At 65.2% G+C, this 40963-nt stretch carries 38 protein-coding genes and 3 pseudogenes; 22 read left to right on the forward strand and 19 right to left on the reverse strand.

Annotation, left to right across the window (positions count from 1 at the left end):
- Nucleotides 1-107: 107 nt before the first annotated feature.
- Nucleotides 108-299, forward strand: a pseudogene (locus LXM55_RS31375) (type II toxin-antitoxin system HicB family antitoxin); the annotation flags it as partial.
- A gap of 186 nt (nt 300-485) precedes the next feature.
- Here the strand turns inward: LXM55_RS31375 and LXM55_RS31380 are convergent.
- The gene (locus tag LXM55_RS31380; protein ID WP_233323973.1) at nt 486-1031 is read right to left on the reverse strand and encodes a hypothetical protein; all 546 of its coding nucleotides are present in this window, start codon (nt 1029-1031) and stop codon (nt 486-488) included.
- A 336-nt stretch (nt 1032-1367) separates the two neighbouring features.
- Here LXM55_RS31380 and LXM55_RS31385 point away from each other — a divergent pair, with 336 nt between their 5' ends.
- Nucleotides 1368-1769 carry a type II toxin-antitoxin system HicB family antitoxin gene (locus LXM55_RS31385; protein WP_233323975.1) on the forward strand — a complete coding sequence of 134 codons (402 nt, stop codon included), beginning with the start codon at nt 1368-1370 and terminating at the stop codon, nt 1767-1769.
- Between the two features lie 75 nt (nt 1770-1844).
- Here LXM55_RS31385 and LXM55_RS31390 read toward each other — a convergent pair whose 3' ends face one another.
- Nucleotides 1845-2273, reverse strand: coding sequence for a MarR family winged helix-turn-helix transcriptional regulator (locus LXM55_RS31390; protein ID WP_233323977.1), 429 nt, complete (start codon nt 2271-2273; stop codon nt 1845-1847).
- A 132-nt stretch (nt 2274-2405) separates the two neighbouring features.
- On the opposite strand from LXM55_RS31390, the gene LXM55_RS31395 reads away from it, so the two are divergent.
- Nucleotides 2406-2774 (forward strand): antibiotic biosynthesis monooxygenase family protein, encoded by a 369-nt coding sequence (locus LXM55_RS31395; protein WP_233323978.1) that lies wholly within the window; start codon nt 2406-2408, stop codon nt 2772-2774.
- A 31-nt stretch (nt 2775-2805) separates the two neighbouring features.
- Entirely contained in the window at nt 2806-3264 is a 459-nt protein-coding gene (locus LXM55_RS31400; RefSeq protein WP_233323980.1) for a hypothetical protein, read from the forward strand.
- A gap of 223 nt (nt 3265-3487) precedes the next feature.
- On the opposite strand, the gene LXM55_RS32870 is transcribed toward LXM55_RS31400, so the two are convergent.
- Both LXM55_RS32870 and LXM55_RS32875 read right to left on the reverse strand, forming a co-directional pair.
- Nucleotides 3488-4351 (reverse strand): methyl-accepting chemotaxis protein, encoded by an 864-nt coding sequence (locus LXM55_RS32870; RefSeq protein WP_442799801.1) that lies wholly within the window; start codon nt 4349-4351, stop codon nt 3488-3490.
- Nucleotides 4343-5113 (reverse strand): annotated as a pseudogene (locus tag LXM55_RS32875) (MCP four helix bundle domain-containing protein); the annotation flags it as partial. The pseudogene LXM55_RS32875 and the gene LXM55_RS32870, both read right to left, overlap by 9 nt.
- A 375-nt stretch (nt 5114-5488) precedes the next feature.
- On the opposite strand from LXM55_RS32875, the gene LXM55_RS31410 reads away from it, so the two are divergent.
- Nucleotides 5489-5635, forward strand: a complete 147-nt coding sequence (locus LXM55_RS31410; protein WP_233323983.1) for a hypothetical protein — start codon at nt 5489-5491, stop codon at nt 5633-5635.
- A 47-nt stretch (nt 5636-5682) separates the two neighbouring features.
- Here LXM55_RS31410 and LXM55_RS31415 read toward each other — a convergent pair whose 3' ends face one another.
- Complete coding sequence (locus LXM55_RS31415; protein ID WP_233323984.1) at nt 5683-5937, reverse strand: Imm32 family immunity protein; 255 nt, start codon at nt 5935-5937, stop codon at nt 5683-5685.
- 68 nt (nt 5938-6005) lie between these two features.
- Nucleotides 6006-6875, reverse strand: a complete 870-nt coding sequence (locus tag LXM55_RS31420) for an AraC family transcriptional regulator (protein WP_233323985.1) — start codon at nt 6873-6875, stop codon at nt 6006-6008.
- 283 nt (nt 6876-7158) lie between these two features.
- Between LXM55_RS31420 and LXM55_RS31425 the strand changes: the two genes are divergently transcribed.
- The 6 genes from LXM55_RS31425 (at nt 7159) to LXM55_RS31450 (ending at nt 12361) form a co-directional block, all read left to right on the forward strand.
- Nucleotides 7159-7935 carry an ABC transporter substrate-binding protein gene (locus tag LXM55_RS31425; RefSeq protein ID WP_233323986.1) on the forward strand — a complete coding sequence of 259 codons (777 nt, stop codon included), beginning with the start codon at nt 7159-7161 and terminating at the stop codon, nt 7933-7935.
- Between the two features lie 91 nt (nt 7936-8026).
- Complete coding sequence (locus tag LXM55_RS31430) at nt 8027-8716, forward strand: ABC transporter permease (protein ID WP_233323987.1); 690 nt, start codon at nt 8027-8029, stop codon at nt 8714-8716.
- A gap of 12 nt (nt 8717-8728) precedes the next feature.
- Nucleotides 8729-9427: an ABC transporter permease gene (locus LXM55_RS31435; protein WP_233323988.1), complete on the forward strand. Its 699-nt coding sequence runs from the start codon at nt 8729-8731 to the stop codon at nt 9425-9427.
- Between the two features lie 9 nt (nt 9428-9436).
- Nucleotides 9437-10549, forward strand: a complete 1113-nt coding sequence (locus tag LXM55_RS31440) for a succinylglutamate desuccinylase/aspartoacylase family protein (protein WP_233323990.1) — start codon at nt 9437-9439, stop codon at nt 10547-10549.
- An 18-nt stretch (nt 10550-10567) separates the two neighbouring features.
- Entirely contained in the window at nt 10568-11332 is a 765-nt protein-coding gene (locus LXM55_RS31445; RefSeq protein ID WP_233323991.1) for an ABC transporter ATP-binding protein, read from the forward strand.
- A 120-nt stretch (nt 11333-11452) separates the two neighbouring features.
- Nucleotides 11453-12361: a MurR/RpiR family transcriptional regulator gene (locus LXM55_RS31450; RefSeq protein WP_233323993.1), complete on the forward strand. Its 909-nt coding sequence runs from the start codon at nt 11453-11455 to the stop codon at nt 12359-12361.
- 902 nt (nt 12362-13263) lie between these two features.
- On the opposite strand, the gene LXM55_RS31455 is transcribed toward LXM55_RS31450, so the two are convergent.
- The 3 genes from LXM55_RS31455 to LXM55_RS31465 all read right to left on the reverse strand — a co-directional run bounded on the left by LXM55_RS31455 (nt 13264) and on the right by LXM55_RS31465 (nt 16631).
- Complete coding sequence (locus LXM55_RS31455) at nt 13264-14436, reverse strand: MFS transporter (RefSeq protein ID WP_233323994.1); 1173 nt, start codon at nt 14434-14436, stop codon at nt 13264-13266.
- A 216-nt stretch (nt 14437-14652) separates the two neighbouring features.
- A complete protein-coding gene (dkgB, locus tag LXM55_RS31460) occupies nt 14653-15456 on the reverse strand; it encodes a 2,5-didehydrogluconate reductase DkgB (protein ID WP_233323997.1) in 804 nt (267 codons plus the stop codon).
- A gap of 272 nt (nt 15457-15728) precedes the next feature.
- Nucleotides 15729-16631, reverse strand: coding sequence for a LysR family transcriptional regulator (locus LXM55_RS31465; RefSeq protein ID WP_233323998.1), 903 nt, complete (start codon nt 16629-16631; stop codon nt 15729-15731).
- A gap of 117 nt (nt 16632-16748) precedes the next feature.
- On the opposite strand from LXM55_RS31465, the gene LXM55_RS31470 reads away from it, so the two are divergent.
- Nucleotides 16749-18128 carry a M20 family metallopeptidase gene (locus LXM55_RS31470; protein WP_233324000.1) on the forward strand — a complete coding sequence of 460 codons (1380 nt, stop codon included), beginning with the start codon at nt 16749-16751 and terminating at the stop codon, nt 18126-18128.
- A gap of 75 nt (nt 18129-18203) precedes the next feature.
- The gene (locus LXM55_RS31475) at nt 18204-19490 is read left to right on the forward strand and encodes an MFS transporter (RefSeq protein ID WP_233324002.1); all 1287 of its coding nucleotides are present in this window, start codon (nt 18204-18206) and stop codon (nt 19488-19490) included.
- Between the two features lie 255 nt (nt 19491-19745).
- On the opposite strand, the gene LXM55_RS31480 is transcribed toward LXM55_RS31475, so the two are convergent.
- The 6 genes and pseudogenes from LXM55_RS31480 to LXM55_RS31505 form a co-directional block, all read right to left on the reverse strand.
- A complete protein-coding gene (locus LXM55_RS31480) occupies nt 19746-20471 on the reverse strand; it encodes a hypothetical protein (protein WP_233324004.1) in 726 nt (241 codons plus the stop codon).
- Nucleotides 20472-20614: 143 nt separating this feature from the next.
- Nucleotides 20615-21688, reverse strand: a complete 1074-nt coding sequence (locus LXM55_RS31485) for a 2,3-butanediol dehydrogenase (RefSeq protein WP_233324029.1) — start codon at nt 21686-21688, stop codon at nt 20615-20617.
- 88 nt (nt 21689-21776) lie between these two features.
- Complete coding sequence (locus LXM55_RS31490) at nt 21777-22889, reverse strand: acetoin dehydrogenase dihydrolipoyllysine-residue acetyltransferase subunit (RefSeq protein WP_233324005.1); 1113 nt, start codon at nt 22887-22889, stop codon at nt 21777-21779.
- Entirely contained in the window at nt 22889-23902 is a 1014-nt protein-coding gene (locus LXM55_RS31495; protein WP_233324006.1) for an alpha-ketoacid dehydrogenase subunit beta, read from the reverse strand. Before LXM55_RS31495 ends, LXM55_RS31490 begins: the two co-directional genes overlap by 1 nt.
- Before the next feature lie 30 nt (nt 23903-23932).
- Entirely contained in the window at nt 23933-24910 is a 978-nt protein-coding gene (locus tag LXM55_RS31500; RefSeq protein ID WP_019094732.1) for a thiamine pyrophosphate-dependent dehydrogenase E1 component subunit alpha, read from the reverse strand.
- A gap of 2 nt (nt 24911-24912) precedes the next feature.
- Nucleotides 24913-25988, reverse strand: a pseudogene (locus LXM55_RS31505) (ATP-NAD kinase family protein).
- A gap of 341 nt (nt 25989-26329) precedes the next feature.
- Between LXM55_RS31505 and LXM55_RS31510 the strand changes: the two are divergent.
- Complete coding sequence (locus LXM55_RS31510) at nt 26330-28198, forward strand: sigma-54-dependent Fis family transcriptional regulator (protein WP_233324008.1); 1869 nt, start codon at nt 26330-26332, stop codon at nt 28196-28198.
- A 644-nt stretch (nt 28199-28842) separates the two neighbouring features.
- Here LXM55_RS31510 and LXM55_RS31515 read toward each other — a convergent pair.
- Nucleotides 28843-29856: an AraC family transcriptional regulator gene (locus LXM55_RS31515; protein WP_233324009.1), complete on the reverse strand. Its 1014-nt coding sequence runs from the start codon at nt 29854-29856 to the stop codon at nt 28843-28845.
- A gap of 171 nt (nt 29857-30027) precedes the next feature.
- Between LXM55_RS31515 and LXM55_RS31520 the strand changes: the two genes are divergently transcribed.
- Both LXM55_RS31520 and LXM55_RS31525 read left to right on the forward strand, forming a co-directional pair.
- Nucleotides 30028-30879, forward strand: coding sequence for a 3-hydroxybutyryl-CoA dehydrogenase (locus tag LXM55_RS31520; RefSeq protein ID WP_233324010.1), 852 nt, complete (start codon nt 30028-30030; stop codon nt 30877-30879).
- Nucleotides 30872-31468: a TetR/AcrR family transcriptional regulator gene (locus LXM55_RS31525; protein ID WP_233324011.1), complete on the forward strand. Its 597-nt coding sequence runs from the start codon at nt 30872-30874 to the stop codon at nt 31466-31468. The genes LXM55_RS31520 and LXM55_RS31525 overlap by 8 nt, the downstream gene beginning before the upstream one ends.
- Nucleotides 31469-31471: 3 nt before the next feature.
- Here the strand turns inward: LXM55_RS31525 and LXM55_RS31530 are convergent, their stop codons facing one another.
- On the reverse strand, nt 31472-32107 hold the full coding sequence (locus tag LXM55_RS31530; RefSeq protein WP_233324013.1) for a response regulator transcription factor: 636 nt from the start codon (nt 32105-32107) through the stop codon (nt 31472-31474).
- A complete protein-coding gene (locus tag LXM55_RS31535) occupies nt 32104-33993 on the reverse strand; it encodes a PAS domain-containing sensor histidine kinase (protein WP_233324015.1) in 1890 nt (629 codons plus the stop codon). The genes LXM55_RS31530 and LXM55_RS31535 overlap by 4 nt, the downstream gene beginning before the upstream one ends.
- Before the next feature lie 237 nt (nt 33994-34230).
- Here LXM55_RS31535 and LXM55_RS31540 point away from each other — a divergent pair, with 237 nt between their 5' ends.
- The 5 genes from LXM55_RS31540 to LXM55_RS31560 all read left to right on the forward strand — a co-directional run bounded on the left by LXM55_RS31540 (nt 34231) and on the right by LXM55_RS31560 (nt 39599).
- Nucleotides 34231-35853: an acyl-CoA synthetase gene (locus LXM55_RS31540; protein WP_233324017.1), complete on the forward strand. Its 1623-nt coding sequence runs from the start codon at nt 34231-34233 to the stop codon at nt 35851-35853.
- A gap of 179 nt (nt 35854-36032) precedes the next feature.
- Nucleotides 36033-37805, forward strand: coding sequence for an acyl-CoA dehydrogenase C-terminal domain-containing protein (locus LXM55_RS31545; protein WP_233324019.1), 1773 nt, complete (start codon nt 36033-36035; stop codon nt 37803-37805).
- A gap of 152 nt (nt 37806-37957) precedes the next feature.
- A complete protein-coding gene (locus LXM55_RS31550) occupies nt 37958-38371 on the forward strand; it encodes an LIC_13387 family protein (protein WP_233324021.1) in 414 nt (137 codons plus the stop codon).
- Between the two features lie 50 nt (nt 38372-38421).
- A complete protein-coding gene (locus LXM55_RS31555) occupies nt 38422-39027 on the forward strand; it encodes a hypothetical protein (protein WP_233324022.1) in 606 nt (201 codons plus the stop codon).
- Between the two features lie 50 nt (nt 39028-39077).
- Complete coding sequence (locus LXM55_RS31560) at nt 39078-39599, forward strand: hypothetical protein (protein ID WP_233324023.1); 522 nt, start codon at nt 39078-39080, stop codon at nt 39597-39599.
- Between the two features lie 160 nt (nt 39600-39759).
- Here LXM55_RS31560 and LXM55_RS31565 read toward each other — a convergent pair whose 3' ends face one another.
- Nucleotides 39760-39945, reverse strand: coding sequence for a DUF2188 domain-containing protein (locus LXM55_RS31565; protein ID WP_233324025.1), 186 nt, complete (start codon nt 39943-39945; stop codon nt 39760-39762).
- 225 nt (nt 39946-40170) lie between these two features.
- Between LXM55_RS31565 and LXM55_RS31570 the strand changes: the two genes are divergently transcribed.
- On the forward strand, nt 40171-40791 hold the full coding sequence (locus LXM55_RS31570) for an HAD family hydrolase (protein ID WP_233324027.1): 621 nt from the start codon (nt 40171-40173) through the stop codon (nt 40789-40791).
- The last annotated feature ends 172 nt before the right edge of the window (nt 40792-40963 follow it).

Genomic DNA, 40963 nt, shown 5'->3' on the forward strand with positions numbered 1-40963 from the left:
AGACCTTTTGGTTCCTTTTGTGTCGACTGACAAAAGGGACCCGCTGTAAAAGCGGAACCGCCGGCAGCCACACCCGCAGCAACGGATATGTACCCCAAACGCCCAGGCACATCCCCCATCCCGATTTCGCACCCATGGCCTGGGACAGGCTGAACATCGACATCACGCCTCACCTGGGCAAGACCAAGAAGCCCAACCTGACCCTGCCGGGTTATGTGATTCAGCAGATCGACCGCTTTGTCCGCGAGTACAACATCAAGAACCAGTCGTCCTTCCTGGCCGATACCGCGCAGGAAAAAACTCGGGCGCTGAAAGCGGCTGCAGAGGGCAGGCCAAGCGGAGTGAGGCAAGTTGTGGTTGCTGCGCAACCAAGCGGGAGCAAGCTCCCTCGCCACAGGGGTTGTGGCCTGCCAAATAGCTGGGGGCTGCCACAGGAAAAACTCCAGCCTTCGACAGCGGCTACTGAGGCGCAATACCCGCCTTTTTTATGCGAGGAAAGCTCCGGTAGCGCCAGCATCCGACAACGCAAACAGCAGTTCCTCCAGCGCTTGCGCTGGAACCGACCCCAAGTCAATCTTGACCCTGTACCCCTCCTCCGTCGCCTCCGGGTCCGACACAAAATGCACCACCCCTTGCAGCCCTTCTTCGGTCGGCGGGTTCTCATCTTCGCCGTCGAACCACTCAAAGAACCACGCCCGAATAACCTCGCAAGCCTGTTCCAGCCTCAACCCCCGCACCTCCAGCGGCAACCAGTCCCAGCCAAAGGGCGAGATCCCCACCGCCATCTGCTCGATCGCAAACCTCACAGGCTCAAAACCCAGCTCGGCTTCGGAATCGACCTGCACCGGCTCCCCGCTCTCGGCCGCAATCACATCTATCCGACAAGGCGTGCCCATGGCCCCTTCAACCGCCAGCGAACCATCGCTGTTGCGGTACGCGGGCTCGACATGCGCCGCCCCTTCTGCGGCAACACGTGCCAGGGTTTCAACATAGGGTTTACGAATGGCGGCAAGCAGTTCGCTGACGGTCATGGATCTGATGACTTCCTTGGCATGAACCCGCCGATGGATCGACCTTCGACGGGGGGAGATGGGTGACTGAAAATCCGCGGCAATAGTGCAATGGGCGGCAATGGCACGTCCATGAAAAACCGAGGGGGCTTTTATATAGCCTGCGACCGGCCCATTACCCCGTCCCCCCGCTGAGCGACAGGCCGCGATACATAACTCCAGACACACAATTCAACCTGCATTATCGAGCGCCCGGAGTTATAACCCCCCCATCTCACCCAGCCAGAAGAGGGAGACACAAAGCAGACAGCTGCTCTAGCTCCCATCATTCTTCGCACCTGTATTGAGGAAATCCCCGTGCAATATCCCATCTGCATCGAGTGGGGCGACGAACACACCGCCACCGGCATCCAGATTCCCGACATCCCCGGCGCCGTCACCGCCGGCGACACCTTCGAGGCCGCCTACAGCGCCGCCATCGAGATTGCCCACGTCATGCTCGAAGAACGGGCCCGAGCCGGGCAGGCCATTCCCCTGCCCTCGCCCACCGGCAAACACCGCACCCACCCCGATTTCGCGGGCATGGGCTGGGGCATGTTGGAGATCGACATCACGCCTTACCTGGGCAAGACCGAGAAGGTCAACGTGACCTTGCCCGGTTATGTGATTCAGCAGATCGACCGCTTTGTCCGCGAGCACAACATCAAGAGCCGCTCGTCCTTCCTGACCGATGCGGCGATGGAAAAGCTCGGGCGCTAAGCACAGGTTCAACCGGGGAACAGGGCCAACGCAGAACGCCGTCAGGTTGGAGGGTCGCCCCCAGGCCGGCCCGACTCATTCGCCCTGGTCTTGCTCAAGCCGGTTGCGCAGTTGGTTCAGCACCCGGTGGGTCGCCTGGATCTCATCAACCTCCAGCCCCTGGGCCAGCTCATTGATCCAGGGCGCTTGCAGCTTCAACGCCTGATCGAATGCCGCCTTTCCCGCCTCCGTCAGCAGCACCAGTTGCGCCCGACGGTGGTGCGGGTTGGGCTGGAATTCCAGCAGGCCATCCTTCACCAGGTCATTGACGATCCGCTGAACGTTCTGCCGATTGGCGCCCATGTCGCGGGCAATCCATGAGACGGGCTGCGCCCGATCGGCTGCGACGATTGTGCCAAGCAACTGCCAGCGGGCACTGGTGAGACCTATCTCAGCCACCAGGCGATCGCCTGCGGTGAGCATGCGCGCACTGGCTCGAAAGAGTTCAAGGACCAGATCGGTCATGGCGCGTCCAGCGGGGGTGTGGTTTGGTTTTTTCATGCCGCGAACTTTTCCACATTGACACCATGATGTCAATCGAGCTAGTTTTCACCAATCGCACCATATTGTCATCATGTTTACATCCTAGAGGCCGTCATGCTGTCCATTCGCCCGCTCGATCCCGTGGTTCCCATTCACCAGCAGCTCCAGTGCAGCGAATCGCCGGTGGTGCTGGTCAACCTGTTCACCGTCGACCAGGACGATATCCCCGACCTGCTGCGTGCCTGGGAGCTGGATGCCAACTGGATGAAGCAACGTGCCGGTTACATTTCTACCCAGCTCCATCAAGCCATCGGTGGCAGCTGCATGTTCTTGAACTACGCGGTATGGGAGTCGGTGGAGTGCTTTGGCGAAGCCTTCAATCACCCGGATTTTGCCAACGCCCTGGGCCGTTACCCCTCAAGTGCCTTGGCCATGCCCCATCTGTTCACCAAGGTCGCCGTACCGAACATCTGCACGGCTTGAACACCCCCCATTGACTGACGGGAAGCGCCCCATGCTCAAACGACTCCACCTCACCGCCAGCCTGCTGGCCCTGCTGTGCATCGCCACGTTCTTTGTCTCGACCCTGCTGGTGGAAAGCATGGGAACCCTGCATGCGATCGCTCAACTCAAGCACCTGATCGTGAGCCCCGGGCTCTGGGTGCTGATCCCGGCGATGGCCCTGGCGGGAGCCAGCGGCATGGGGCTGAGCCGGGCCCGACAGGGACGCCTGATCGCCTCGAAGAAAAAACGCATGCCCTTCATAGCCGCCAACGGCCTGTTGGTGCTCGTGCCCTGCGCCATTGCGCTCAACCTGTGGGCTTCGGCAGGCAGCTTCGACACGAGTTTTTACCTGGTGCAGATCATCGAACTGATCGCCGGAGCCACCAACCTCACCTTGATGGGGTTGAACGTGCGCGATGGTTTGCGGCTTAGCGGTCGGTTGCAGAGGGCCATGCCTCAGGGCCGCTAGGCCATGGATGGCCGGTGGCGGCGGCCCACGGATCAATGCCGGAGTGAGGGCATGCCTCGCTATGCGAGGCACCGAGTGGAGGGTCAGAAGCGTTTTGCTCACTTTTGTCTGGGCCGGCATTCCGGGTTTTCAAAAGTGACTCGCTGTAAGAGCAATACCGCCAGCCGCCACACCCGCAGCAACGGATATGCCCCCCCCTGCCACCCTCCACCCAAAACCAAACTCAAACCTTGAACCGCGCCACCAACCGATTCAGCTCAATCGCCAGATTGGCCATCTCCCCACAAGCACTGGCCGTCTGACTGGCCCCCGCCGAACTCTGAATCGACAACTCACGAATACTGGTCAGGTTCTGATCCGCCTCACGCGCCACCTGCGCCTGCTCTTCCGAGGCGGTGGCAATCAACAGATTGCGCTCATTGATCTGGGTGATCGCCTGGGCAATCTGCTTGAGCGACACATCAGCGTTCTGCGCCACCGAAATCGAGCTGTTGGCCATCTCCGCGCTGACGTTCATGGCACTCACCGCCTGGGTCGAATCGGCCTGAATGGCGCTGATCATCTGCTCGATTTCCTGGGTCGACTGCTGGGTACGGTGGGCCAAGGCCCGCACTTCATCGGCCACCACCGCAAAGCCCCTACCCTGCTCACCGGCGCGGGCGGCTTCAATGGCCGCGTTGAGCGCCAGCAGGTTGGTCTGCTCGGCAATCGCGCGAATCACTTCCACCACTTTGCTGATGTCCTGGGCCCTGCCGGACAGCGCCTTGACCTGCTCGCCGGTGCTGGCCACGTTGCCAGCCAGGCCTTCGATGGCCTTCAGCGTCTGGGCCACGTTCTCGATGCCCGAGCGGGTGAACTCCATGGACTCGCGGGACGACTGCGCGGCCGCTTCGGCGTTGCGTGCCACCTCGTCCACCGCGGCGCTCATTTCAGTCACCGCGGTGGCCGCCTGGCTGACTTCATCGTTCTGCCGCACCAGCCCGCGGCTGGCGTCTTCGGTCACCGCGGTCATTTCTTCCGAGGCCGAGGCCAGTTGGGTTGAAGAGTCGGCGATGTGGGCAATGGTTTCCCGCAGGTTGCCCTGCATCTTCGCCAGGGCGGCCAGCAGGCGGCCGGCTTCATCGCGGCCACTGACGCCGATCTCCCGGGACAGGTCGCTGCTGGCGATGCGCTCGGCCACCGCCAGGGCATCGCCGATGGGCGCGGTGATGCTGCGGGTCAGCACGGTGGCCAGCACCACGGTGAGCACCACCGTCACCCCCATCAGCACCAGCACCAGCGTCAGGCCGCTGTTGTACACCGACGAGGCGGTGATCCCCGCCTGCCTCGCGCCCTCGTCATTGAAGTCCGAGAGCTTGTCCATCTTCTCCTGCATGGCGTTGGTCATGGGGCTGATGCGGGTGTTGATCAAGGTGATGGCCGCGGCGTTGTCACCGCTGCGCAGCAGCGGTTCCAGCTCGTCCACCAGCTTGAAATAGGCCTGCACATCGGTCGCCACCGCCTGGTACAGCTCGCGCTCCGCCGGCCCGCTGATCAGGGGAACGTACTGGCTGATGGTGTTCTGCAGGGTGCTTCGATAACCGCTCAAGGAGGCGATGCGAGTCTGGCGCTGTTGTTCGTCGGTGGTCACGGTGATGCGGATGCTTTCCAGACGCAGGCGCAAGACGCCGGTCTTCATCTTGCCGATCTCGCGGATGCTGGCCATCCAGTTGGTCTCGACATCCTGCTCGGAGTCTCGCAGCTTGCCCATTTGCAGGACAGCGACAATCCCCAGGGCCAAGACCACCAGGACAATGAGTGAGAAAAAAGCCGCAGACCTTGGAGCGAGGTTCATAGCCCTGACGTTCATTTTTTATCTCTCTAATAGAATGGTCGGTACTTCGCTGCTGTCATTCCACGCTATCGACTGAGTGTCAGAGAGCTGCAAACAAGCCGACGACTGGGTCAGCGGCCCACCCGGCACGGCAACGTCGATACTCACTCGGGTCAATCCAGGCCTGTCGGAATTGCAGGCCACACTCCGCCCTCCTGCGCCCATGAACCACCCCTGGGCGGGTGAACATCAGTTAAGTCGAATAACGCGGCCCGCGCCGTCTCGATTCTTCTGGGCAATGGCACCTGGAGCCCGGCGACTATCCACCGGGGGGGCCTAACAAGCCATAGCAGATAATGGCATTTTGTCACTACCGTCGATCCGACAACCCTTGAAAGCCGCTCGACCAGGTTGCGCCTGATTATCCGGGTACTGGGTTTGCACGAGCTGCCCGAGCAGGTCGATTGGTTTTTCAAGCGCATTACCGAGATCCTCAACGAGCGCGACATTGGCTTCGATTTCGAGCTGAACGTGAACGAAGAGGCTCCCGGCCTATAGCCCGCCACCTGCGCGCTGCCCCCAATTGAGCAGCGCGCAGGAATACCTTATGCCGGCAGGATCAGCGTCCGATCAAGCGCAATGAAATCCACATGCTGCTCATGGGAAAAGCCCTCGATCACGTCTTGCAGGTGCACATGCTCCCGCCCGTTGAGCGCCATTTCGTTGGCCGCATCGATCAAGAAAGCACCCAGCGCCCTGAGCGTGTCCGGCTCGACGAGAATCGAAATCTCGTCCAGCTGGATGCTCTGGTCACTGCCCACCGCGGTTCCCTGAACGCTAAAGGGTTTCAGCTTTTGCAAAGGTCGAACTCCTGCACCCGTAGGTCATGGTCAAATCGAGGTCATGTGCAAGGTTTGACCCATCCCTGCTACTGCAAGGGCACATAAATATCCGTCAGCCACTGCTCCAGCGGCGTCTGCGGATAAATACTCAGGTATTCAAAGAACAGCGGCTGATCCCGCAGTTCCTCGCCACTGCCCGGCAGCCAATCGCGGTAGATCGGGTAGATGCTTTCACCTATGTGATCCGGCGAGCCCACATGCCGCACCACCGCATAGCGGCCACCGGCAATCTGCATCTCACGAATACCCGCGTCATTGACGGCCACCGCCTCATGAATCTCGCCGCAGATGGCAAAGCGGAACTCCTCCGGCGGGGTGGTATCGGGGTTGTTGAAGGGAATGCCAAAACTGCGACTCGACGCCACCGGCGACTGCCCGCTCTGCATCCGCCAATCGATAAACCTGCGCACGCTTTCATTAACCAGCCCGGCAGGCCCGCAGTGCTCCAGCGCTGCAACCCGGGTGTCGGCAAAGTCCACGATTCGTACCTGCATGATGATGCTCCTGGAAAAATGAGGGATGGCAAATACCGCATTCCAGACCTGCCAGTTCGGCTGCTTCCTGAACGCACTCGGGCTCATGCCGAACGCCCGCCTGAACGCCCTGGAAAAGGCCTCGGGGCTTTCGAAACCGGCGCCGAGCGCGGCTTCCAGCACCGAGTAATCCGCCAGGGAAACCAGGCGATGGGCCGCACCACGTAAACGCATCAGTTGCACATAACGTGCAACCGGCACGCCGACGAAGGCGGTGAATTGCCGATGGAAGTGAAACGCCGAAAAGTTCGCCACCTGACTCAGGGCCAACACCGAGAGGTCACCTTCAAGGTTGCCATCGATGTAGGCGAGCACAGCGTTGAAGCGTTTGGCGTAGGCGGCGTTGATCGGCAAGTCAGACACTGGGCAAAGGCTCCGGGAATTACGGTAGGCGAAGGATTGACGATGCCGGGGTGAACGCGCCTAGCCGCACTTGCTCAAGCTGCACGGAGGTTGCCCAGTGTAGCGGCATCCAGGACGTCGCTGAATGTTCTCACAACTCAAACTGATATGATTTTTTTCAATTTCATTGATTATTGATTTTTATTGTGTCATTTATACCTTCGCCGATCACAGGACAGATCCAGCGCGCCACCCCGGATGGCGGGTCCCCGTTTCCCCCTATGCCCTGCCAGGAGTCAACAATATGAACAAGACAGAACTTCTAGGTGCTCTGCTGCTATGCGCGTCCAGCGTCCTCGCCCATGCCGACGAAGACAGCCTGCGTATCGGTATCGAAGCCGCCTACCCGCCCTTTTCCTACAAGACGCCCGAGGGCCAGGTCAGCGGTTTCGACTACGACATCGGCAACGCCCTGTGCGAGGAGATGAAGGTCAAGTGCGAGTGGGTCATTCAAGAGTTCGACGGCATGATCCCGTCGCTCAAGGTGCGCAAGATCGATGCCGTGCTGTCGTCGATGTCGATCACCGAGGACCGGATGAAATCCGTGGATTTCAGCAAAAAGTACTACCACACGCCGGGCAAGTTCGCGATGAAGGCCGGCAGCCTGATCAATGACCCGCTAACGGACCTCAAGGGCAAGAAACTCGGCGTGCAGCGCGCCTCGACCTACGATCGTTTTGCCACCGAGCAACTGGAACCCGCCGGCGTCGTGGTGGTGCGCTACGGCTCGCAGAACGAAGCCTTTCTCGACCTGGCCGCGGGCCGCCTGGACGCCACCCTGGCTGATATCGTCAACACCAACGAGAGCTTCATCAAGACCGCCGCAGGCCAGGGTTTCGCCCTGACCGGGCCGGACATCAACGACCCGAAATACTTTGGCCGCGGCGCCGGAATTGCCGTGCGCAAAGGCGACAGCGCCAACCAGACGCGGCTGAATGCGGCGATCGACGCGATTCGCGCCAACGGCAAGTACCAGCAAGTGATGGCCAGGTATTTCGCGTTCGATATCTACGGCGAGTAAGCCTTTTCCCGAGCCCCGACGCCGGCTGCTGGCAGGCGTCTTCTGCGGCTTGTCTTGCGCGCCTCGCGGCGCGAGCTTGAGGAACTTCAACATGCTCCACGGCTACGGTTCGAGCATTCTCGATGGCGCCTGGCTGACCATCAACCTGGCCCTGACCTCCATGTCCCTGGCGATTGCCCTGGGCCTGATCGGCGCGGCCCTGCGCTTGTCGCCCATGAAATGGCTGGCGCTGCTCGGAGAAAGCTACACCACCCTGATCCGCGGGATTCCCGACCTGGTGCTGATCCTGCTGATTTTCTACGGCGGCCAGGACCTGGTGAACCGCCTGGCCCTGGCGCTGGGCTACACCCGCTACATCGACATCAACCCCTTTGTCGCCGGGGTCTGCACCATGGGCTTCATTTTTGGCGCCTACCTCTCGGAAACCTTCCGCGGGGCCTTTATGGCGATTCCCAAGGGCCAGGCCGAGGCCGGGCTGGCCTATGGCATGAGCGGCGCCCAGGTGTTCTGGCGAATCATGGTGCCGCAGATGGTGCGTTTCGCCATTCCCGGGTTCACCAACAACTGGCTGGTGCTGACCAAGTCCACCGCGCTGATCTCGGTGATCGGCCTGCAGGACATGATGTTCAAGGCCAAGAACGCAGCGGATGCCACCCACCAGCCCTTCACCTTTTTTCTCGCGGTGGCGGCGCTGTACCTGATGCTCACCAGCCTGTCCCTGCTGGTGCTGCGCTGCCTGGAAAAACACTATTCGGTCGGCCTCAAAGCCGCCGAGCTGTAAGGGGAGCCCACCATGATGCTCGACTACCACCTGATCTGGGACAACCTGCCGCTGTACCTCAACGGCGCCCTGGTAACCCTCAAGGTCCTGCTGATTTCCCTGGCCCTGGGCCTGGTGCTGGCCGTGCCCCTGGCGCTGATGCGGGTGTCACGCTCGCCGCTGCTCAAGGCGCCGGCCTGGCTCTACACCTATGTGATTCGCGGCACGCCGATGCTGGTGCAACTGTTCCTGATCTACTACGGCCTGGCGCAGTTCGAAGCCGTGCGCCAGAGCCTGCTCTGGCCGTACCTGTCCAGCGCGACCTTCTGCGCCTGCCTGGCCTTTGCGATCAACACCAGCGCCTACAGCGCCGAGCTGCTGGCCGGCAGCCTGAAAGCCACGCCCCCGGGCGAGATCGAAGCCGCCAGGGCCATGGGCATGTCCCGCCTGACCCTGTACCGGCGCATTCTCCTGCCGTCGGCCTTGCGCCGGGCCTTGCCGCAGTACAGCAACGAAGTGCTGATGATGCTGCAAACCACCAGCCTGGCCTCCATCGTCACCCTGGTCGATATCACCGGGGCCGCACGCACGGTCAGCTCGCGGTTCTACCTGCCGTTCGAGGCGTTTATCACCGCCGGGCTGATCTATCTGGTCCTGACCTTCATTCTCGTGCGTCTGTTCAAGCTGGCCGAGCGCCGCTGGCTTTCGTACCTGGCACCACGCAAGCACTAAGGAGCTGCCATGGAGCACATTCAATACCGATTGCCGTGGAGTGCCTCGGGCACCGAACGCCGGCTGACGCTGTTTCGCTTTGGCAGCGGCACTCGCAAGGCCTATATCCAGGCCTCATTGCATGCCGACGAATTACCGGGGATGCGCGTCGCCGTCGAACTCAAGCGCCGGCTGCTGGAGCTGGAAGCGCAAGGCCGCCTGAGCGGAGTGATCGAGTTGGTGCCGCTGGCCAACCCGATCGGCATCGCCCAGATGTTCCAGGCCACCCACCAGGGGCGCTTCGAGTTCTCCAGCGGCAAGAACTTCAATCGCGACTTCCCGGAACTGTTCGAGCCGATTGCTGCAGAGCTGCAAGGGCAATTGGGCGCTGACGCCGAGGCCAACGTCGCGCTGATCCGCCGCGCCATGGCTGAGACCCTCGCGGCCATGCCGGCCCCGGCCTCGGAACTCGACGGCCTGCGCCGCCTGCTGCTGCAGCACGCGCATGACGCCGACCTGGTGCTGGACCTGCACTGCGATTTCGAATCGATCATGTTGCTGTACGCCATGCCGCAACACTGGCCGCGCCTGCAATCACTGGCCGCGCGCCTCGGCGCCGGGGTCACCCTGCTGGCCGAGGACGCAGGCGGCAGCGCCTTCGACGAAGCCTGCGCGATTGTCTGGCTGCGCCTGGCAGAGCGCTTTCCCGAGGCCAATATTCCCCTGGCGTGCGCCGCCACCACCATCGAATTGCGCGGCATGGCAGACACCGGTCGCGAGCAATGCCTCGACAGCGCCGAAGCCATTCTCGGCTATCTGGCCGAACAGGGCCTGATCCGCGGCGACTGGCCGGCGGCGCCGCCAAGCCATTGCCAGGCACTGCCCTTTTCCGGCGCGCAGTACGCCTGCGCGCCCCATCCGGGGGTGGTGAGTTTTCTGCAACCGCTGGGCGCAGCGGTCAAGGTCGGCGACCCATTGTTCGAAGTCATCGACCCGGTGACCGACCGCCACAGCCTGGTCCACGCCAGCGTCGACGGCATTCTCTATGCCCGCGAACGGCTGCGCTTTGCCCAGCCGGGATTGTGGTTGGCCAAGGTGGCCAGTTCTACCCCCATTCGCCAGGGTCGCTTGCTCAGCGACTGATGCCAGAGAGTTCACAGCATGTACAAACTTGAAGTTCAGGACCTGCACAAAAGCTATGGCGCGCACCAGGTGCTCAAGGGCGTGTCGCTGCAGGCACAGGCCGGTGACGTGATCAGCCTGATCGGCTCCAGCGGCTCGGGCAAGAGCACCTTCCTGCGTTGCATCAACCTGCTGGAGCAGCCCAATGCGGGCACTATCCGGCTCAATGGCGAAGCGCTGAAGCTCAAGCCCACCCCGCTGGGCGGGCTCAAGGCCGCCGAGCCCAAACAGTTGCAACGCATGCGTTCACAGCTGTCGATGGTGTTTCAACACTTCAACCTCTGGTCACACATGAGCGCCCTGGAAAATGTCATGGAGGCCCCGGTGCAGGTGCTCGGCCTGAGCAAGCAAGAGGCACGGGAGCGGGCCGAGCACTACCTGGAGAAAGTCGGGGTGGCGCAGCGCATGAGCGCCTGGCCAGGGCACATGTCCGGTGGCGAACAGCAACGCGTGGCCATTGCCCGCGCGCTGGCGATGGAACCGCAGGTCATGCTGTTTGACGAACCGACCTCGGCGCTCGACCCCGAACTGGTGGGTGAAGTGTTGAAAGTCATGCAGGACCTGGCGCAGGAAGGCCGCACCATGGTGGTGGTGACCCACGAAATGGGCTTTGCCCGCGAGGTGTCCAACCAGCTGGTGTTCCTCCACCAGGGCCGGGTCGAAGAGCGCGGCGCCCCGCGCGAGGTGCTGGCCAACCCGCAATCCGAGCGCCTGCAGCAGTTTCTCGCGGGGAGCTTGAAATAAGATCAGCGCGCCACGGTGCAGCGCTGCCCTGGCGAGCCCGGCCTCGGATACACTCCAAGCCATCTCGCCAGGGCACCAGGCCCAGCCCTTCTCTCACCTTCAGCAACAGTTGAGCCGGATATGCCCAGCCCATCGAAAGACACCACGATCTATGCCGCTCCGGTCATGCGAAAACTGACGGAAATCGTTGCCGAACTGCCACCGTCGCTGCGCAAGGTGGCGGACTTCATCCTGCGTCACCCGCTCAAGGCCGCGACCCTGACCATCGAGGAGATGGCTCACGAAACCCTGACCTCGCCCGCCGCCGTCAACCGCCTGGCCAAGGCCCTGGACCTGGGCGGCTACAGCGGCATGAAGGCCGAGCTGGTGGCCACCTTGCAGCAAATGGTGTCGCCGGTGGACAAGCTGCGCAACGAACTGGCCCAGCGCCCGGGCGGTGCCTTCGGCCTGCACGAGCAACTGCAGAGCGCCAGCAGCAACCTGGCCACCGCCGCGAGCAACAACCACGGCGACAGCTTCGACGCCTTCATCAGCCGCCTGACCGCGGCGCGCAAGGTCTACATCCTGGGGTTTGGCAACAGCGTCTACCTGGCCGGGCTTGCCGCCGCGACCCTGATGCCCTTCTGCGCCGACGCCACGGCCATCAGTATGGAGGGCGGCAACGAAAATGCCGCCTACCGGCTGGCCGCGATCACCGCTCAGGATGTGTTGCTGGCCATCTCCCTGCCGCGCTATTCCCTCGACACCCTGCAACTGGCGCGCTTCGCCAACGAACGCGGGGCAACGGTGCTCGCCATTACCGACTCCCCCGCCTCGCCACTCACCGCGATTGCCGAGCACACCCTGTTTGCGCCGTGCGACCACCCGGTGCTGACCAGCTCCAACATTGCCGTGCTGGCCCTGATCGAAGGCCTGGTCGCCGGGGTGATGGCGCGCAATGAAAAAGCCGTGAAACTGGCCACCGAACTGACGGAAAGCGTGATGTCGTACCTGCACATTCCCAGCCAGGGCAAAGCACTGAAAAAGTGACGGCAAGGGCCAGGAAGAACAAACACCCCACGGGTTCTACCCACGTCCGTAGAAGCCGGCTTGCCGGCGAAGAAACCCGCGAGGCGCGCATCGCCCTGGCGGACGCCTTCTCTGGCAAGCCAGCTGCGACAAAGAAGAATCACGCCAGCCGCCAGGCCCCCGTTTGCTCTGGCTTTGGCTTTTGATCTGGCTTTGCTCTGGCTTTTGATCTTGATCTTGATCTTCCTGCCCCTTCAGGAGGCCGAGCGCAGGCATTGCGTAGGGGGCAGCTCGGCATGGATGCCGAGCTAGCCGCCCCAGGCCATGGATGGCCTGTGGCGGCGCGCCCCCGGAGCGATGCCGGAGCGAGGGCACGCCGAGCCTAGGCGAGGCGCCGGATGCGGGGGCAGGAGCGTTTTGCTTACTTTGGGGCTTTTCCAAAGTGAGTCGCTGTAAGAGCGAAACCGCCAGTGGCCACACCCGCAGCAACGGATATGCCCCCACTCAAAGCCCCCCCCCGCAAAAACCTGCAAATCTCAAACGAATAAGCACCAGGATGCGAAAACCTGAACCTATGCCCGGTACGCGGCATCACAACCTCCTGCGCCCCCTGATCCCCCGACCAGGGAATTTCCCCCTCCTGGTCAAACGCCGAAGCCAACTGCTCCGCATGAATGCGCAAGGTCAACTGGCGATAAAAAGGACCGGGAAACCAAGGCACCAGCGCCGCCGCCACGTTTGGCATCAACTCCGTGGCCAGCGGCGTGAAGCAATTGCGCGGGGATGACGAATGAACAGCTGATCGGCAAAGGCCGTACGCAACCGCGACAGGGCATGGCTGGTGGCCGACGGGGACATGCGCTCGCTCGCAGCAATGGGCCATCCATGAGCAAGGCCCGAAGCGGGATGCCCGGGCCTTGATCTCATACGGCGTCGCTCAAGGCAGTGTCGGTTGCCTTGCCGCTGCCGCCGACCCACACCAGCAATAGCCCGGATGCGGCCAGCAGGCCACCGGCGACGGGGACCGCGGCATAACCCAGACCCTGGCTGATGGCGGCGCCACCGAGCGCGGCGCCCAGCGCATTACCCAGGTTGAAGGCACCGACATTGATCGACGAAGCCAACCCCGGGGCCTCCGCGGCGGCGATCATCACTCGCATCTGCAAGGGCGGCACCACGGCGAAGGTAAACACGCCCCAAACCAGCAAGGCCAGAGCCGCACCGACATGACTGCCCAGCAGCAGCGGCATCAGCAGCATGATCAGCGCCAGGGCCCCGAGGAAGATCCGCGCCGCGCCATCCAGCGACCAGTCGGCCAGGCGCCCGCCCAGGCTGTTGCCGAGGGTGAAGCCGACCCCGATCAGTACCAGGCCGAGGGTGACGAAGCGGTTCGATGCCCCCGTCAGCTCGCTCAGCACCGGGGCTACGTAGGTGTAGAGGGTGAACATGGCACCGGCGCCGAGCACGGTGGTGGCCAGGGCCAGCAGCACGTTCGGCCGGACGATCACCGCCAGCTCACGGCGCACATCGGGCACCTTGCCGCGCTCGCCCCTGGGCAGGGCGTACCACAGGGCGGCGATGGCCAGCACACCGAGCCCGGCGGTGCCGGCGAACGCCAGGCGCCAGCCCACTTGCTGGCCGAGCCAGGTGGCCGCGGGCACCCCGCCAATATTGGCGATGGTCAGGCCCATGAACATGGTGGCCACGGCGCTGGCCTGCTTGTCTTTGGGCACCACGCTGGCAGCCACCACCGCGCCAAGGCCGAAGAAGGCGCCATGGTTGAGGCTGGTGACCAGGCGCGAAGCCAGCAGGCTGTAGTAGTCCGGCGCCAGGGCCGAGAGCAGGTTGCCGAGGGTGAAGATGCTCATCAGCATCATCAACGCGGCGCGCTTGCCAAAACGGCTGAACAGCAGGGTCATGATCGGTGCCCCGAGCATCACACCGATGGCATAGGCGGTGACCAGCATGCCGGCGCTGGGAATGCTTGCGCCTACGCCTTCAGCGATCACCGGCAGCAGGCCCATGGGGGCGAATTCGGTGGTGCCGATGCCAAAGGCACCGATGGCCAGGGCGAACAGGACGCGTCCGGATTTCATTGCGCCGCCTCCTGGCCGAGCAGCGCGCTCAGGTTCGGGTATCCGCGCGGGAAGCGGCGGCCGGCCAAGGCTGGCAGGGGAATCGGGTGGCTCATTCAGAGAACTCCGGTGGTGCATGGAAAATAGGTCGGCGAGCGGCCAATGGGCCGGCAGCAGCCTGCGGCCCGGAGGCTCCCGGCCACGCCCTCGGCATCCCCGGGAGCGTGGCCAGGTGGCTCAGTCCCAGATCGGCGCCAGGCCTTCGGGGCTGACTTCACGGCCGTTGCGCTCGAGCCCGGCGATGCGTGCCATGTCTGCGTCGTCCAGGCGCAGGCTGATGGCAAGCAGGTTGCTGGCCAGGTTCTCGGGCCGGGTGGACGAAGGAATCACCGCGTAACCCAGTTGCATGGCCCAGGCCAGCGCCACCTGGGCCACGGTGGCCTGGTGCTTGGCGGCGATCTCGGCGAGCACCGGGTCCTTGAGCACCTTGCCGTAGGCCAGGGTCATGTAGGAGGTGACGGGAATCCCCTGCTCCTTGAGGAACGCGGTCAACTTGTGGCTCTGCAGGTAGGGGCTGAGCTCGATCTGGTTGGTGGCGATCTGCTCTTTGCCCACCACCGCGATGGCTTGCCGGGTCAGCTCGATATTGAAGTTGGAAATACCGATCTGCCGGGTCAGGCCCAGCTTCTTGGCCTCGGCCAGGGCCGCCATGAACTCTGCCAGCTCGACGCCATTTCCGGGCGCCGGCCAGTGGATCAGGGTCAGGTCGAGGTAATCGGTACGCAATTTCGCCAGGCTCTCGCGCAGGCTGGGGATCAGCTTGTCGGCGGCGTAGTGGTCGACCCAGATCTTGCTGGTGAGAAACAGGTCGGAGCGCGCTACGCCACTCTCGGCGATGGCCTGGCCGATATCAGCCTCGTTGCCGTAGATCTGCGCGCTGTCGATCGCGCGATAGCCCAGCGCCAGGGCGGATTTCACCGAATCGATGACGGCCTGTCCGGTCAGACGAAAGGTGCCGAGGCCAAAGGAAGGAATACTCATGAATCTGCTCCAGATAATGGATGTCGAAGGACGACTGGATGGCTGCCGGGCGCGGTGGCCCGAGGCCGGCCTGTCGTTGCGATGGCGCGTAGTATGTCCAGCCGCGGGGGCTGGATTAAGCCGCCTGCGCAGCAAAGTCCTTTGACTAGAAATCATCAATCGCCGGTGTCCGGGTGCCGCTGACGCAAATGACCCGCCGCCCGGCAAGGGCCCGCGGCCCTTCGTGCCGCCTCGCCAGCGGCTACGGAACGCACTCGGCCGGAACCGTACCCTCAGATTTTTCGGCTGCGGCCGCCTTCCTTCTGCAACTGCGCAATCAACGTCTCGATAAAGAACCCCAGGCTTTCCGGCAATACCCGCTTGGGCATGGTCAACACCTGAACATCCCGATCCGCCAACCGCGGGTTGGACAGCGGCACCGACACCAGCCCATCCATCCCCTGCCCCTCGCCACTGATGGCGCTGGCAAAGGCCACCGTATCCGACTGGCGCACAAACTCATGCAGGGCGCCGGAAAAGTTGCAGGTCATCACCTGATCAAAGCTCAGGCCATCCATCTGGCACACCAGATCCAGCAACTGCCGCTGGGTGGTGCCCTTGGGCGTCAGGGCCACCGGAAACGCCTGCATCTGTTGCAGGGACAGCACCCCGGCGCCGGCCAGCGGGTGCCCGGCGCGCATCAGGGCGCGAATCGGCGAGCGGATCGAGTAGCACACATTCACCCCCTCCACCGGCTCGGTGCTGAAGGTCAGCCCCACATCCGCTTCGCCCCGGCGAATGCGCTGCACGCATTCATGGGGCGAGACCACCTCCAGCCGATACTCGGCCCCGGGCCGCAAGCGGTAATGCTCCAGCAGCACCCGCGGCAGGAAATACCGCGACAGCCCCTCGGTGGACACCAGGCGGATGACCTTGGCCCCCGGGTAACCCTCACCGCGCAGCTCGGCAAGGATGTTCTCCTGTTCCAGCCAGGTACGCCGGGCATGCTCGGCCAGGGCTTCGCCGGCGGCGGTGAGTTGCATGCCGCGCGGGCGCCGCTCGAACAGCGCCACGCCGACGCTCTCTTCCAGCAGGGCGATCTGCCGGCTCACCGCGCTCGGGGCGATATGCAAGCGCTCCCCCGCCGCCGCCAGGGAACCGGCATCGATCACCGCCAAAAAATACCGATAGTCCATGTGCATCCCCTTGCAAGGCATCCAATTTTTAGAATGACGCCTTCAAAAAACAGCAATATACAGATGCCTTGGCCAACTCCACCATGGGCCCGTTCCCCTTGCCCGACCGGAGTTGCAATGACCAAGCAAGCTGCCCTCGCCGGCGCCCGCCAGTACCTGGACGACGGCCACTTTGAACAGGACCTGCGACGCCGCGTAGCGTTTCGCAGTGACAGCCAGGACCCGGCCCACGCCGAGGAACTGCCGCGCTACCTGCTGGAAGAAATCCAGCCGCTGTTGCAGCGCCTGGGCTTCGACTGCCAACTGCTGGCCAACCCCGAGGCCGGCGGGCCCTTCCTGATTGCCACGCGCCTGGAAGACCCGGCCCTGCACACGGTGCTCAGCTACGGCCATGGCGATGTGGTGCCCGGCCATGCCGAACAGTGGCGCGCGGGCCTGAATCCCTGGCAGCTGACCCTGGAAGGCGAGCGCTGGTACGGCCGTGGCACCGCCGACAACAAGGGCCAGCACAGCATCAACCTGACCGCCCTGGAACAGGTGCTCAAGGCCCGCGACGGACGCCTGGGCTTCAACCTCAAGCTGCTGTTCGAGATGGGCGAGGAAGCCGGTTCCCCGGGCCTGCGCCAACTGTGCCAGGAGCAGCGTGAATTGCTGCGGGCCGATGTATTCATCGCCTCCGACGGCCCACGGCTGAATCAGGCGCGGCCGACGCTGTTCCTCGGTTCCCGCGGCTCGGCGCAGTTCCGCCTGGAGCTCAACACCCGCGACAAGGGCCTGCACTCGGGCAACTGGGGCGGGGTCATGAGCAATCCCGGCGTGGTCCTGGCCAACGCCCTGGCCAGCCTGGTGGACCAGAACGGCCGCATCCGCTGCCGCGAACTGGTGCCGGCGAGCATTCCCGACAACGTGCGCGCGGCCATCGCCGACCTGGAGATTGACCGCGACTCCCTGGGCCGGCCCCTGGACGAAGACTGGGGCGAGCCGGGGCTGACCCTGGGGGAACGCCTGTTCGCCTGGAACACCCTGGAAGTCCTCGCCTTCAGCACCGGCAACCCGCAGAAGCCGGTGAACGCCATTCCGCCCCGCGCCGTGGCCTTCTGCCAATTGCGCTTTGTCCTCGGCACCCCCTGGCAGCAGCTTGAACAACTGCTGCGCACGCACCTGGACCGCGAAGGCTTCAGCCAGGTGCAGATCATCATGGAGCGTTGCTCCCCGGCCACCCGCCTGGACCCGGACAACCCCTGGGTCAGGTTCGCCCGCACCTCCATCGCCGGTAGCAGCCCGCGCCGCCTGGCCCTGCTGCCGAACCTGGCGGGCACCCTGCCCAACGATATCTTCGCCGAAGTACTGGGGTTGCCGACGCTGTGGATTCCACATTCCTATCCCGGCTGCTCGCAGCACGCCCCGGACGAACACCTGCTGCTGCCGGTAATTCGCGAAGGGCTGGAAATCATGACCGCACTGTTCTGGGACCTGGGGGACCTGCCCCGGAGCTGATGCCGTTGCCTACCCCGCCCGGCTCGCGCCGGGTAGCTGTCGCTCACACTCCAACAATAAGCAGGAGCGCCCGTTATGACCGAGTTAACCGCCACCTCGACCGCGATCCGGGTCGAACATAAACCCCTGTGGAAACCCATAGGCGCCGCCTTGATCGGCAACACCCTGGAGTGGTTCGACCTGTCGATCTACGCCTACTTCGCCCTGAACATCAGCCAGGTGTTCTTTCCCACGAACGACCCGACCTTCTCCCTGCTGCTGGCCTTTGCCACCTTTGGCATCTCGTTCCTGATCCGCCCACTGGGCGCCGCGGTACTGGGCTCCTACGCCGACCGCAGGGGGCGCAAGAAAGCCCTGAGCCTGTCGATCCTGATCATGCTGGCCGGCACCCTGCTGATCGCCATCATGCCCAGCTACGCCACCCTGGGTATCGCCGCGCCGATCGGCATCCTCCTGGCCCGGCTGCTGCAAGGCTTCTCCGCGGGCGGCGAGTTCGGCACCTCCACCGCCTTCATGCTGGAACACGCGCCCGAGCGTACCCGACACTTTGTCGCCAGCCTGCAATTCGCCAGCCAGGGCTTTGGCGTGGTCATCGCCTCGACCTTCGGCTACTTCCTGACCAAGCACCTCGATCCCCAGCAGATGCTCGACTGGGGCTGGCGCGTACCGTTCTTCTTCGGCCTGCTGCTGGGCCCGGTGGGCCTGTACATCCGCCGCACGGTGGACGAGTCGCCGGACTTCAAGGCCAGCGAACCAGGGGAGCGCCCATTGCGCGAAGTGCTGGTGACCCAGAAGACCCTGCTGTTGATCGCCATGGGCACCCTGGTGGTGTCCACCGCCTCGAACTACATGATCCAGTACATGCCGTCCTACGCTGCCACCAGCCTGAACATCGCCCAGTCCTCGGGCTTTTTGGCGACCCTCACCGGCGGCCTGATCCTGACCCTAGTCACGCCCATCGTCGGCTACCTGTCCGGCCATATCGGGCGCCTGAAAATCATGCTGGCAGCCGCGGTGGTCTACGCCGTGGCGATCCTGCCGGCGTTCTTCTGGCTCAACAGCCGCCCCAGCGCCAGCTCCCTGCTGTTGGTGGTGGCGATGATGGCCCTGATCAAGGCGGTGTACTTCGCCCCATTGCCTTCGCTGATGGCGGACATCTTCCCGGTGCGCACCCGGGTCACCGGCATGTCCCTGAGCTACAACCTGGGGGTGACGATCTTCGGTGGTTTTGCCCCGGTGATCGCCACCGGGCTGATAGCCCTGACCGGCTCGCAACTGGCGCCGAGTTTCTACCTGATGCTGGCGGCATGCTTGAGTGTCGGGGCGATCTTCATGGCGGGGAAAAAGCTCAAGCTGAAGTGAAGCCAACGCGAGGCGTCCCTGGAAAACAACGGCCTATGCCAAGCTGCGCCACGCCAGCACCAGCATGGCCTGAAGTTACGCGATCGTTGTAGCCGCTGCTGAGCTTGCGAAGCTGCGAAAAGGCCCGCAGGGCCTTGCTTGGCGAGCGCCAGCCGTACACGCAGCGTGTCTAACCGCACCCACAGGTTTACGACCGCTACGCGCCCGAGCGGGAGCACGCTCCCTCGCCACAAAAAGATGAGTGTCCTGCTTTCGCTACTGCACCGGCAGAAAGTTCATCAGCAACAGGCTCTGCGCATAATTGAGCCCCACCCTTCGATAACGCTCATCAAGGATCTGCGTCAGCAGATCCAGGCGCGCGACGATCTTGCCGAACTCCACGGCAAAACTCAGGTTGCTGCCCTCCTCGGAAATCTCGTTGGAAAACAGCAACAGCACCCCGTTGGCATCCTGGCGCTGGCTCAGCAGCCAGGTGGCCTTCTCGATATTGCGCGCGGCGTTGCTGATGAACTGCGGGTCGATGCTGTCGGTCATGTAGAACTCGGTCCGCCCGCCGTGGGCGGTGACCAGCATGCTGCCAATGGCATAGATGAAGGCCCCGACCCGATCCCCCTGAAACTCCGGGCTCAGGGAATAACTCAGGGCCGCCAGGTCGCGGCGATCCCCCAGGGCCGGCAGTGGCTGGCGCTTTTCGATGGCGTTGCGGATCTCCCGCTGAGCCGTGGTGCCATCAGGAAAACCCGACTTGCGCCACTGGCTGGGATTGCGCAGGTAGAGCTTGCCCATCAACAGGTACAGGCTCTGCAGGTTGTCGCGCATGCCGATGGTGGCCATGCGATCGACGCTGGTCTGGAAGAATTCGTCAGGCTTGCCTTCACGAAACTGTTTGGCCAGATCGCGGCCTTGCTGCTGGGTGCAGGCGGTGGCGCCAAGCATCAGCAGCGCCACCAGGAACAGGCGCGCAAAGCGGGTTTGCATCATGCAAAAAGAGGGAGCGTAGGCCATCGGCACCGGGTCGAAATTCACGGGCTGCGGCGGGGATCGGCGCGGCCAGGCCTGGTGATAGAACGCAAAACTGTAAAAAAGTGCGATGGCCGCTGCCGGCCATCGCCAAAGAGCGCCCCTTAAGGGCGTCGCAACGGACCGGGGGAAACGATGATCTTGACGTTGTGTTCCTTGTTGTTGACCAGCTCCTCGAAGCCCTGGCCGACGATCTCTTCCAGCTGGATGCGCCCGGTCACCAGGGGCGCAATGTCCAGCCGACCATCGGCGATAAAGGCGATCACATCGGCGAATTCACCGTTGTAGGCCAGGGCCCCCAGCACCTGTTTCTCGGTGGCCACCAGCTCGAAGAAGTTGAACTCGCTGGGCTCTTCGAAGATCCCCACCAGCACGCATTTGCCGGCCTTGCGGATCAGGTCGATGGCCAGCTTGGCGGTGTGCTTGTTGCCAATGCACTCGAAGCTGACATCGGCCCCCAGCCCGCCGGTCAAGCGCTTGACCTCGGCCAGGGCGTCGCATTCCTTGGGGTCGAGCACGTGGGTCGCGCCCACCTCCAGGGCCTTGGCCTTGCGCGCGCCGGACATTTCCAGGGCGATCACCTGGGCCGCGCCGGCGGCCTTGGCGCACATGATGGTGCACAGGCCGATGGTGCCGGCGCCGACCACCACCACGTTCTGCCCGAGCAAACTGCCGGCCTTTTTCACCGCGTGCATGCCCACCGCCAGCGGCTCGATCAGCGCCCCGGCCTCGGCGGGAAAGTTGGCCGGCAAGGCGTACAGCAGGTTGGCCGGCACATTGACCAATTCGGCGAAGGCGCCGTTGTTCATCAGCCCGGTAAAGGCCAGGTTTTCGCAGATGTTGTACAGGCCGTGGGTGCAGTAGTAGCAGGTGCCGCAGTGCTGGCAGGCGTCGGCGGCCACCGGCTGGCCGACACTGAACCCCTGGACCCCTTCGCCCAGGGCGACGATCTCGCCGCAGAACTCGTGGCCGAGGATGCACTGGCCCTTGATCCCGGTCAGCGGGTGCGGCGCGTCCACCGGAATGAACACCGGCCCAGCCACGTATTCGTGCAGGTCGGAACCGCAGATGCCGCACCAGTCGACGCGGATCTGCACCCAGCCGGCGGGCGGCGCATCCGGCAGCGGCACGTCTTCGACGCGGATATCGTGGCGGCCGTGCCAGACCGCGGCGCGCATGCTCGGAACGGACTTGAGGGAAACACTCATCTTGGCTTCTCCTGATTGTTATAGGGCTGCGACGGCCCCCTGGCCGCCGCAGCACACCTCAGTGCTGGCGAATGAAGTCGAGGATCAGGCGGTTGACCTGCTCCGCCGCTTCCATCTGCAGCATGTGCCCCTGCCCCGGCAGCACCTCGATCTGCGCCTTGAGATCGGCGCTGTGGCTGACCGGGATGATCCGGTCGTCGCTGCCCCAGATCACCAGCACCGGCTGCGCGCCGTCCTGCACCACCGGGCGCAGGTCGGCCTGCTGGCGGCCGTCGGCGAACAGCTGTTGCGCAAGCTGCCCGAGGGCCGCCTGCACCCCTTCCAGGCGCTTGTACTTGAGCATGTCGTCGAGCATCTGCCGGTTCACCAGCTCGGCGTTGGAGAACAGCTGCACCAGCTGCGGCTTGAGCGCGTTGCGGTTGCTGGCCTCGACGAAGCCTTGCAGGTAGTCGCCGTTGATCTCGCGGCCCAGGCCGGCGCTGCCGATCAGGGTCAGCGAACACACCCGCTGCGGCGCCAGCCGCGCGGTGTTGAGGGACACCGCGCCGCCCATGGAGTGGCCCACCAGATGGGCCACGGGAATGTCCAGGTGATCCAGCAGCGCCAGCAGCACCTCGCTCAACTCATCGAGGTCGCCCCGTTGCAGGGCCTTAGCCGATTCGCCGTGGCCCGGCAGGTCGAGGGCGATCACCCGGCGCCCGGCGGCCAGGGCCTCGTGGTTGAACAGCCAGTTGTTGAGATCGCCGCCAAAACCGTGCACCAGCAGCAGCGGCGTGCCGCCTTCGCCGCGCTCGAAATAGCGGATCAGCCGACCGCCGATTTCCACCTTCTGCGACGCCGGGCCGCTGTCTTCGTCGGCGCTGTCGCCGGGCACGAAGCTGGCCTGGAACTGCGCGATCACCGCGTCGATCTCGGCGTCGCTGGCCTCGCCTTCGACTACGATGCCCAGCAGCGCGCCCACCGCCAGGGTCTCGTCCTGGCGGGCGACCTGCCGGCGCAGGACGCCGGAGAACGGCGCCTCGACGCTGCTGGAGATTTTGTCGGTCTCCACGTCCAGCACGTCATCGCCCTTGCTGATGCTCTGCCCTTCTTCCTTGAGCCAGGCATCGACCCGGCCCTCGGTCATCGACAGGCCCCACTTGGGCATGGTCAGGGTATGGATCTGGCTCATTAGCGGCTCCACTCGATCACGGTGAGCACGGCTTTTTCGATCTTCGCCGCGTCGGGGATGTACAGGTCTTCCAGGGCGTCGGAGAACGGCACCGGGGTATGCGGTGCGGTGACCATTTCGATCGGTGCCTTGAGCGACGCGAAGGCTTTCTGCGCCACCAACGCCGAGATGTCGGTGGCCATCGAGCAGCGCGGGTTGGCTTCGTCGATCACCACCAGGCGCCCGGTTTTCTCCACGCTTTCCAGGATGCTGTCTTCATCCAGCGGGCTGGTGGTGCGCAGGTCGATGACTTCGCAGTCGATGCCGCGCCCGGCCAGCGCGCGGGCCGCCTCCAGCGCGGTGTTCACCGTGCGCCCGTAGGACACCAGGGTCACGTCCTTGCCATCGCGCAGGAAGTTGGCCTCGCCGAAGGGAATCGCGTAGGACTCTTCCGGCACTTCGCCCTGCAGGCTGTAGAGCAGCTTGTGCTCGCAGAAGATCACCGGGTCGTTGTCGCGGATCGCCTGGATCAGCAGGCCCTTGGCGTCGTAGGGCGATGAGGGGCAGACCACTTTCAGCCCGGGGATGTGGGTCCACAGCGAGGTGAGCATCTGCGAGTGCTGGGCCGCGGCGCGCAGGCCGGCGCCGACCATGGTGCGGATCACCAGCGGGGTCTGGGCCTTGCCGCCGAACATGTAGCGAAACTTCGCCGCCTGGTTGAGGATCTGGTCCAGGCAGCAGCCGGCGAAGTCGACGAACATCAACTCGCACACTGGGCGCACGCCACGGGTGGCGGCGCCGACCGCGGCACCGACGTAGCCGATTTCCGACAACGGGGTATCCAGCACCCGCCCGGGGAACTGATGGTAGAGGCCCTTGGTCACCCCGAGCACGCCGCCCCAGGCGTCGTTGTCGCCGGGGGCGCCGGCACCGCCCGCCACGTCTTCACCCATGATGAACACGCTGGGGTCGCGACGCATTTCCTGGGCCAGGGCTTCGTTGATGGCCTGCTGGTAACTGATTTTTCTCGCCATGATGGTGGTCTCTTGTTGTTCTGTGGGGCGTTATGGGTAAGCGACGTACACATCGCTCAGCAGATCGGCGGGGCTCGGTTTAGGGTCGGTCTTGGCCTTGCGCACCGCGTCCTCGATCAGCGCTTCCACGTCGGCATCGATCTGGTCCAGCTGGCTGGCCTGCACCAGCCCCGAACGGGTGGTGCGCTCGCGGAACTGCATCAGGCAGTCGTTGTGCTCGCGGTAATGCTTGACCTCGTCGGGGGCGCGGTAGGTCTGGGCGTCGCCCTCGAAGTGGCCGTAGTAGCGGGTCAGCTTGACCTCGATCAGCGACGGCCCCTCCCCGGCCCGGGCGCGCTCCACGGCGGCGCCGGCGGCTTCGTGCACGGCAAAGAAGTCAAAACCGTCCACCGTCACCCCGGGCATGCCGAAGCCGGCGGCGCGGTCGGCGATGTGATCGCAAGCCACCGACCAGTTGGAGGCCGTGGCCTCGGCGTAGCCGTTGTTCTCGGCGATGAACAGGCACGGCAGGTTCCACACCGACGCCATGTTCATGGCCTCGAACACCGCGCCTTCGTTGGAGCCGCCGTCGCCGAAGAACACCACCGACACGCCGTCGGTGCCTTGCAACCTGGCGGCCAGGGCCGCGCCCACCACCAGCGGCGCCCCGGCACCGACGATGCCGTTGGCGCCGAGCATGCCCTTCTCGAAATCGGCGATGTGCATGGAGCCGCCCTTGCCCTGGCAGACCCCGGTCTTCTTGCCGTAGATCTCCGCCATCATCCCGTAGACGTCCACGCCCTTGGCGATGCAATGGCCGTGGCCACGGTGGTTGGAGGCGATGCAGTCATCGTCGCGCAGGTGGGCCATGACCCCGGCGGCGGAGGCTTCTTCCCCGGCGTAGAGGTGGACGAAACCGGGGATCTCGCCGGTGGCGAATTCCACGTGCAGGCGTTCTTCGAATGCGCGGATGGTGCGCATCACCCGGTAGGCGTGGAGCAACTGGTCAGTGGTCAGGGGTGTCGACATTTTTATTCTCCAGGGTGTCTTCGGACTGAAGGTTCACGGGGTGTTGCCGGTGATGGCGGTCGATGGCCAGCAGGCGCTGGCGCGCCGCGTGTGCCAGGACCGCGTTGACGTCGATGCTCAGCGGGCCGCCGGCATCCAGGGTGACCGTGGGCCGGTCGTGGGGGTTGAATTCGATCTCGCGCTCGCCATCCAGGGCCAGGGTGCCGGCGCTCAGGCACAAGGGCTGGGGCACCTCCGGTTGCAGGTAGCCGGCCTCCAGCACGCCGCAGCCCTGCAGCAGGCCGGGGGCCAGGGGCACCAGCAGCGCTTCGGGGGAGTGCGGGTCCAGGCGCATCCAGGCGCCGTGGGGCTCCTGGCGGGTGACCGGCAGCCACAGCCCGCAAAGCGCGGAAATGCCGATGGACTGGGGTTCGGCGAAGGTCACGAAGACCTGCGCCAGGTCGCTGGCGCGACTGATGGCCCGGGCACCGACAAAGGCCAGGGGCGACACCGCCACGTCCACCAGGGCCACTTCGCTCAGGCCCCGGGACGGCTCGCGCACCAGCAGGCGCTTGTTGCGCCGCAGGGCAATCTCGGCCGGCACCCGGCCGCTGGCGTAGAGCCCACCGGCGAGGCCGGCGCTGGTGGCTTCGCGCAGTTCCGGAAAGGCGTTGTTGGTGCCGGTGGACAGGGTCAGCAGCGGGATGTCACCGACCTCGGCGGCCACCGCCTTGTGGGTGCCGTCGCCGCCGAGCACGGCGATCAGCGCCACCCCGCGCTCGGCCATCCAGCGCGCGGCCTGGCGGGTGTCCTCGACGCTCTGGCGCAAGGTCAGGTCGAGGAATTCCAGGGCCGGCCAGTGCTGCTCCCGGGCCTGGCGGCTGCGGCTGTTCTTCTGCACCGCGGCGGCGATGCCAGTCATGTCGGTGGGCATCAGCACCTGGGTGATGCCGGTGGCGCCAAAGGCCGCCAGCAGGCGCTGGATCACCGAGACCTTGTCGGTGCTGGAGAACAGGCCGGCGTTGGCGGTGAGACGGCGCACATCACGGCCCGAGGCCGGGTTGGCGATGATGCCGACGGTCAGGGGGCGGCGGCTCATGGGCTCACCGCGGGCGGAACACAGGCAGGAGAAAACATCGGGCACCTCGTTCTTATTCTTCGATGGGCCAGTCAACGCTGGTTGAACAGAGCCAGAGCAAGGCCGGTGCCAGTTGTCGGAAAATCTGCGAAAAAGGCCGTTCCAGAGCGGCTGACAGGTTTTCTGCGGCGCCTTGAAGCCAGCCTTCTGTGAGACGTTGCATGTCAGGCTGCACGGGGCCTTGGCGAGATCCTGAGACGTTGCGTCTCAGCGCCTCCACGGCGCCGCCCGGTGCTTGTCGAGGGCCACGGATCGGCGCTTAATGCGCCGACAACGATAAGAAGCTGCAACCGGAGGCCTTCATGCTTTCCGCACACTCCAAAGCCCATGTGGACTGCGTCAGCCGGGTCCTGAAGAACGCCGCGCACCTGCCCCAGGCGCCGGTGCCAAGCCTGATCCTCGATTCCTGGCGGCGTTCCATGGAGCAGCACCAGCTGGACCCCGGCTCGCTGCAGGGGCCGCGCATCCTCTCGGAAAACGTGCTCAAGGAATGCCGCGAGCGCTCCGAGCTGTTCCTGCGCATCGCCAGCGAAGAAGTGGCCCGCCTGCATGGCCGGGTGCGCGACGCCGACTACTGCGTGCTGCTCACCGACGCCCAGGGCCAGACCATCGACTACCGGGTGGAATCCACCCTGCGCAACGATTGCCGCAAGGCCGGGCTGTACCTGGGCACCTGCTGGTCGGAGGGTGAAGAAGGCACCTGCGGCGTGGCCGCGGTGCTCACCGCGCGCACGCCGATCACCGTGCACAAGCGCGACCATTTTCGTGCCGCGTTCATCGGCCTGACCTGCTCCGCCGCCCCGGTGTTCGACCCCCAGGGCGAGCTGCTGGGGGTGCTGGACGTGTCGGCAGTGCGCTCCCCCGACGACCGCCGTTCCCAGCACCTGATCCGGCAGATGGTGGTGCAGAGCGCCCGGGAGATCGAACAGGCGTTCTTCATGAACAGCGCACAGGGCTACTGGGTGCTGCGGGCCCATGCCAGCCCGGGTTATGTCGACAGCCAGCCGGACTACCTGCTGGCCTGGGACGACGACGGTTGCCTGCGGGCCCTGAACCCGGCGGCGCGGCATTACCTGTTGCAACGCTTTGGCCGGCTGCCGCAGCACATCGCCCAGGTGTTCGACCCGCAGCGCTTGCAACGCGCCCGGGACGAGGTCCTGTGCCCGCTGTCCGCCGAGCTGCATGGCCGCTTGCAGGCGCCGCGCCGGCCTCAGAGCCGCCCGCGCCTGAGCCTGGCCGGCGAGCCGCTGGACCCGCGAGTGGAACAGAGCCTGCGCCTGGCGGTGCGGGTCAAGGACCGCCACCTGCCGGTGCTGATCCAGGGCGAGACCGGCTCCGGCAAGGAAGTCTTCGCCCGCCAGTTGCACCAGGCCAGCCAGCGTCGGGACCGGCCCTTCGTCGCGGTGAACTGCGCGGCGATTCCCGAGAACCTGATCGAGAGCGAGCTGTTCGGCTATGTCGCCGGGGCCTTTACCGGGGCGTCGAGCAAGGGCATGCAGGGGCTGCTGCAACAGGCCGATGGCGGCACCCTGTTCCTCGATGAAATCGGCGACATGCCCCTGGCCTTGCAGACCCGCCTGCTGCGGGTGCTGGCCGAGGGTGAAGTGGCGCCGCTGGGGGCCGCGCAACGCAAGGCGGTGGATATCCAGGTGATCTGCGCCACCCACCGCGACCTGGAAGCCCTGGTGGCCGAGGGCAGTTTTCGCGAGGACCTGTATTTCCGCCTCGGTGGCGCGCGCTTTCAACTGCCGCCGCTGCGCGAACGCAGCGACCGGCTGGCGCTGATCACCCGGATAGTCGAAGAGGAATCCAAGCGCTGCGGCGCGCCGGTGCAACTGGGCGATGCGGCGCTGGAATGCCTGCTGGGCTACCGCTGGCCGGGCAACGTGCGGCAACTGCGGCATGTGCTGCGCTACGCCTGCGCGGTGTGCGAAGGGCCGCTGATCCAGCTGCAGGACTTGCCCGAGCAACTGCGCGGCGCCACCACCGACGGCGCCCAGCCCGTCCAGGAAAGCGCCACCAGCCCCGAACGCCAGGCCCTGCTCGACGCCCTGGTGCGCCACCGCTGGAAACCCGTGGCGGCGGCCAAGGCCCTGGGCATCTCCCGCGCCACCCTGTACCGCCGCGTGCAGCAGCACGGCATCCAGATGCCCGGCCGCAGCCCGGTCTAACCCCAATGAAAACCTGTAGCCGCTGCTGAGCCCGCGAAGCTGCGCAAAGGCCCGCAGGGCCTTGCCTGGCGATCTCCCGCCGAACCTTCAGTGCCTTCAAAATCCCCGCGTCTCCTACGGAGCCGTTCGCAGCCTGCGGCAGCGGCTACAAGAACCGCCCCTGCGCCCCCTGCGGTCTGTGTAGCCGCTGCTGAGCCTTGGCGAAGCTGCGCAAAGGTCCGCAGGACCTTGCTTGGCGATCTCCCGCCGAATCTTCAGCGCCTTCAAAATCCCCGCGTCTCCTACGGAGCCGTTCGCAGCCTGCGGCAGCGGCTACAAGAAGCGGCCCTGCGATCCCTGCGGTCTGTGTAGCCGCTGCTGAGCCTTGGCGAAGCTGCGCAAAGGTCCGCAGGGCCTTGCCTGGCGATCTCCCGGCGAATCTTCAGCGCCTTCAAAATCCCCGCGTCTCCTGCGGAGCCGTTCGCAGCCTGCGGCAGCGGCTACAAGAACCACCCCTGCGATCCCTGCGGTCTGTGTAGCCGCTGCTGAGCCTGCGAAGCTGCGCAAAGGCCCGCAGGGCCTTGCTTGGCGGTCTCCCGCCGAATCTTCAGCGCCTTCAAAATCCCCGCGTCTCCTGCGGAGCCGTGCGCAGCCTGCGGCAGCGGCTACAGGGTTGGGTTGAGGCGCGCGCGGTAGCGCCCGGGGCTTTCGCCGGTCCATTTCTTGAACGCGCGGTGGAAGGCGCTGGGCTCCTGGAAGCCGGTCAGCTCGGCAATCTCGCTGATGCTGACGTGGGTGCGGCGCAGCAGTTCGACCGCGACGCCGCGGCGCACTTCGTCCTTGATCTCTTGATAGGAACCGCCCTCGCGCTCCAGGCGCCGGCGCAGGGTGCTGGCGCTCATCTGCACTTCGCGGGCAAAGGCTTCCAGGGTCGGCCACTGGCTGTAGTGGCTGCCCCGCAGGCGTTGGTGCACCTGGCGGGTCAGGCCGTGCTGGTTGCGAAAACGGATCACCAGCCATTGCGGGGCGCTGCGCAGGAACACCTTGAGCGAGGCCAGGTCCTGGACCACCGGTAGGCGCAGGAAGCGGCTGGCGAATTCGATCTCGGTGCGCCCGGCATTCCAGCTCAGGTTGCTGCCCCACAGCAGCGCATCGTCGCTGAGGCTCAGGCGGGAATGGCGAAAGTCGGCGCGGTCGATGGGAATCCGCCGCCCGCCCAGCCAGCACAGCAGGCTGATGATCAGCACCAGCAGGGTTTCTTCGGCGTAGTGGCTGCGCAGCGGGTCGGCGCAGTGGCTTTCAAGGCTGATCACCGCGCGCTTGCCGCGCACGCTGAGCTGAGCACCGACGTCCCGTAAAAACAGGCCAAAGTTGTTCAGGCACTGGCGCAGGGCCTTCTCCAGGTTGGGCTCCTGGATCAGCCCGCGGCAGATCAGGGCAAAGGCCCCCGGCGGCATGCCACGGGAGTCGAGCTGGAAGAATTCGTCCTGCAATTCGCGGATCTGGATCAGCCACAGGGCGGCAAAGGCGCTGCCGGGCACCCGCGCCCGGGGCTGGTCGAGCAACGCCGGGTCGATGCCTGCCTCGCTCAGCACCGCCGCCAGGCGCGCCGGCTGCTGGCGCAGGGCGTGGGTCATCACCCGGACAAAGTAGACCGCGACCGAATCCGTTTCACGCATGTAGAGGCTGTGCTCCCGAAGCTGGACCTATGGCAAAAAACGCCAGCACGCTTGACCGCTTTCGGCATAGGCCGGCCACCGTGCCGGGCTCTAGACTCGCGCTGGATAACACGCTGTGCAAGGCAACCGCGCCATGCTCCGCGAAGGCCATGAACAAAGGAAGAGCTGAAGATGAATCTTGCGAATATCGGGGTGATCGGCGCCGGCACCATGGGCAACGGCATTGCCCAGGTCTGCGCCCAGGCGGGCTTTGACGTGACCCTGCTGGACATCGCCCAGGGCGCCCTGGAAAAGGCCCTGGCCACCATCGGCAAGAACCTCGACCGGCAGGTGAGCAAGGGCACCCTGAGCGAAGGCGACAAGCTCGCCGCCCTGGGCAAGATCCGCATCAGCACCGACTACGGCGTGCTCAAGGATGCGCAACTGGTGATCGAAGCCGCCACCGAGAACCTCGACCTCAAGCTCAAGGTGCTGCAGCAGATTGCCGCCCAGGTCAGCGCCGAGTGCGTGATCGCCTCCAACACCTCGTCGCTGTCGATCACCCAACTGGCCGCCAGCGTCAGCGCGCCGGAGCGTTTCATCGGCCTGCATTTTTTCAACCCGGTGCCGGTGATGGGCCTGATCGAGGTGATCCGCGGCCTGCAGACCAGCGACGCGACCCACACCCTGGCCATGAACATGGCCGAGCGCCTGGGCAAGACCGCGATCACCGCCGGCAACCGTCCGGGTTTTGTGGTCAACCGCATCCTGGTGCCGATGATCAACGAGGCGATCCTGGTGTTCCAGGAAGGCCTGGCCAGCGCCGAGGACATCGACGCCGGCATGCGCCTGGGCTGCAACCAGCCGATCGGCCCGCTGGCCCTGGCCGACCTGATCGGCCTGGACACCCTGCTGGCGATCCTCGAAGCCTTCTACGAGGGCTTCAACGACAGCAAGTACCGCCCCGCGCCGCTGCTCAAGGAAATGGTTGCCGCCGGTTACCTGGGGCGCAAGACCGGTCGGGGTTTCCATCACTATGGCTGAGCGCTGCTCACGCTTTGCCGAAAGCCGCGACAAGGCCCTGGAGCTGTTCGCCAGCAAGGGCTTCGGCCAGGTCGGCATGCGTGAGCTGGCGAGCCATCTGGGGCTGACCCCGGGCTCGCTGTACCACCATTACCCGAGCAAGCAGCACCTGCTGCTGGACCTGATCGAAGAGTTCTTCGATGAGCTGCACAGCACCCTCAAGCGCCTGCAGCGACGCAAGCTGCAAGGCGACTGCCTGCCGGCGCTGATCCGCGCCCACCTGAAACTGCACCGGGAATTGCCACGGCATTTTCGCCTGGTGGAACGTGACAGCGGCTGCCTCAATCCCGACCAGCAGGTGCGGGTCGGGCAATTGCGCGAGCGTTACGAGCAACAGCTGCTGCAACTGCTGGGCACCCCGCCCGGCCTCGGTGCGGCGGCCCAGCGCGCCGCCGCCCATGCCCTGGCCAACCTGCTGAACAGCGCCCCCAGCTGGTTCAGTGAACAACCGCTGCCCGAACGTGAACGCGAAGCCCTGCTGGAAAACCTGCTCAGCGGCGCCATCGAGCGCCTGCTGGGTGGCGCGCCGCTGCACAGCGCGGTGGCCTGAGCCTCAGCGCAGTTGCAGCGGGTCCACCAGGCCGGCGGCAATCGCCATGCCCACCAACTGCGGCAGGTGCTCGGCCTGCATGCGCTTCATCACCCGTGAGCGATACAAGTCGATGGTCTTGATGCTGACCCCCAGCTGTTCGGCGATCTCGCGGTTGCTGTAGCCCTGCACCAGGGGCAGCAACACGTCCTTCTCCCGTGGCGTCAGGCTTTCCAGCAACGCCTGCACCCGAGCCTGCCCGGCGCTCTGGCTCTGATGGCGGTCGGCGCGGCTCAGGGCCTGCTGCACGCTGTCCAGCAGCAGCTGTTCGTTGTAGGGCTTCTCGATGAAATCCACCGCCCCGGCCTTGAACGCGCGCACCACGATCGGCACGTCGGCGTGGCCGCTGACAAAGATCAGCGGCAGGTGGATATCGCGCTGGCGCAGCTCTTCCTGGACATTCAGGCCGCCCATGCCGGGCATGCGCACATCCAGCAGCACGCAGGCATTGAGGCTGGGGTCGCAGTGTTCGAGAAACTCCCGGCCGCTGGTGAAGGGCACGGCCTTGAGCCCCACCGACTCCAGGAGCCAGACGGTGGAGTCAAGCATGCCTGGGTCGTCGTCGACCACGTACACCAGCTGCTGCGCCACACTCGTCATTGCCTTGCTCCTGTCGTTGCGGGGGAAGTTGCCGGGAGGTCGGCCGGGGCGGTGGCCGGCAGCCGGCAGCACATGCGCAGGCCCACCGCCTGGGGCTGGGCCTGCAAGTCGCCGCCAAAGCCTTCGACGATGCTGCGGCTCATGGACAGCCCGAGCCCCAGGCCGTTGGCCTTGCTGGTGTAGAACGGGGTGAACAGCTGCGGCAGTTGCTCGGCACAGACCCCGGGGCCCTGGTCGCTGACGCTGATCTGCACCCCGCCTTCGGTCGTCGCCTCGGCCGCCAGCACAATGTGCGAGCCCTGCTGCCCATGCACTTCGCGATTGGCCTCGATGGCGTTGCGCAACAGGTTCAGCAGCACCTGCTCCAGCAGCACCCGGTCGGCGTACACCGGCGGCAGATTATCCGCCAGGTGCAAGTCGATCGTCACCTGGCTGGCCTGGGCTTCCCAGGCACACAGGCGCACGGTTTCCCGGGCCACCTCGGCGAGGTCCAGGGCCTGCACGCGGCGCCCGCCCTTGCGCAGGAAGGCCCGCAGGCGCTTGATCACTTCGGCGGCGTGGGTCGCCTGTTCGGCGATCCGCTCCAGGCCCTGGGCGACCTTGCGCGCGGCTTCGGGCTGGGTGTCCAGGGCTTGCAGGTAACGTTGGCTGGCATTGGCGTAATTGACCACAGCGGCCAGCGGCTGGTTGATCTCGTGGGCGATGCCCGAGGCCAGTTCGCCCAGGGTCACCAGCCGCGCGCTGTGGGCCAGTTCGTCCTGGTGGTGACGCTGCTGGGCCTCGCGCAGTTCGCGCTCGCTCTGGTCGTGGGCCACCAGGGAATAGAAGCGTTCGCCACTGGCCGCGCGGTGGGCCAGGAGCATCAGCGACACCGGCACCGAGGCGCCGCCGGCCGGCGGTTGCAGGCGCGCCTCGATGCTCCAGCGGCCGCTGCGTTCGGCGCGCTCCCAGCCCTCGCGCTGCAGGCTGTCCAGCACGTGCGCGCTGAGTATCGAGGCCAGGCCGGGCATCGCCTGATCGGCCCCGAGCCCCAGGGTGCGTCGCGCCGCCGGGTTGAGGTAGGTCACCGCGCCGCCGGGCTGGATGAACAGCACCGGGTCGGGGTTGGCTTCCACCACTTCGGCCAGGCGCCGCTTGTTCTCTTCGGCCTGGACCCGGGCGGTGATGTCCCGGGACACCGCCACCACTTCGACCACGGTGCCGGTGTAGGTGTCGCGGATCGCCCGGCAGGCGGTCTCGAACCACAGGTAATGGCCGTCGCGATGGCGGATGCGGTAGGTCATGGTGTGGTAGCCGTCCTGCTCCAGGGCGTCCTGGGTGCGCTGCATCAGCCCGGCCAGGTCCTGGTTGTGGAACAGGCTGCGGGCCAGCAGGCCGCGCAGTTGCTCGGGCCAGTAGCCCAACAGGGTCCAGGACGCCGGCGAGGCATCGAGGAAGCTGCCGTCCGGGGTGTGCCGGGAAATCAGGTCGGTGGTGTTCTCGGTGATCAGCCGGTACAGGCGCCGGGCCTTGGCCGACTCGCGCTCGGCCTGGACCTGGGCGGTGGCCTCCTGACAGCGCGCCAGCACCCGCTGGTGCAAAGGGTCGGGGATGAAGCTCCAGAGCAGGATGCGTTCGCCCCACTGGGCTTCCACCTGTTCGATGGCGCGCTGCTGCTCCAGGCAAGCGCGCACCAGGGCCGTGTGGTTGATCGGCAGCAGGGCCGCGACATCAGCGCTGGCGCTGCCGTCGAGCCACTGGCGCAGCGCCGGGTTGAGGTCCAGCGGCTGCGCCTGGGCGTCCAGCAGCAGGCTCGGCTGCGGGTCGTGGCCCAGCCAGGGCGAGTCCGGCAGCTGGCCTTCGCGCTGTAGCTGCAACCAGCGGCTCAGGTGGGTGGAGGTGGGCATCGTCGATCAACCTGTGGGGTGGCAACAGCGAACTTCTCGATATAGTATAACTACTATACAACTCAGGTAGTACTTCCATATCAATCGACAAACAGTATATAAAAGACCCCGGATAAGTCACCGAGCTTTCGCTGGGTGTGCTGCCTGCAGGGAACGCCGAAGGGGTTCAGGCAGGCAGCACCCACCACGCAAGCGTCGGCCAATAGAGCTAATAATCAGCCACCGGGTACCCGAACCATGTCCATCTACGAGCAAGGCCTCGCGCCGTCTGCCGTCAACCATATCGCCCTCTCCCCCTTGAGCTTCATCGAACGCACCGCTGCGGTTTACCCCGAGTATCCGGCGGTGATCCACGGCTCGATCCGTCGCACCTGGGCCCAGACCTACAGCCGCTGCCGGCGCCTGGCTTCGGCCCTGGCCGGACGCGGCATCGGCAAGAACGACACGGTGGCGGTGATGCTGCCGAACATCCCGGCGATGCTCGAGGCGCACTTCGGCGTGCCGATGATCGGCGCCGTGCTCAATGCCCTCAACGTGCGCCTGGACGCCGAGGCCATCGCCTTCATGCTGGCCCACGGCGAAGCCAAGGTGCTGATCGCCGACCGCGAGTTCCACGGGGTGATCCACGCCGCCGTGGCCATGCTCGATCACCCGCCGCTGGTGATCGATGTCGACGACCCGGAATACGGCGAAGGCCAGGCGGTCAGCGACCTGGACTACGAGGCCTTTCTCGCCGAGGGCGACCCGGAGTATCCCTGGCAGTGGCCGGAAGACGAATGGCAGGCCATCGCCCTGAACTACACCTCGGGCACCACCGGCAACCCCAAGGGCGTGGTCTATCACCACCGCGGCGCCTACCTCAATTCCCTGGGCAACCAGATGATCTGGGCCATGGGCAACCACCCGGTGTACCTCTGGACCCTGCCGATGTTCCACTGCAACGGCTGGTGCTACCCGTGGATCGTCACCGCCCTGGGCGGGGTGCATGTGTTCCTGCGCCGGGTCGACCCGCAGAAGATCCTCAACCTGATCCGCGAGCACCAGGTCACTCACCTGTGCGGCGCGCCGATTGTGCTCAATGCCCTGGTGAACATGCCGGAATCGGCCAAGGCGGCCATCGACCACCCGGTCAACGCCATGGTGGCCGGGGCCGCGCCACCGGCCAAGGTGATCGGCGCCGTGGAGGAGATGGGCATCAAGGTCACTCACGTCTACGGCCTGACCGAGGTCTATGGCCCGGTGACCCTGTGTGCCTGGCACGCGGCCTGGGACGAGCTGCCCCTGGAACAGCGGGCCCAGATCAAGTCACGCCAGGGGGTGCGCTACCCGACCCTGGAGGGGGTGATGGTGGCCGACCCGAAAACCCTGGAACCCACGCCATGGGACGGCCAGACCATCGGCGAGATCTTCATGCGCGGCAACACCGTGATGAAGGGCTACCTGAAGAACCCCAGCGCCACCGCCGAGGCCTTCGAGGGGGGCTGGTTCCATACCGGCGACCTGGGGGTGACCCACCCGGACGGCTACATCGAAATCCGCGACCGGCTCAAGGACATCATCATTTCCGGCGGCGAGAACATCTCCACCATCGAACTGGAAGGCGTGCTCTATCGCCACCCGGGTGTGCTGGAAGCGGCGGTGGTGGCCCGGCCCGACGAAAAATGGGGCGAAACCCCCTGCGCTTTCGTCACCCTCAAGGCCGATCACCAGGACGTGGGCGAAGCCGAGATCATCGCCTTCTGCCGCGAGCACCTGGCGGGCTTCAAGGTGCCGCGCACCGTGGTCTTCAGCACTTTGCCCAAGACCTCCACCGGCAAGATCCAGAAGTTCGTCCTGCGCGACCTGGCGAAAAACCTCTAGCCTGACTACACCAGCCCCTCCCCTGTAGGCGCTGGCTTGCCAGCGAAGGCGTCCACCCGTGCGGCACCAGGCTCACGGGCCGCTTCGCCGGCAAGCCGGCTCCTGCAAGAGGGCGGGTTTCGTTTTCGATTCATGCGGCCATGGCCGCTCAACCTCCCCTTTTGCCCGAGGTTCCTGCAATGCCCGAATTCAATGCTCCGCTGCGCGATATGCGCTTTGTCCTGCATGAAGTGTTCAACGCGCCCACGCTCTGGGCGCGCCTGCCGGCCCTGGCCGACACCGTGGACGCCGACACCGCCGACGCGATCCTCGAAGAGGCGGCCAAGGTCACCGCCAACCTGATCGCCCCGCTCAACCGCAGCGGCGACGAGGAAGGCGCCAGCTGGCATGCCGGGCAGGTGCGCACCCCGGCCGGCTTCAAGGAGGCCTACCGCACCTACATCGAGGGCGGCTGGGTCGGCCTGAGCGGCAACCCGGCCTACGGCGGCATGGGCATGCCGAAGATGCTCGCGGTGCAGTTCGAAGAGATGCTCTACGCCGCCAACTCCAGTTTCGCCCTGTATTCGGCCCTGAGTTCCGGCGCCTGCCTGGCCATCGACGCCCACGCCAGCGAGGAGCTCAAGCAGCGCTACCTGCCGCCGATGTACGAAGGCCGCTGGGCCGGCTCCATGTGCCTGACCGAGGCCCATGCCGGCACCGACCTGGGGATCATCCGCACCCGCGCCGAACCCCAGGCCGACGGCAGCTATAGCATCAGTGGCAGCAAGATCTTCATCACCGGCGGTGAGCAGGACCTGACCGAGAACATCATCCACCTGGTGCTGGCCAAGCTGCCGGACGCCCCGGCCGGACCCAAGGGCATCTCGCTGTTCCTGGTGCCGAAGATCCATGTCGACGCCCACGGCCACCTCGGCGCGGCCAACGCGGTGAGCTGCGGCTCCATCGAGCACAAGATGGGCATCAAGGCCTCGGCCACCTGCGTGCTGAACTTCGACGGCGCCAGCGGCTGGCTGATCGGCGAGGCCAACAAGGGCCTGGCGGCGATGTTCACCATGATGAACTACGAACGCCTGTCGATCGGCATCCAGGGCATCGGCTGCGCCGAGAACTCCTACCAGAACGCCCGCACCTACGCCCGCGAGCGCGTCCAGAGCCGCTCCCCGGCCGGCCCGGTGGCCAAGGACAAGATCGCCGACCCGATCATTGTCCACCCCGATGTGCGGCGCATGCTGCTGACCATGAAGGCCATGACCGAAGGCGGCCGGGCCTTCGCCAGCTACGTCGGCCAGCAGCTGGACCTGGCCAAGTTCGCCGACCAGCCCCATGAGCGGCAGAACGCCGAAGCCCTGGTGGCGCTGCTGACCCCGGTAGCCAAGGCGTTCTTCACCGACACCGGCCTGGACAGCTGCGTGCTCGGCCAGCAGGTCTTCGGCGGCCACGGCTACATTCGCGAATGGGGCCAGGAGCAACTGGTGCGCGATGTGCGCATCGCGCAGATCTACGAGGGCACCAACGGCATCCAGGCCCTGGACCTCTTGGGGCGCAAGGTGGTGGGTAACGGCGGCGTGGCCCTGCGCCTGTTCACCGGCGAGATCCGTGACTATGCCTACCTGCCCGGCGCCGCCTACGCCGCCGAGCTGCTGGACGCGGTGCAGCGCCTGGAAGACCTCAGCGACTGGCTGCGCGAGCAGGCCGCGCAGAACCCCAACGCGGTGGGCAGCGCCTGCGTCGAGTACCTGCAGCTGTTCGGCTACGTGGCCTACGCCTACCTGTGGGCGCGCATGGCCCAGGTGGCCGAGCACCAGCGCTCCGAGGACGATGGCTTCTATGGCGCCAAGCTGGCCACCGCGCGGTTCTACTTCAGCCGCCTGCTGCCGCGCATCCTCAGCCTGGAGCAGAGCATCCGCGCCGGCAGCGCCTCGCTGTTCGGCCTCGACGCCGAGCAATTCTGAGTGCCCGGGCAGGGTGCCCCGCGCCCTGCCCCAACTCCAAGCTCCAAGCTCCAAGCTCCAAGCTCCAAGCTCAGGCAACAGCACACCCCACTGATGCAAAACCTCAAGCGGCCCGGCATACTTCGCACCCGAACACCGCCCAAGGAAGAAACGTGTTGGCCCCCGCCCTGATCGTCGCCAGTTCGGCCATCGTGCTGCTGCTTGGCAGCCTGCACCTGATCTGCACCTTCGCCACCGACAAACTCCAGCCCCGTGATCCCGCCCTGGCCGAGCACATGCGCCAGGTGTCGCTGATGATCACCCGCAAGACCAGCCTGTGGCGCGCCTGGGTCGGCTTCAATGCCAGCCACAGCCTGGGCGCCATGCTGTTCGGCCTGGTCTATGGCTACCTGGCCTGGCTGCACCCGGCCCTGCTGCTGGAAGCCCGCGGCCTGCTGCTGATCGGCCTGGGCTTTCTCGCCAGCCTGTGGCTGCTGGCGATCCGTTACTGGTTCCGAATTCCCCTGGTGGGCATCAGCATCGCCCTGGTGCTGTTCGCGCTTGCCTGCGGTTTGCCCCTGGCTTGAACCCAACCGGCCACGCACCTTCATCCGCACTGTCATTTTCGAGTCCCCGTATGTCGTCCCTGTACCTCTTCTGCTCCCGGCTCTACCTCCCACTGTGCTGGATCGCGGTCGCCGCACCGCTGGCCACCATGATCCATTGCAACCTGCACCTGATCGTGCCCCGGGAGGTCGGCGGCACGCTGTTCGGCGGTTCCATGGGTTTCATGCTGTACCTGGGCGGCTGGGCCTTGAGCGTGCTCGGCCTGGGCCTGGCCGTGCTGACCCGGGTGCCCGGCGCGCGCCTGGCCTGGATCGTCGCCGGGCTGGTGCAGTTGCTGCTGGGCCTGTGGTGGCGGATCAACTACCCGGATGATTTCGACGGCAACCTGATCTTCAGCATCCAGCCCCGGGAGCTGGACTATGTGATGGTCTTCGGTTTCGCCCTGGCCTACAGCGGGGTCTACCTGTGGCGCCGGCAGTGGCTCAAGCCGCGTCCACCCGCCCATCGCAACCTGCTGTTGCTGCGAACCCTGTGGGCCCTGGTGCTGGCGACGGCGTTCATGCTCCCACCGCTGCTGGCCCTCACCCACAAACCCCTGCCCTACTGCGCCTTCGACAAGGCCGGCAAGCAGTTGAGCCTGTGCCTGGGCCCGGGCACCCGGGTGATTGTCGACTGACCGTCTTCCTGGCTTCTTTCTTCCTTTTCTCGACCTTGATGAGTGTGCCCATGTCTCGCCTGTTTACCCTGTGGTTGTGGCTGTACCGCCCCCTGTGCTGGATCGTCGTGACCATCCCGCTGTCGGTGATGCTGCTGTGCGACGTGCAAATGATGCAGCCGCGGGATGTCAGCGGCACGTTGTTCGGTGGGGCCATGGGTTTTCAGCTGTACCTGTTTGCCTGGGTACTGTGCCTGATCGGCCTGGTCCTGGCCCTGTTGACCCGGATGCCCGGCGCGCGTATGGCGTGGCTGATGGCCGGGCTCGTGCCATTGCTGCTGGGGGCTTGGTGGCGGCTCACCTACCCGGATGATGAAGATGGCAGCCGCTCGTTCAGCCCCCAGGACTGGGAGCTGGACTACATGATGGGCATTGTGTGCCTGTTCGTTATCAGCGGCCTGTACTTCTACTGGCGCCGACGCCTCGTCTCACGGCCCGCCGCCACCAGCACCGATGTGCTGTTTCTGCAAACCGTGTGGGCGCTGGTCCTGGCGGCGGCGTTCATCCTGCCACCGCTGAGCTTCATCAAGTAGCAATCCCTGCCCCGCTGTGCGTTCAACAAGGCCGGGGAGCAATTGACCGTGTGCCTGAGCGATGATCCGAACGAGCCGGTCATTGTCGACTGACCCGGCGCTTGCAGCAGCCCGGACAGCAAAAAGCCCCGATCGATTCGGGGCTTTTTGCTGTCGGGTGCTATCGATGCTGGGTGGCCGGTGACGCCCTGCGCACCGGCAAGGCAGCGGCGAAAGCCATGGCCTCTTCCCGGGTGCCGAAAGTGGCGAGCCGGTCACCCGCCGTACAGACCTTCCAGGGCCCGTGGTTGACGCTCAATACCTGATAGCCGTTGAGCTGCAGCTTGTTCAGCAGCGGCGTACTCATGGACACCTCCCTTGTTCTCCGTGTGCCTGGGGCTTGGGGGATTTACCTTACACCCGCCAACCCGTGCGGCGACTGCCGCGTGTCGGCGCGCCGGGTCACTGTTTCAGGTTGGCCAGGGGGCGTAGGCCCGCGAACGCTGGCGCCAATGGCCACGGGCAAATTGCAATGCGCTGCTCAGCGTCGCAGGATGGCGCCTGGCCCCTCACCGCTCAAAAGGAAGTGTTCATGACGATTCGTGCCGTGGTTTTCGATTTTGGTGGCGTGCTGTTCGACTGGAGCCCGCACCACCTGTACCGCCAACTGATCCCCGACGATGAGCGCCGCCAGTGGTTCCTCGACACCGTCTGCACCCAGGCCTGGAACACCCTGCAGGACGCCGGCCGGCCCCTGGCCGAAGCCACCCGCAGCCTAGTGGCCGAGCATCCCGAGCATGCGCCGTTGATCGAGGCCTATTACGGGCGCTGGCCGGAGATGCTCAAGGGGCCACTGGACGAAGGCGTGGCCCTGCTGGAGGAACTGCACCGGGCGCAGGTGCCGCTGTTCGGGTTGACCAACTGGTCCCAGGAAACCTTTCCCTATGCCTGGGAGCACTATCCGTTTTTGCAGAAGTTTCGCGACATCGTGGTGTCGGGGCAGGAGCGGCAGATCAAGCCGGATGCGCAGATCTACCACACGACGCTGGGGCGGATTCGCGCGCATTTGCCGGGGGTGGTGCCTGAGGAGCTGGTGTTCATTGATGACCATGCGCCGAATATCGTCGCGGCCAGGGAGCTGGGGTGGCGGGCGATTCATCATGTGGCCGGGGGGGAGACGCGGCGGCAATTGGGGGAGTTGGGGGTGGTTTGAGGGGGGCCGGGGGGAAGTGAAGTGTACATATCCGTTGCTGTGGGTGTGGCGGCTGGCGGTTTCGCCCTTACGGCGACTCACTTTTGAAAATCCGGAATGCCGGCCCAGACAAAAGTAAGCAAAACGCTTCTGCCCCTCCACTCGGTGCCTCGCATAGCGAGGCATGCCCTCT

Source organism: Pseudomonas sp. Au-Pse12, assembly GCF_021341665.1.
In the GTDB taxonomy this organism is placed as follows: Bacteria; Pseudomonadota; Gammaproteobacteria; order Pseudomonadales; family Pseudomonadaceae; genus Aquipseudomonas.

Excerpts from the sequence above, each read along its gene's own strand:
- LXM55_RS31570 (WP_233324027.1), top strand. The coding sequence starts at position 40,171 with ATGACGATTCGTGCCGTGGTTTTCGATTTTGGTGGCGTGCTGTTCGAC.
- LXM55_RS32870 (WP_442799801.1), bottom strand. The coding sequence starts at position 4,351 with ATGCAGGGCAACCTGCGGGAAACCATTGCCCACATCGCCGACTCTTCA.
- LXM55_RS31530 (WP_233324013.1), bottom strand. The coding sequence starts at position 32,107 with ATGACGAGTGTGGCGCAGCAGCTGGTGTACGTGGTCGACGACGACCCA.
- LXM55_RS31450 (WP_233323993.1), top strand. The coding sequence starts at position 11,453 with ATGCCCAGCCCATCGAAAGACACCACGATCTATGCCGCTCCGGTCATG.
- LXM55_RS31455 (WP_233323994.1), bottom strand. The coding sequence starts at position 14,436 with ATGAAATCCGGACGCGTCCTGTTCGCCCTGGCCATCGGTGCCTTTGGC.
- LXM55_RS31395 (WP_233323978.1), top strand. The coding sequence starts at position 2,406 with ATGCTGTCCATTCGCCCGCTCGATCCCGTGGTTCCCATTCACCAGCAG.
- LXM55_RS31390 (WP_233323977.1), bottom strand. The coding sequence starts at position 2,273 with ATGACCGATCTGGTCCTTGAACTCTTTCGAGCCAGTGCGCGCATGCTC.
- LXM55_RS31480 (WP_233324004.1), bottom strand. The coding sequence starts at position 20,471 with ATGATGCAAACCCGCTTTGCGCGCCTGTTCCTGGTGGCGCTGCTGATG.
- LXM55_RS31565 (WP_233324025.1), bottom strand. The coding sequence starts at position 39,945 with ATGAGTACGCCGCTGCTGAACAAGCTGCAGCTCAACGGCTATCAGGTA.
- LXM55_RS31465 (WP_233323998.1), bottom strand. The coding sequence starts at position 16,631 with ATGGACTATCGGTATTTTTTGGCGGTGATCGATGCCGGTTCCCTGGCG.
- LXM55_RS31435 (WP_233323988.1), top strand. The coding sequence starts at position 8,729 with ATGATGCTCGACTACCACCTGATCTGGGACAACCTGCCGCTGTACCTC.
- LXM55_RS31510 (WP_233324008.1), top strand. The coding sequence starts at position 26,330 with ATGCTTTCCGCACACTCCAAAGCCCATGTGGACTGCGTCAGCCGGGTC.
- LXM55_RS31440 (WP_233323990.1), top strand. The coding sequence starts at position 9,437 with ATGGAGCACATTCAATACCGATTGCCGTGGAGTGCCTCGGGCACCGAA.
- LXM55_RS31425 (WP_233323986.1), top strand. The coding sequence starts at position 7,159 with ATGAACAAGACAGAACTTCTAGGTGCTCTGCTGCTATGCGCGTCCAGC.
- LXM55_RS31380 (WP_233323973.1), bottom strand. The coding sequence starts at position 1,031 with ATGACCGTCAGCGAACTGCTTGCCGCCATTCGTAAACCCTATGTTGAA.
- LXM55_RS31485 (WP_233324029.1), bottom strand. The coding sequence starts at position 21,688 with ATGCGCGCCGCGGTCTGGCACGGCCGCCACGATATCCGCGTCGAAGAC.
- LXM55_RS31445 (WP_233323991.1), top strand. The coding sequence starts at position 10,568 with ATGTACAAACTTGAAGTTCAGGACCTGCACAAAAGCTATGGCGCGCAC.
- LXM55_RS31540 (WP_233324017.1), top strand. The coding sequence starts at position 34,231 with ATGTCCATCTACGAGCAAGGCCTCGCGCCGTCTGCCGTCAACCATATC.
- LXM55_RS31470 (WP_233324000.1), top strand. The coding sequence starts at position 16,749 with ATGACCAAGCAAGCTGCCCTCGCCGGCGCCCGCCAGTACCTGGACGAC.
- LXM55_RS31555 (WP_233324022.1), top strand. The coding sequence starts at position 38,422 with ATGTCGTCCCTGTACCTCTTCTGCTCCCGGCTCTACCTCCCACTGTGC.
- LXM55_RS31545 (WP_233324019.1), top strand. The coding sequence starts at position 36,033 with ATGCCCGAATTCAATGCTCCGCTGCGCGATATGCGCTTTGTCCTGCAT.
- LXM55_RS31430 (WP_233323987.1), top strand. The coding sequence starts at position 8,027 with ATGCTCCACGGCTACGGTTCGAGCATTCTCGATGGCGCCTGGCTGACC.
- dkgB (WP_233323997.1), bottom strand. The coding sequence starts at position 15,456 with ATGAGTATTCCTTCCTTTGGCCTCGGCACCTTTCGTCTGACCGGACAG.
- LXM55_RS31535 (WP_233324015.1), bottom strand. The coding sequence starts at position 33,993 with ATGCCCACCTCCACCCACCTGAGCCGCTGGTTGCAGCTACAGCGCGAA.
- LXM55_RS31400 (WP_233323980.1), top strand. The coding sequence starts at position 2,806 with ATGCTCAAACGACTCCACCTCACCGCCAGCCTGCTGGCCCTGCTGTGC.
- LXM55_RS31520 (WP_233324010.1), top strand. The coding sequence starts at position 30,028 with ATGAATCTTGCGAATATCGGGGTGATCGGCGCCGGCACCATGGGCAAC.
- LXM55_RS31500 (WP_019094732.1), bottom strand. The coding sequence starts at position 24,910 with ATGTCGACACCCCTGACCACTGACCAGTTGCTCCACGCCTACCGGGTG.
- LXM55_RS31525 (WP_233324011.1), top strand. The coding sequence starts at position 30,872 with ATGGCTGAGCGCTGCTCACGCTTTGCCGAAAGCCGCGACAAGGCCCTG.
- LXM55_RS31475 (WP_233324002.1), top strand. The coding sequence starts at position 18,204 with ATGACCGAGTTAACCGCCACCTCGACCGCGATCCGGGTCGAACATAAA.
- LXM55_RS31490 (WP_233324005.1), bottom strand. The coding sequence starts at position 22,889 with ATGAGCCAGATCCATACCCTGACCATGCCCAAGTGGGGCCTGTCGATG.
- LXM55_RS31560 (WP_233324023.1), top strand. The coding sequence starts at position 39,078 with ATGTCTCGCCTGTTTACCCTGTGGTTGTGGCTGTACCGCCCCCTGTGC.
- LXM55_RS31515 (WP_233324009.1), bottom strand. The coding sequence starts at position 29,856 with ATGCGTGAAACGGATTCGGTCGCGGTCTACTTTGTCCGGGTGATGACC.
- LXM55_RS31495 (WP_233324006.1), bottom strand. The coding sequence starts at position 23,902 with ATGGCGAGAAAAATCAGTTACCAGCAGGCCATCAACGAAGCCCTGGCC.